This is a genomic window from Parapedomonas caeni (assembly GCF_041060555.1).
GTDB lineage: Bacteria > Pseudomonadota > Alphaproteobacteria > Sphingomonadales > Sphingomonadaceae > CAUJIW01.
Map to the genome: position 1 here is coordinate 55,471 of NZ_JBEUDS010000002.1, position 56,312 is coordinate 111,782.

At 66.7% G+C, this 56,312-nt stretch carries 56 protein-coding genes (2 of these 56 only partly in view); 29 read left to right on the forward strand and 27 right to left on the reverse strand.

Annotation, left to right across the window (positions count from 1 at the left end; genetic code table 11):
- Positions 1–1,378 carry the 5' portion of a circularly permuted type 2 ATP-grasp protein gene (locus ABU113_RS01915; RefSeq protein WP_454557784.1) on the reverse strand. 44 nt of this gene lie to the left of the window's left edge, so the window shows 1,378 of its 1,422 coding nt (coding positions 1–1,378); its start codon is at positions 1,376–1,378; its stop codon lies beyond the left edge, outside the window.
- A 91-nt stretch (positions 1,379–1,469) separates the two neighbouring features.
- Between ABU113_RS01915 and ABU113_RS01920 the strand changes: the two genes are divergently transcribed.
- On the forward strand, positions 1,470–2,096 hold the full coding sequence (locus tag ABU113_RS01920; RefSeq protein ID WP_454557785.1) for a superoxide dismutase family protein: 627 nt from the start codon (positions 1,470–1,472) through the stop codon (positions 2,094–2,096).
- Between the two features lie 14 nt (positions 2,097–2,110).
- Here the strand turns inward: ABU113_RS01920 and ABU113_RS01925 are convergent, their stop codons facing one another.
- The 10 genes from ABU113_RS01925 to ffh all read right to left on the reverse strand — a co-directional run bounded on the left by ABU113_RS01925 (position 2,111) and on the right by ffh (position 13,496).
- On the reverse strand, positions 2,111–4,660 hold the full coding sequence (locus tag ABU113_RS01925) for an MASE3 domain-containing protein (RefSeq protein ID WP_454557786.1): 2,550 nt from the start codon (positions 4,658–4,660) through the stop codon (positions 2,111–2,113).
- Positions 4,661–4,920: 260 nt separating this feature from the next.
- Positions 4,921–5,949: an aspartate-semialdehyde dehydrogenase gene (locus ABU113_RS01930; RefSeq protein ID WP_454557787.1), complete on the reverse strand. Its 1,029-nt coding sequence runs from the start codon at positions 5,947–5,949 to the stop codon at positions 4,921–4,923.
- A gap of 94 nt (positions 5,950–6,043) precedes the next feature.
- Positions 6,044–7,150 carry a 3-isopropylmalate dehydrogenase gene (gene leuB / locus ABU113_RS01935; protein ID WP_454557788.1) on the reverse strand — a complete coding sequence of 369 codons (1,107 nt, stop codon included), beginning with the start codon at positions 7,148–7,150 and terminating at the stop codon, positions 6,044–6,046.
- Between the two features lie 110 nt (positions 7,151–7,260).
- Positions 7,261–7,887: a 3-isopropylmalate dehydratase small subunit gene (gene leuD / locus ABU113_RS01940; RefSeq protein ID WP_454557789.1), complete on the reverse strand. Its 627-nt coding sequence runs from the start codon at positions 7,885–7,887 to the stop codon at positions 7,261–7,263.
- A gap of 11 nt (positions 7,888–7,898) precedes the next feature.
- Positions 7,899–9,326, reverse strand: coding sequence for a 3-isopropylmalate dehydratase large subunit (leuC, locus tag ABU113_RS01945; protein ID WP_454557790.1), 1,428 nt, complete (start codon positions 9,324–9,326; stop codon positions 7,899–7,901).
- A gap of 212 nt (positions 9,327–9,538) precedes the next feature.
- Positions 9,539–9,919 carry a 50S ribosomal protein L19 gene (gene rplS, locus ABU113_RS01950; RefSeq protein ID WP_454557791.1) on the reverse strand — a complete coding sequence of 127 codons (381 nt, stop codon included), beginning with the start codon at positions 9,917–9,919 and terminating at the stop codon, positions 9,539–9,541.
- Positions 9,916–10,701: a tRNA (guanosine(37)-N1)-methyltransferase TrmD gene (trmD, locus tag ABU113_RS01955; RefSeq protein ID WP_454557792.1), complete on the reverse strand. Its 786-nt coding sequence runs from the start codon at positions 10,699–10,701 to the stop codon at positions 9,916–9,918. The genes rplS and trmD overlap by 4 nt, the downstream gene beginning before the upstream one ends.
- Positions 10,698–11,237, reverse strand: coding sequence for a ribosome maturation factor RimM (rimM, locus tag ABU113_RS01960; protein WP_454557793.1), 540 nt, complete (start codon positions 11,235–11,237; stop codon positions 10,698–10,700). Before rimM ends, trmD begins: the two co-directional genes overlap by 4 nt.
- 45 nt (positions 11,238–11,282) lie before the next feature.
- Positions 11,283–11,678 (reverse strand): 30S ribosomal protein S16, encoded by a 396-nt coding sequence (gene rpsP, locus ABU113_RS01965; protein WP_454557794.1) that lies wholly within the window; start codon positions 11,676–11,678, stop codon positions 11,283–11,285.
- Positions 11,679–12,014: 336 nt separating this feature from the next.
- Complete coding sequence (gene ffh / locus ABU113_RS01970; RefSeq protein ID WP_454557795.1) at positions 12,015–13,496, reverse strand: signal recognition particle protein; 1,482 nt, start codon at positions 13,494–13,496, stop codon at positions 12,015–12,017.
- Positions 13,497–13,792: 296 nt separating this feature from the next.
- Here ffh and ABU113_RS01975 point away from each other — a divergent pair, with 296 nt between their 5' ends.
- From ABU113_RS01975 to ABU113_RS01985, 3 genes are all read left to right on the forward strand, one after another.
- A complete protein-coding gene (locus ABU113_RS01975; protein WP_454557796.1) occupies positions 13,793–14,455 on the forward strand; it encodes an RT0821/Lpp0805 family surface protein in 663 nt (220 codons plus the stop codon).
- Positions 14,456–14,649: 194 nt separating this feature from the next.
- Positions 14,650–16,074: a sensor domain-containing diguanylate cyclase gene (locus tag ABU113_RS01980; protein ID WP_454557797.1), complete on the forward strand. Its 1,425-nt coding sequence runs from the start codon at positions 14,650–14,652 to the stop codon at positions 16,072–16,074.
- Positions 16,075–16,180: 106 nt separating this feature from the next.
- A complete protein-coding gene (locus ABU113_RS01985; RefSeq protein WP_454557798.1) occupies positions 16,181–16,642 on the forward strand; it encodes a group III truncated hemoglobin in 462 nt (153 codons plus the stop codon).
- Between the two features lie 26 nt (positions 16,643–16,668).
- On the opposite strand, the gene ABU113_RS01990 is transcribed toward ABU113_RS01985, so the two are convergent.
- The 5 genes from ABU113_RS01990 to pspF form a co-directional block, all read right to left on the reverse strand.
- Positions 16,669–18,147, reverse strand: a complete 1,479-nt coding sequence (locus ABU113_RS01990) for an AMP nucleosidase (protein ID WP_454557799.1) — start codon at positions 18,145–18,147, stop codon at positions 16,669–16,671.
- A 57-nt stretch (positions 18,148–18,204) separates the two neighbouring features.
- A complete protein-coding gene (locus tag ABU113_RS01995) occupies positions 18,205–19,146 on the reverse strand; it encodes an alpha/beta hydrolase (RefSeq protein ID WP_454557800.1) in 942 nt (313 codons plus the stop codon).
- Between the two features lie 23 nt (positions 19,147–19,169).
- The gene (locus tag ABU113_RS02000) at positions 19,170–19,709 is read right to left on the reverse strand and encodes an NUDIX domain-containing protein (RefSeq protein ID WP_454557801.1); all 540 of its coding nucleotides are present in this window, start codon (positions 19,707–19,709) and stop codon (positions 19,170–19,172) included.
- A gap of 138 nt (positions 19,710–19,847) precedes the next feature.
- The gene (locus tag ABU113_RS02005; protein ID WP_454557802.1) at positions 19,848–20,447 is read right to left on the reverse strand and encodes a superoxide dismutase; all 600 of its coding nucleotides are present in this window, start codon (positions 20,445–20,447) and stop codon (positions 19,848–19,850) included.
- Between the two features lie 131 nt (positions 20,448–20,578).
- On the reverse strand, positions 20,579–21,616 hold the full coding sequence (pspF, locus tag ABU113_RS02010; RefSeq protein ID WP_454557803.1) for a phage shock protein operon transcriptional activator: 1,038 nt from the start codon (positions 21,614–21,616) through the stop codon (positions 20,579–20,581).
- Positions 21,617–21,802: 186 nt separating this feature from the next.
- Here pspF and ABU113_RS02015 point away from each other — a divergent pair, with 186 nt between their 5' ends.
- The 14 genes from ABU113_RS02015 to rnk all read left to right on the forward strand — a co-directional run bounded on the left by ABU113_RS02015 (position 21,803) and on the right by rnk (position 29,495).
- Positions 21,803–21,973 carry a hypothetical protein gene (locus tag ABU113_RS02015; protein ID WP_454557804.1) on the forward strand — a complete coding sequence of 57 codons (171 nt, stop codon included), beginning with the start codon at positions 21,803–21,805 and terminating at the stop codon, positions 21,971–21,973.
- Positions 21,974–22,042: 69 nt separating this feature from the next.
- Positions 22,043–22,711 (forward strand): phage shock protein PspA, encoded by a 669-nt coding sequence (pspA, locus tag ABU113_RS02020; protein ID WP_454557805.1) that lies wholly within the window; start codon positions 22,043–22,045, stop codon positions 22,709–22,711.
- A 12-nt stretch (positions 22,712–22,723) separates the two neighbouring features.
- A complete protein-coding gene (gene pspB, locus ABU113_RS02025; RefSeq protein ID WP_454557806.1) occupies positions 22,724–22,948 on the forward strand; it encodes an envelope stress response membrane protein PspB in 225 nt (74 codons plus the stop codon).
- A gap of 17 nt (positions 22,949–22,965) precedes the next feature.
- The gene (pspC, locus tag ABU113_RS02030) at positions 22,966–23,343 is read left to right on the forward strand and encodes an envelope stress response membrane protein PspC (RefSeq protein WP_454557807.1); all 378 of its coding nucleotides are present in this window, start codon (positions 22,966–22,968) and stop codon (positions 23,341–23,343) included.
- A 48-nt stretch (positions 23,344–23,391) separates the two neighbouring features.
- Positions 23,392–23,658, forward strand: a complete 267-nt coding sequence (locus ABU113_RS02035; RefSeq protein WP_454557808.1) for a hypothetical protein — start codon at positions 23,392–23,394, stop codon at positions 23,656–23,658.
- A gap of 58 nt (positions 23,659–23,716) precedes the next feature.
- Complete coding sequence (locus tag ABU113_RS02040; protein ID WP_454557809.1) at positions 23,717–23,947, forward strand: hypothetical protein; 231 nt, start codon at positions 23,717–23,719, stop codon at positions 23,945–23,947.
- 92 nt (positions 23,948–24,039) lie between these two features.
- Positions 24,040–24,255, forward strand: a complete 216-nt coding sequence (locus tag ABU113_RS02045) for a hypothetical protein (protein WP_454557810.1) — start codon at positions 24,040–24,042, stop codon at positions 24,253–24,255.
- Positions 24,256–24,476: 221 nt separating this feature from the next.
- Positions 24,477–25,478 carry an efflux RND transporter periplasmic adaptor subunit gene (locus ABU113_RS02050; protein ID WP_454558017.1) on the forward strand — a complete coding sequence of 334 codons (1,002 nt, stop codon included), beginning with the start codon at positions 24,477–24,479 and terminating at the stop codon, positions 25,476–25,478.
- 11 nt (positions 25,479–25,489) lie between these two features.
- Entirely contained in the window at positions 25,490–26,737 is a 1,248-nt protein-coding gene (locus ABU113_RS02055) for an ABC transporter permease (RefSeq protein ID WP_454557811.1), read from the forward strand.
- The gene (locus ABU113_RS02060) at positions 26,737–27,444 is read left to right on the forward strand and encodes an ABC transporter ATP-binding protein (RefSeq protein ID WP_454557812.1); all 708 of its coding nucleotides are present in this window, start codon (positions 26,737–26,739) and stop codon (positions 27,442–27,444) included. Before ABU113_RS02055 ends, ABU113_RS02060 begins: the two co-directional genes overlap by 1 nt.
- Before the next feature lie 32 nt (positions 27,445–27,476).
- Positions 27,477–27,899: a SufE family protein gene (locus tag ABU113_RS02065; RefSeq protein WP_454557813.1), complete on the forward strand. Its 423-nt coding sequence runs from the start codon at positions 27,477–27,479 to the stop codon at positions 27,897–27,899.
- A complete protein-coding gene (locus tag ABU113_RS02070) occupies positions 27,896–28,315 on the forward strand; it encodes a PaaI family thioesterase (RefSeq protein WP_454557814.1) in 420 nt (139 codons plus the stop codon). Before ABU113_RS02065 ends, ABU113_RS02070 begins: the two co-directional genes overlap by 4 nt.
- A 7-nt stretch (positions 28,316–28,322) precedes the next feature.
- The gene (locus tag ABU113_RS02075; RefSeq protein ID WP_454557815.1) at positions 28,323–28,775 is read left to right on the forward strand and encodes a PaaI family thioesterase; all 453 of its coding nucleotides are present in this window, start codon (positions 28,323–28,325) and stop codon (positions 28,773–28,775) included.
- A 315-nt stretch (positions 28,776–29,090) separates the two neighbouring features.
- A complete protein-coding gene (gene rnk, locus ABU113_RS02080) occupies positions 29,091–29,495 on the forward strand; it encodes a nucleoside diphosphate kinase regulator (RefSeq protein WP_454558018.1) in 405 nt (134 codons plus the stop codon).
- 20 nt (positions 29,496–29,515) lie between these two features.
- On the opposite strand, the gene ABU113_RS02085 is transcribed toward rnk, so the two are convergent.
- From ABU113_RS02085 to ABU113_RS02100, 4 genes are all read right to left on the reverse strand, one after another.
- On the reverse strand, positions 29,516–30,028 hold the full coding sequence (locus tag ABU113_RS02085) for a J domain-containing protein (RefSeq protein WP_454557816.1): 513 nt from the start codon (positions 30,026–30,028) through the stop codon (positions 29,516–29,518).
- An 82-nt stretch (positions 30,029–30,110) separates the two neighbouring features.
- Positions 30,111–30,572: a hypothetical protein gene (locus ABU113_RS02090; protein WP_454557817.1), complete on the reverse strand. Its 462-nt coding sequence runs from the start codon at positions 30,570–30,572 to the stop codon at positions 30,111–30,113.
- A 98-nt stretch (positions 30,573–30,670) separates the two neighbouring features.
- Complete coding sequence (locus tag ABU113_RS02095) at positions 30,671–32,272, reverse strand: phosphoenolpyruvate carboxykinase (RefSeq protein ID WP_454557818.1); 1,602 nt, start codon at positions 32,270–32,272, stop codon at positions 30,671–30,673.
- 268 nt (positions 32,273–32,540) lie between these two features.
- Positions 32,541–33,974 (reverse strand): aldehyde dehydrogenase family protein, encoded by a 1,434-nt coding sequence (locus ABU113_RS02100; RefSeq protein WP_454557819.1) that lies wholly within the window; start codon positions 33,972–33,974, stop codon positions 32,541–32,543.
- 248 nt (positions 33,975–34,222) lie between these two features.
- Here ABU113_RS02100 and ABU113_RS02105 point away from each other — a divergent pair, with 248 nt between their 5' ends.
- Positions 34,223–36,445: a TonB-dependent receptor gene (locus tag ABU113_RS02105; RefSeq protein WP_454557820.1), complete on the forward strand. Its 2,223-nt coding sequence runs from the start codon at positions 34,223–34,225 to the stop codon at positions 36,443–36,445.
- A 75-nt stretch (positions 36,446–36,520) separates the two neighbouring features.
- Positions 36,521–37,333 carry an SDR family NAD(P)-dependent oxidoreductase gene (locus tag ABU113_RS02110; protein WP_454557821.1) on the forward strand — a complete coding sequence of 271 codons (813 nt, stop codon included), beginning with the start codon at positions 36,521–36,523 and terminating at the stop codon, positions 37,331–37,333.
- 106 nt (positions 37,334–37,439) lie between these two features.
- Here the strand turns inward: ABU113_RS02110 and ABU113_RS02115 are convergent, their stop codons facing one another.
- The gene (locus tag ABU113_RS02115; protein WP_454557822.1) at positions 37,440–39,014 is read right to left on the reverse strand and encodes a fatty acid--CoA ligase; all 1,575 of its coding nucleotides are present in this window, start codon (positions 39,012–39,014) and stop codon (positions 37,440–37,442) included.
- A 101-nt stretch (positions 39,015–39,115) separates the two neighbouring features.
- Here ABU113_RS02115 and ABU113_RS02120 point away from each other — a divergent pair, with 101 nt between their 5' ends.
- Together ABU113_RS02120 and ABU113_RS02125 are read left to right on the forward strand one after the other, a co-directional pair.
- The gene (locus ABU113_RS02120) at positions 39,116–39,826 is read left to right on the forward strand and encodes a TetR/AcrR family transcriptional regulator (protein ID WP_454557823.1); all 711 of its coding nucleotides are present in this window, start codon (positions 39,116–39,118) and stop codon (positions 39,824–39,826) included.
- Between the two features lie 86 nt (positions 39,827–39,912).
- Entirely contained in the window at positions 39,913–40,434 is a 522-nt protein-coding gene (locus ABU113_RS02125) for a hypothetical protein (protein ID WP_454557824.1), read from the forward strand.
- Between the two features lie 142 nt (positions 40,435–40,576).
- On the opposite strand, the gene ABU113_RS02130 is transcribed toward ABU113_RS02125, so the two are convergent.
- The 3 genes from ABU113_RS02130 to ABU113_RS02140 all read right to left on the reverse strand — a co-directional run bounded on the left by ABU113_RS02130 (position 40,577) and on the right by ABU113_RS02140 (position 44,052).
- Positions 40,577–40,789: a hypothetical protein gene (locus ABU113_RS02130; RefSeq protein ID WP_454557825.1), complete on the reverse strand. Its 213-nt coding sequence runs from the start codon at positions 40,787–40,789 to the stop codon at positions 40,577–40,579.
- A gap of 123 nt (positions 40,790–40,912) precedes the next feature.
- The gene (locus ABU113_RS02135; protein WP_454557826.1) at positions 40,913–43,183 is read right to left on the reverse strand and encodes a xanthine dehydrogenase family protein molybdopterin-binding subunit; all 2,271 of its coding nucleotides are present in this window, start codon (positions 43,181–43,183) and stop codon (positions 40,913–40,915) included.
- Positions 43,180–44,052 (reverse strand): SDR family oxidoreductase, encoded by an 873-nt coding sequence (locus ABU113_RS02140; protein ID WP_454557827.1) that lies wholly within the window; start codon positions 44,050–44,052, stop codon positions 43,180–43,182. The genes ABU113_RS02135 and ABU113_RS02140 overlap by 4 nt, the downstream gene beginning before the upstream one ends.
- Positions 44,053–44,143: 91 nt before the next feature.
- On the opposite strand from ABU113_RS02140, the gene ABU113_RS02145 reads away from it, so the two are divergent.
- On the forward strand, positions 44,144–45,178 hold the full coding sequence (locus ABU113_RS02145; protein ID WP_454557828.1) for a glutathione S-transferase family protein: 1,035 nt from the start codon (positions 44,144–44,146) through the stop codon (positions 45,176–45,178).
- Positions 45,179–45,353: 175 nt separating this feature from the next.
- Positions 45,354–47,963, forward strand: coding sequence for an aminopeptidase N (gene pepN, locus ABU113_RS02150; protein WP_454557829.1), 2,610 nt, complete (start codon positions 45,354–45,356; stop codon positions 47,961–47,963).
- An 87-nt stretch (positions 47,964–48,050) separates the two neighbouring features.
- Here the strand turns inward: pepN and ABU113_RS02155 are convergent, their stop codons facing one another.
- From ABU113_RS02155 to ABU113_RS02165, 3 genes are all read right to left on the reverse strand, one after another.
- Positions 48,051–48,596 carry an RcnB family protein gene (locus tag ABU113_RS02155; RefSeq protein ID WP_454557830.1) on the reverse strand — a complete coding sequence of 182 codons (546 nt, stop codon included), beginning with the start codon at positions 48,594–48,596 and terminating at the stop codon, positions 48,051–48,053.
- 127 nt (positions 48,597–48,723) lie between these two features.
- Positions 48,724–49,590: a hypothetical protein gene (locus ABU113_RS02160; RefSeq protein WP_454557831.1), complete on the reverse strand. Its 867-nt coding sequence runs from the start codon at positions 49,588–49,590 to the stop codon at positions 48,724–48,726.
- 389 nt (positions 49,591–49,979) lie between these two features.
- Entirely contained in the window at positions 49,980–51,413 is a 1,434-nt protein-coding gene (locus tag ABU113_RS02165; protein ID WP_454557832.1) for a glycosyl transferase family protein, read from the reverse strand.
- 151 nt (positions 51,414–51,564) lie between these two features.
- Between ABU113_RS02165 and ABU113_RS02170 the strand changes: the two genes are divergently transcribed.
- The 5 genes from ABU113_RS02170 to ABU113_RS02190 form a co-directional block, all read left to right on the forward strand.
- Positions 51,565–52,359, forward strand: a complete 795-nt coding sequence (locus tag ABU113_RS02170; protein ID WP_454557833.1) for a thymidylate synthase — start codon at positions 51,565–51,567, stop codon at positions 52,357–52,359.
- Complete coding sequence (locus ABU113_RS02175) at positions 52,356–52,889, forward strand: dihydrofolate reductase (RefSeq protein ID WP_454557834.1); 534 nt, start codon at positions 52,356–52,358, stop codon at positions 52,887–52,889. The genes ABU113_RS02170 and ABU113_RS02175 overlap by 4 nt, the downstream gene beginning before the upstream one ends.
- A gap of 79 nt (positions 52,890–52,968) precedes the next feature.
- Positions 52,969–53,487: a hypothetical protein gene (locus tag ABU113_RS02180; protein ID WP_454557835.1), complete on the forward strand. Its 519-nt coding sequence runs from the start codon at positions 52,969–52,971 to the stop codon at positions 53,485–53,487.
- A gap of 28 nt (positions 53,488–53,515) precedes the next feature.
- Positions 53,516–53,998, forward strand: a complete 483-nt coding sequence (locus ABU113_RS02185) for a YybH family protein (RefSeq protein ID WP_454557836.1) — start codon at positions 53,516–53,518, stop codon at positions 53,996–53,998.
- 157 nt (positions 53,999–54,155) lie between these two features.
- Positions 54,156–56,312: the 5' portion of a TonB-dependent receptor gene (locus tag ABU113_RS02190; RefSeq protein WP_454557837.1), read on the forward strand. It continues 99 nt past the right edge of the window; the window shows 2,157 of its 2,256 coding nt (coding positions 1–2,157); it begins with the start codon at positions 54,156–54,158; its stop codon lies beyond the right edge, outside the window.

The window sequence follows — 56,312 nt, forward strand, 5'->3', positions numbered from 1 at the left end:
CCTGACTGGAGTTGACCACCAGCGAACCTTCCTTCAGCGCCACCCGGGTCAGACCGCCGGGCACCAGCCGCACCTCCTGTCCCACCAGCACGAACGGCCGCAGGTCGACATGCCGGGGCGCGACGCCGGCGTCGACGAAGGTCGGCACGGTGGACAGTGCCAGGGTCGGCTGGGCGATGTAGTCGGCCGGCCGGGCCTTGATCCTGGCGGCGAAGGCTTCCCGCTCGGCGGTGCTGGCATGGGGGCCGACCAGCATGCCGTAGCCGCCCGACCCGTGCACCACCTTGACCACCAGTTCGGCCAGATGCTCGATCACGTATTTCAGGTCGTCCGGCTTGGCGCATTCCCAGGTCGGGACGTTCCGCAGGATCGGCTCCTCGCCGAGGTAGAAGCGGATCATCTCCGGCACATGGCAGTAGACCGCCTTGTCGTCGGCGATGCCCGCACCCGGCGCGTTGGCCAACGTCAGGTTGCCGGCACGGTAGGCGTGCATCAGGCCGGGTACGCCCAGCATCGAGTCGGGCCGGAACACCAGGGGGTCGAGATAGTCATCGTCAATGCGCCGGTAGAGCACGTCGAGCCGGGTCAGTCCGCGCGTGGTGCGCATGTAGCAGACATTGTCCTCCACCACGAGGTCGGCGGCTTCCACCAGCTCGATGCCCATCTCGTCGGCGAGGAAGCTGTGCTCGTAATAGGCGCTGTTGTAGATGCCCGGCGTCAGCAGCGCGATGCGGGGTTCACCCCGGCACCGGGGCGGCGCCACCGAGCGCAGCGTCTCGAACAGTTCCTCGGGGTAATGGGCGACCGGCGCCACGTGGGCGCGCCGGAACAGGTCCGGGAACAGCCGCATCATCACTTCCCGGTTCTCCAGCATGTAGGAGACGCCGGAGGGTGTGCGGCAGTTGTCCTCCAGCACGTAGAAGTCGTTGGGGCCGGTGCGCACCATGTCGATGCCCGCGACATGGGTATAGACGCCCTGCGGTGGCTGGAAGCCCATCATTTCGGGACGGAACTGCGGGTTGGTGAGGATCAGCCGCTCCGGCACGCGCCCGGCGCGCAGGATTTCCTGGCCGTTGTAGATATCGCCGATGAAGGCGTTGAGCGCCTTCACCCGCTGTTCAAGGCCCCGGCGCAGGGACGCCCACTCGGTGGCGTCCAGCACGCGGGGGATCATGTCGAAGGGAATCAGGCGTTCGGGGTCGCCGCCCTCGGTATAGACCGCGAAAGTGATGCCGATTCGGCGGAACAGCGCGTCGGCTTCGCGGCGCTTGAGTTCCAGCAGGTCCGGTGGCGTGTCGTCCAGCCAGGCCTGGACCACTTCGTACTGCGACCGAAGCTGGCCGTCAGTGCCCCCCATCTCGTCGTAAGCGCCCGCCATAGCCCTCCCGATGCGTCTCGTGTTGCGGTGCAGCATTGGCAGAGTGAAGCGATGTCACGCGCCCGTCAAGCAGCCTTCTGTCGCAATTCGGTTGGGCGACGACCTGCATTCGGCTTATCTGGTGTGGATTGTTCAGATGAGAGTCGCACGGGAGGAGATTACCATGCTGCACGCCCCTCGTTTCGTCATCGCCGCAGTGCTCGTCCTGTCTGCCCCCGCCGCTGTTGTCGCGGGCACGGCCGAGCACCATCACGCCGAGGCCGCTCGGGCATCGGCGCTGCTGCACGATGCCGCCGGCAATCTTGTCGGCATGCTGACCTTGCACGGGGCGACGGACGGGCATCTGATGGTGAGGGGCGACCTGAGCGGACTGACGCCGGGTGAACATGGCTTCCACATTCACGAGAAAGGTGTTTGCGAAGCGCCGTTCACGTCAGCCGGCGGTCACTTCAACCCTGCCGGCAGACAGCACGGTCGCGACAACCCGCAGGGTCGTCACGCCGGTGACCTGTCCAACATCGCGGTTGGCCCGGATGGCACGGCGAAGGTCCACCAGATGCTGCAGGGCGTGAGCATTGCCGGCGAGGGCGGGCTGCCGGCCGTGCTCGACGCCGATGGCGCGGCGTTCATCGTGCATGCCGATCCGGATGACAACAGGTCTGATCCCGCCGGCAATGCCGGGCCGCGGGTGGCCTGCGGGGTCATCACCCCGCGCTGAGCCGCGTTGCCCGATCAGGCTTCCGGCGCGGCCAGGTCCGGCACGTCGGACGACGGCATCGCCAGAACCTCGCTGACGGCGGCCAGCAGAGCCTGCGCACTCATTGGCTTCTTGAGGAACCGGCGGATGCCGAGCCGCCGCGCGCTTTCGGCATCAATGGAGTCGCTGTAGCCCGTGGCCAGAATGATCGGTAGCCGGGGGCGGATCGCCAGCATCGCCCGGGCCAGGTCCGCGCCCGACATTTCCGGCATGGTCTGATCGGTCAGCACTAGATCGACCGTGTCGGCGGCGATGTCGAAGGTCGCCAGTGCATCGCGGGCGTTGCTGAAGACCACCACCTGATAGCCGCTGCCCTCCAGCAACTCCCGGAGGAAATTGGCGAGCGATCCCTTGTCCTCGACGATCCAGATCACCTGGCGGGTCTTGTCGGCCATCGAGAGGGAACCAGCAGCCGGGTTGTGGGCGCTTGGCGGCGGCGGCGACGCCGCCGCAGGGGCGTCCGCAGTCGCGGGCACGGCGGGCAGCAGCACGCTGAAGCACGCGCCGCCGGTGCGGCGGTTGCGTACCGATATATGACCACCGACATTGCGGACGATGCCCTGTACCACGGACAGGCCGAGGCCTGAGCCCTTGCCGACGCCTTTGGTGGTGAAGAAGGGGTCGAAGATGCGCGGCAACATCTCCTCATCGATGCCGTGACCGGTGTCCTTGACCAGCAGCTCGATGCGCTCAGGCTCTGGTGGCAGTTCGGTGGGCAGGCCATCCAGTTCGGGCGGCTGATAACGACGCGCCTCGATGATGATGCAGCCGTGTTCGCCAATGGCGTCTCGGGCATTGATGAGGAGGTTCATCAGAACCTGCTGAAGGTCGACGATATCGATCGCCACCGGGGGTAGACCGGGCTGCACCCGAGATTCCAGCGAGATGCCGGAGGGCATGGTCGGGTGCAGCATGGCGATGGTCTGGCGGATTGCCGGTTCGACGGCGAGCGGCGTGGCGATGGGGCGCACCTGGGTGCGGCTGTAGGCCAGCAGTTTCGCCACCAGGTCGCGCGCGCGTTCGCTGGCATTGCCAATCTCGCGCAGATAATGCGCCAGTTTCGATGATTTGTCGGGGACCATCCGCTCAAGCGCCAGATCGGCATAGCCCATGATGGTCGCCAGGATGTTGTTGAAGTCGTGCGCGATGCCGCCGGTCAACTGGCCCAGCGCTTCCATTTTCTGGGACTGCTGCAACTGCTGCTGCAATTGCAACCGTTCGACTTCCGCCTCGCGCAGGGCGGTGATGTCGGCAATGGCGGTGAGGCCCAGAATCGGCCGGCCTTTGTCGTCGCGCAACAACGTGGAGGTTATGAAGCCCCACACCAGTTTGCCGTCCTTGCGCCGATAGCGTTTCTCCAGCGTGAGTTCGGGTACCTCACCCCTGAGCAGCCTGTCATACATCGCGAGGTTGGAGGGGCGGTCCTCCTCGAAGGTGAATTCGCCGAACCAGCGGCCAAGCAACTCCTCTGGCCGATAGCCGAGGAAGGTGCAGAAGCGGCGGTTGACCTGGAGTATCCGTCCCGACACTGGTTCGACCTGGGTCATGCCGACGGCGGTAAGATCAAATATCTGCTGGAAGCGGCTGTTGGCCTTGGCGAGGTTCTCGCGCTCACGTTGCAGCTCGACATAGGGCGCGCGCAGGCTGAGCACGAACTCCGCACGATACAGGATGAGGTAGGCGACCACCTTGTAGCCATGACCCATCAGGTTGAAGACGTCGTTGGTCACCCGGTACTGGGTGAACAGCGCCTCGCCGAGTGCAGAGATGGCCGCGGCGGCGAACATCAGCATGTTCTCGCCTGGTTGCCGGCGATGCGCGCGCCACAGGAAGGCGAGTGCCGCGATGGTGAACAGCGCGGTGATCAGTATTTCCGCGCGGATCTTGAAGTCGGTGAGCCCTGTGCCGGGCATGTAGGTATCCGGCAGCGTCTCCGGCGCGAACAGGACGAGGCCAAAAATGGCGCCCGCGACTGACAGATAAAAGCCCAGCAGGCCGACGCGCAGCCAGGGCGTTCGCAGCGGGCCGTAGGGCAGAAAGGCGACCAGTGCCAGTGTCGCCGCGATGAAGAGGCGTGCGGGCAGCCAGAAGGCAATGCCTTTCTCGGCGCCGGCGGGCGTCACCAGATCCGGCATGCCGGGGAAGGACATGGCATGGCCAAGGTCCAACACCGCGGCGCCCAGCATGGCGCAGGCGACCATGACCATGCGGCCGGGCTGCTGGGTCGAGAGCTGGTGATAGTTCACGCCGAACACCAGCACGCCGATGACGATGGCGCAGATCTCCATCATCAGGTGCAGCATGGCGTAGCTGGACCGATCAATGAAGTGGTCGGGCAGTGGCAGGACGAACGCGGCGACGGTCATCACGGCCATGACGGCCACCAGGCCCAGCAGGCCGCGGGATGCGGAGTCCGACCACAGCGGGCTCGATTCGCGCATGGGCTGCTCGGCGGGAATCACCAGATGAATGCTCTGGTTGATGCGGTTGTCCCGGTTTTGATCATGTATGCCTGCCCTGAGCATTCGCCCGGCACGCGCCGTCATGGCTGCCGGACCTCTTCTTTAGCGTTGTCTAACATGACAGGGTGAGGGCCATCAATGCATGGCGCTTGCCGGTCGCGTTCCTGCTGCGAACAGCCTGGTTGGGAACAGCGACGCCCCGGCGCCGACTGCGGCGCGCGGGGCGTCATGGCTGCGGGCTCCGCCGCTCGTCTGCTACGAACCGCCGGGGTCATGACTGAGCGGCGCGATCCTGGTCGGAACCAGTCGCGCGCCGCCGGCAATCAGGCCGCCTTCTTGAGGTGGCGGCGACCCAGCAGTTCGGCGATCTGCACGGCGTTTAGCGCCGCGCCCTTGCGCAGGTTGTCGGACACGCACCACAGCGCCAGGCCGTTGTCGACCGTCGGGTCCTTGCGGATGCGGCTGACGAAGGTGGCGAAGTCGCCGACGCACTCGATCGGCGTGGTGTAGCCGCCGGCCTCGCGCTTATCGACCACCATCACGCCCGGCGCCTCGCGCAGGGCGGCGCGCGCCTGGGCGTCGGTGATCGGCCGTTCGAACTCGATGTTGATGGCTTCCGAGTGGCCGACGAACACCGGCACGCGCACGCAGGTGGCGGTCACCTTGATGTCGGGATCGAGGATCTTGTTGGTCTCGGCCGCCATCTTCCACTCTTCCTTGGTGTAACCGTCCTCCAGGAAGGTATCGATGTGCGGGATGACGTTGAAGGCGATCTGCTTGGAGAACTTGCGCGCCTCCCGCTGGTCGCCGACGAAGATCGCCCGGGTCTGCTCGAACAGCTCGTCCATGCCGTCCTTGCCGGCGCCCGACACCGACTGGTAGGTCGAGACGACGACGCGCTTGATGCCGGCCAGATCGTGCAGCGGCTTCAGCGCCACCACCATCTGCGCGGTCGAGCAGTTGGGGTTGGCGATGATGTTCTTCTTCTTGTAGCCGTCGATGGCGTCCGGGTTCACTTCCGGCACGATCAGCGGCACATCCGGGTCCATGCGGAAGTAAGAGGCGTTGTCGATGACGACGCAGCCCTGGGCGGCGATCTTCGGGCCCCACACCTTCGACACCTCGGAGCCGGCCGACATCAGGCAGATGTCCCAGCCGGTGAAGTCGAAGTGTTCGAGGTTCTTGCACTTCAGCGTCTTGCCGCTTTCGCCCAGCTCCACCTCGTTGCCCACCGAGCGCGACGAGGCGAGCGCCGCGATCTCATCGGCGGGGAACTGGCGCTCGGCCAGGATGTTGAGCATTTCGCGGCCCACGTTGCCGGTGGCGCCGACCACAGCGACACGATAACCCATGTTGGTCTCTCCAGAACTTCGAGTGCGGGGGCATATGATCCCCCGTTGCGTATTTGACAAGATTTCTTTTTGATCCTTGCGTTAAAACGCAAGATTATTTCAATTTATCCAGCGTGGCGATGATGGCGTCGCCCATGCCGGCGGTGCCGACCCGCGTGCAGCCTTCCGCGAACACGTCGCCGGTGCGGATGCCGGCGTCCAGCGTCGCCGAGACCGCCCGTTCCAGCAGGTCGGCGTCGTCACCGCGGTTGAAGCTGAAGCGCAGGCACATGGCCAGGCTGAGGATGGTGGCGCACGGATTGGCCAGGCCCTGGCCGGCGATGTCCGGCGCGCTGCCGTGGATCGGCTCGTACAGCGCCGCCTGTTTGCCGGTGGCGGGGTCCTTGGCGCCGAGCGACGCCGACGGCAGCATGCCGAGCGAGCCGGTCAGCATCGCCGCCTCGTCCGACAGCAGGTCGCCGAACAGGTTATCGGTGAGGATGACATCGAACTGCTTGGGGTTCTTCACCAGCTGCATGGCGCAGTTGTCGGCGAGCATGTGGTCGAGCTGGATGGCGGCATATTCCGCCGCGTGCAGCGCGCTCACTTCCTCCTTCCACAGCAGGCCGGACTCCATGACGTTGGATTTCTCCGCCGAGGTCACCTTGCCGCGCCGCTTGGCGGCCAGCTCGAAGGCGACCCGTGCCACGCGATGGATCTCGCTGGTGGTGTAGACCTGGGTGTTGACGCCGCGACGCTCGCCGTTGGCCAGGGTCTCGATGCCGCGCGGGGTGCCGAAATAGACGCCGCCGGTCAGTTCGCGCACGAACAGCAGGTCGAGGCCCTCGACGAACTGGCGCTTCAGCGACGAGGCATCCGCCAGCGCCGGGAAGCAGATCGCCGGGCGCAGGTTGGCGAACAGCTCCAGCTCCTTGCGCAGGCCGAGCAGGCCGGCCTCGGGGCGCTTGTCATAGCTCTGGCCGACCCACTTCGGGCCGCCCACCGCGCCCATCAGCACGGCGTCGGCGGCGCGGGCCCTGGCCAGCGCCGCGTCGGTCAGCGGCACGCCATGGGCGTCGATGGAGGCGCCGCCCAGCAGGTCCTCCGAGGTGGTGACGTCGAGGCCGCGGTTGGCCTGGAACCAGGCCAGCACCTTCTTGGCTTCGGCCACCACTTCAGGACCGATGCCGTCGCCGGGGAGAAGGAGGAGGGAGAAGGTCATGTGGGACATCCTGTCTGTCTTGGTGTGTGTGCCCGGCCGTCATGACCGGCGGCAGGCGCATGGAGGCCCGGAGCCGGTCCGGGCCTGGCGCCGGAAGAGTGTGTCGGGCTTCAGCCCTGGCGCTCGATGCCGGCCTTGCCCGACAGCCAGGGTTTGGTCGCCTTCTGCGTCGCCTCGTAGGCGGCGATGTTGTCGCCCATCTGCAAGGTGATGCCGATCTCATCGAGCCCGTTCATCAGGCAGTGCTTGCGGAACGGGTCGATCTCGAAGCTGAAGCGGTCCTGGAACGGCGTCGTCACCACCTGGTTTTCCAGGTCGATGGTGATTTCAGCCTCCGTTGCCACCTCCAGCAGCCGGTCGACGGCGTCCTGCGGCAGCACCACCGCCAGCAGGCCGTTCTTGAAGGCGTTGCCGGAGAAGATGTCGGAATAGGACGGCGCGATGATCGCCTTGACGCCGAGGTCGGCGAGCGCCCAGGCGGCATGCTCACGGCTGGAGCCGCAGCCGAAGTTGTCGCCGGCGATCAGGATCGGCGCGCCCTTGTACTGCGGCTGGTTGAAAATGGCTTCCGGGTTCTCCGAGCCATCGGCGTTGAAGCGGATGGTCTTGAAGGCGCCACGGCCCAGCCCCGAGCGCGAGATCGACTTCAGATACTCGGCCGGGATGATGACGTCGGTGTCGACATTGCGCTGCCCGAACGGGATGGCGGTGCCGGTGAGGGTCTTGAAAGCGTCCATGGTCTGTCTCCTCAGCCGATCAGCTGGCGCACGTCGGTCAGACGGCCGGTGACGGCCGCGGCCGCCGCCATCGCCGGCGACACCAGGTGGGTGCGCGCGCCGGGGCCCTGACGGCCGACGAAGTTGCGGTTGCTGGTGGAGGCGCAGCGTTCGCCCGAGGGCACCTTGTCCGGGTTCATGCCGAGGCAGGCCGAACAGCCCGGCTCGCGCCACTCGAAGCCGGCCTCGATGAAGATGCGGTCCAGCCCCTCGTCCTCGGCCATCAGCTTGACCAGGCCCGAGCCCGGTACCACCAGCGCCTGGCGGATGTTGCTGGCGAGCTTGCGGCCCTTCAGCACGGCGGCGGCCGCGCGCAGATCCTCGATGCGGCTGTTGGTGCACGAGCCGATGAAGATGTCCTGCACCTCCACGTCCTCCAGCCGCTGACCCGGCGTCAGGCCCATATAGGCTAGCGCCTTTTCCACCGCCGCCTGCTTCGACGGTTCGGCGAAGTCGGCCGGCGACGGCACGACGCCGGTGATCGGCGCCACGTCCTCAGGGCTGGTGCCCCAGGTGACCAGCGGCGCGATCTTGGTGGCGTCGATGAACACCGAGCGGGCGTAAGTGGCGCCGGGGTCGGAGGGCAGGGTGCGCCAGTAGGCGGCCGCCATCTCCCACTCCGCGCCCTTGGGCGCGCGCGGGCGGCCCATGAAATAGGCCAGCGTCTTGTCGTCGGGGGCGACCAGGCCGGAGCGGGCGCCGCCCTCGATCGCCATGTTGCACACCGTCATCCGGCCCTCGATGCTCATGTCGCGCATGGTCGAGCCGGTATATTCGATGACGAAGCCGGTGCCGCCGGCGGCACCGATCTCGCCGATGATGGCCAGTGCCACGTCCTTGGGCGCGACGGAGAAGCCGAGGCTGCCCTCCACCCGCACTTCCATCGGCTTCGACTGCTTGAGCAACAGCGTCTGGGTGGCGAACACATGCTCGACTTCCGAGGTGCCGATGCCGAACGCCAGCGCGCCAAAGGCGCCGTGGGTGGCGGTGTGGCTGTCGCCGCACACCACGGTGGTGCCCGGCAGGGTGAAACCCTGTTCCGGGCCGACGACGTGGACGATGCCCTGTTCCGGCGCGGTCATCTCGATGTGCTCGACACCGAACGCGGCGCAGTTGGCCTTGAGCGTCGCCACCTGGGTCGCTGACTCCGGGTCGTCGATCGGCAGCAGCTTGCCGTCCTTGATCCGGGTGGTGGTCGGCACGTTGTGATCCGGCACCGCCAGCGTCATGTCCGGCCGGCGCAGCTTGCGACCCGTGGCGCGAAGCCCCTCGAACGCCTGCGGGGTGGTGACCTCGTGGATGATGTGGCGGTCGATGTAGATCAGACAGGTGCCGTCGTCGCGGCGCTCGACCACATGGTCGTCCCAGATCTTTTCATACAGGGTACGCGGGTTGCTCATGGTCAGTCCTCGGCTGGTGTTCCGTCCCCGCCGGACGATGGCGGGGCGTCAGTACAGGCTTGGCGCGCGGGTCGCGCCGGGTCCGGTGGTCGGTGCCCGTCCGTCGAGCGGGCGGGGCGGGGGGCGATGACAGGCGGGCATGAAAAAACCGCGCCGGCGGAGAGGTCCACCGGCGCGGCTTTTGTATCCAGCCTGGGTCCGCTGAAGCGGGCTCAGCCCTCGCCGCCGCCGGTGTTCTCGCGAAGCTCCGCGATACGGGCGGATTTACCCGAACGGCTGCGAAGGTAGTAAAGTTTCGCGCGACGCACGTCGCCGCGGCGCACGACGTCGATCGACTCGACCGTCGGGCCGTACAGCGGGAAGACGCGCTCGACGCCCTCGCCGAAGGAAATCTTGCGGACGGTGAAGTTGGAGCCGATGCCCTTGTTCGAACGCGCGATGCACACGCCTTCGTAAAACTGGGTACGGCTACGCTCGCCTTCCTTCACCTTCACACCCACGCGCAGCGTGTCGCCAGCGCGGAATTCCGGAATCTTCTTCGCCTCGGTCAGCTTGGCGATCTGCTCTTGTTCGAGCTGCTGAATCAGGTTCATTGGTCCTGTCCTTCTCTTTTCATCTGCTGCTCGCCAGAGGGCGACCGTCCGGTGACCGGGTTCAGCCCTGACCGCGCGGCCAGAAAGCGTTCCCACAGGTCCGGCCGCCATAGCCGGGTTCTCTCCTCGGCCTGAGCCTGACGCCAGGCCGAGATTCGCGCATGATTTCCGGAGAGCAGCACCTCCGGGATCGTGCGCCCCTGCCACTCGCGTGGCCGGGTGTAGTGGGGGTACTCAAGCAAGCCCCCCTCGAAACTCTCGCTGTCGCCGCTGACGTCGCTGCCCATCACACCAGGCAGCAGGCGCACGCAGGCGTCCAGCACGACCATCGCCGCCAGTTCGCCGCCGGAGAGAACCACGTCTCCCACGGAGACCTGCTCGATCCGCGTGTCCCCTGGGAACACATGCTCGAACAGGCGTTCGTCGAACCCCTCGAACCGGCCGCACAGCAAAACAACGCCGTCCCCTTGAGCGAGTGCCCTGACCCGTTGCTGGGTCAATGGCCGTCCCCGAGGGGTCAGCGCGATCACTGGCGTGCCCGGTTGCTGGGCGATCGCCTCCTCGACGGCTCGCCCCACCACATCGGCGCGCAGGACCATGCCTGGGCCGCCACCGGCGGGGGTGTCATCGACGGAGCGGTGCTTATCCATTGCAAAGGCGCGAATGTCCAGCGTTTTTAGCGCCCATGTGCCGCCCTGCAGCGCTTGCCCCGCCAGGCTCATACCCAGCGGTCCCGGGAACATGTCCGGGAACAGGGTCAGCACGGTCGCCTGCCAGTTCACGCGCCCTCGCTGAGGAAATCCGGCTCCACCGTCAGGCGGCGGCCGGCGACGTCGACATCCGGTACCGCGAACGGGCGGAAGGGGACCAGCACGATCCTGCCGTCCGTCCGTTCGATTTCCAGAATGTCGCCGGCGCCATAGTTGGTCACCGCCACCACCTGGCCAGCCGGCTGGCCGTCGGGGGTCGTCACCGCCAGCCCGATCAGGTCGGCGTGATAGACCTCGCCGTCGTCCAGCGCCGGCAGGGCGGTGCGGGGCACCGCCAGTTCCAGGCCGCGCAGGGCTTCCGCCTGGGTGCGGTCGGTCACCTCGGCGAAGCGGACGATGACCCCGTTGGGCTGCACCCGCACGCCCTTGAGCGTCATCGGGCGCCCGCCCAGCCGGACCTCGCGGAACCGCTTCAGGCTGGCCGGGTCGTCGGTGAAGGGCTTGAGGCGGACCTCGCCCTGCAGCCCTTGCGGGCTGGTGACGACGCCCAGCGCGATCAGCCGGTCATTCGAGGCAGGCGTGTCCGCCGGCCCCGATGCCGAAGGCATGTCCGTCCGCCCGGACTGAGGCGTCGTGCGGACGGACATGCGCGCTTACTCGGCGGCGGCTTCAGCCGGGGCTTCCGCCGCGGCCTGGGCGGCTTCAGCGGCTTCGGCGGCCTTCTGGGCCTTTTCCTCGGCGCGCTCGCGGGCCTTCTGACCCGGCACACCCTTCTTCGGGTTGTTGCGGGCCGGACGGCTGACAATGCCGGCGGCGTCGAGGAAGCGCAGCACGCGGTCGGTCGGCTGGGCGCCCTTGGCCAGCCATTCCTTGATCTTCTCGACGTCGAGCTTCACGCGCTCCGGCGAGTCCTTGGCGACCAGCGGGTTGTAGGTGCCCACCTTCTCGATGAAGTTGCCGTCGCGCGGGGCGCGCGAGTTGGCGACGACGATGCGGTAGTAGGGCCGCTTCTTGGCGCCGCCACGGGCCAGACGAATGGATACGGACATGATGTTTCCTTTCTCTCGTGTCTTCTGTCTTCGTTTTCGACCGGACTATTTCGCGTCGCTCATTGCCGCCGGTCGAGGTCTTCGTTTTCGACCGGACAATCTCGCGTCACGCATTGTCGCCGGTCGAGGTCTTCGTTTTCGACCGGACTATTTCGCGTCGCTCATTGCCGCCGGTCGAGGTCTTCGTTTTCGACCGGGCAATCTCGCGTCGCTCATTGCCGCCGGTCGAGGTCTTCGTTTTCGACCGGACAATCTCGCGTCACGCATTGTCGCCGGTCGAGGTCTTCGTTTTCGACCGGGCAATCTCGCGTCACGCATTGTCGCCGGTCTGGGTCGTCATTTCTTGCCGAACTTGTCCCAGCCGGGGGGCAGCTTCGGCATGCCGCCACCCAGGCCCGGCATGCCGCCGGGCAGGCCGCCACCGGGAAGCCCACCGCCGGGCAGACCGCCCAGCATGCCGCCCAAGCCGCCACCCTTGCCGAGCATCGCGCCCAGCGCGCCGAGGCCGCCCATCTTTTTCAGCTTCTTCATGGCGGTGGCCATGTCCTGATGCATCTTGATGAGCTTGTTGACCTCCTGCACCGTGGTGCCGGAGCCGTTGGCGATGCGGATCTTGCGCTTGGCGTTGAGGATTTCCGGCTTGGTCCGTTCTTTCGGCGTCATCGACAGGATGATCGCCTCCAGCCGCGCCAGCGCCCGGTCGTCGACGCCGGCGGCATCGACCTGCTTCTGCATCTTGCCGAGCCCTGGCAGCAGGCCCATCACGCCCTTCAGGCCGCCGATGCGCTTCATCTGGCTGAACTGCATGCGCAGGTCGTCCATGTCGAACTTGCCGGCCGCCATCTTCTTGGCCAGCTTCTCGACCTCGTCGGCCTCGACCGCCTCGACCGCCTTCTCGACCAGGCTGACGACGTCGCCCATGCCGAGAATGCGGCCGGCGACCCGGCCGGCGTGGAATTCCTCCAGTGCGTCCAGCTTCTCGCCGACACCGACGAACTTGATCGGCTGGCCGGTGACGGCCCGCATCGACAAGGCGGCGCCGCCCCGGCCGTCGCCGTCCATGCGGGTCAGCACGACGCCGGTCAGCCCCACCTGGTCGGAGAACTGCCTGGCGACGTTGACGGCGTCCTGGCCGGTCAGGCTGTCGACCACCAGCAGGGCTTCCGCCGGCTGGGCCTCGGCCTTCACGGCGGCCAGCTCCGCCATCAGGCCAGCGTCGATGTGCAGGCGGCCGGCGGTGTCGAGCATCAGCACGTCGAAGCCTTGCAGGCGGGCGGCCTGCAGGGCGCGCTTGGCGATGTCCACCGGCATCTGGCCGGCGATGATCGGCAGGGTGGCGACCTGGGCCTGCTCGCCCAGCACCCGCAGCTGTTCCTGTGCCGCCGGGCGCTGCACGTCGAGCGAGGCCATCAGCACCTTCTTGCGCTCGCGGGTCTGCAAGCGCCGGGCGATCTTGGCGGTCGAGGTGGTCTTACCCGAGCCCTGCAGGCCGATCATCATGATGACCGCCGGCGGCGCCACCGCGAGATCAAGCTGGCCGGCAGTGTCGGCCTCGCCACCCAGCATGTCGACCAGGGCGTCGTGGACGATCTTGACCACCATCTGGCCCGGCGTCACCGACTTGATGACGTCCTGGCCGATCGCCTGGGCCGAGACCCTGGCGATGAAGTCCTTGACCACGGGGAGGGCGACGTCGGCCTCAAGCAGCGCCACGCGCACCTCGCGCATGGCCTCCGCCACGTCCGTCTCGCTCAACGCGCCACGGCGCTTGAGCTTGTCGAACACGGAGCCTAAGCGCTCGCTCAAGGACTCAAACATTGGTCGTCCGCCTAACCTTGCCGCGACAAAAACACGTATGGCACCGGTGGGCGAAACCTCGCTGACCGGTGGGCATCCGTGGACGCAATCAAATCTCGCGCTTCTGTGGAAGCCTGGGCGCTATAAGCGGACAGGCCGCGAGAGTCAAATGCGACGGAATGCGGCCGGCCGGCGCGTATGTATGATTCAGAACAAGGCGGTTGCCGCGGTCGCTGGCCATGCTTGCGGCCGAACCGTCCCCGGTCCTCGCCCTTCGACCCCCCGTCGCGGGGCCGCCGCTCCAGGAGTTTGTCACCATGACCATGATGTCCAAGGTTCGTACGGTCGCGCTGTCGCTGGGCTGCGCCTCGTTGGCGCTGGCGAGCGTCACCCCGGCGCTGGCGGCTCAGCCCGACCGGCATAAGCCGCAGAGCGGGCCACAGGGTGGACCGCAGGGGCGGCATGGCGATGGTGGCCGGCCCGCTGGTGGCCACTCGGATGGCGGGCGGCCGGATGGGGGTCCCAATGGCAGCCGCGATTACCGGCCGATCTATCGCGGGCCGGCCTATACGGTGCCAGCCGGGCGTGTGCGCCACTATCACGACGTCACCGTTATCCGGCCCCACGGCCACTGGTATTACGGCTATGGCCACTATTACAGCGACGATTCAGCGCTGGCCTGGCTCGCCTTCACCGCCATCACCCTGGTGCTGCTCGACCAGCTCAGCGAATCCCAGCAGCGCGCCCATGAGGACGCGCAGATCCGCGCCACCACGGCACCGGTGAAGGAGACGATCACCTGGGCCGATGGCGATGCCTCGGGTTCGGTGACGACGACGCGCGAGGGCCGCAGCAGCACGGGGCGCTACTGCCGCGAGTTCCGCCAGACCATCACCATCGCCGGCAAGCAGGAAGCCGCCTATGGCACCGCCTGCCAGCAGCCGGACGGCACGTGGGAGATTGTATCGACTGAAAACTGATCCCGCGCCGGTAGGTTGCATCGTTCCCTATGGTTAAAAAACCTGAGGCTGCGTCTTTACCGTATCGTGACTCTTGGGGCATATGACGACCCTGCTATGAGGTCGTGACCCCCCGAAGTCGCCGTCAGAGCGGCTGGCGGGGGCGGAGATTGCCGTTGGTTGCAAGGTGGTTGCGTCTGTCGATCCGAGCGCGATTGACTACGGTCATCGCGTTGATTCTCGTTGTCGGCTTCGTCACCACCAACCTGATCAGCTTCCGCACCTCGACCGAGGCCATCAAGTCCACGCTGCTGAAGAACGAGCTGCCGCTCACCAGCAGCAACATCTATTCGGAAATCCAGGCGGACCTGCTGCGGCCGATCCTGGTGTCGTCCCTGATGGCCAACGACACCTTTCTCAAGGACTGGCTGCTGGGTGGCGAGCGCGATGTCAGCCGGATCACCCGCTACCTTGAGCACATCCATCGCGAATATGGGGTGTTCACCAGTTTCCTGATTTCCGACAAGACCCTGTCTTATTATCACTTTTCCGGCAGATCGCGGCATGTGAAGCCTGATGACCCGGTCGACGCCTGGTTTTTCCGCGCCCGCGCGATGGAGGTTCCCTACGAGGTCAACGTCGATGTCAATCAGGAGCAGGACAAGCAGATCACCATTTTCATCAACTACCGGGTGCTCGACTATCAGGGCCGCTTCATCGGCCTGACCGGCGTTGGTCTCAACCTGAAATCGGTGGCGCGTATCATCTCGCGCTATCACGACACTTATGACCGTAACATCTATTTCGTCGATGATGCCGGCAAGGTGGTGGTGCGCTCGAACAACGCGGGTGTCCGTGAGGACAACATCCTCACCGCGCCCGGCATTTCCACTATCGCCGCCGATCTGCTGGAGCGGGAGGAAGGCTATTTCGAGTATGAACGTGATGGCGAAACCATGCTCATCACCACCCGCCACATCCCCGATCTCGGCTGGCATGTCATTGTCGAACAGAGCGAGGCGCATGCGCTGCGCGGTCTGTGGCGCGGCCTGTTCACCAACATGGCGGTCGGCTTCGTCATCATCTGCCTGACCATCGTCGTCATCTACTACGCCGTCAGCCTGTATCAGCGGCGGCTGGAGGACATGGCGGTGACCGACAAGCTCACCGGCATCGGCAACCGGCAGATGTTCGAACTGGAGCTGGATCAGGCGGTGCGGCTGCGACGCCGGCTGGGCCAGACCTTCTCGGTGGTGCTGTTCGACATCGACCACTTCAAGCAGATCAACGACAGTTTCGGCCACCTGAAGGGCGACGAGGTGATCCGCAAGGTGGCCGATGCCGCCGGCCGGGTGATCCGCCGATCGAGCGCCATCTGTCGCTGGGGTGGCGAGGAGTTCATCGTGCTGCTTCACGGCTGTGCGCTCAAGGACGCCCTGGAGGTCGCTGAGCGCATGCGGGCCACCGTGGCGGCGGAGCCACTGTTCACGCCCGACGATGCCACCCGCGTGACGATCAGTCTCGGCGTTGCCGAAGTGGTGGGCGATGAGACCGGTGAGCACGTACTGGCCCACGCCGACCATGCCCTGTATGTGGCCAAGCAGGCCGGTCGCAACCGCGTGGTGGCGCACGGGGCCTGAAAGGCGAGGACACCTTGCGACCCTGCGACAACACGGGCTCTGGTGTGGGCGGCGCTGAGGGCGCACATCAATCGCCGCCGAATGACCGGCGCCCGGGAGACGGACCATGACGGACAATCAGGCGCTGATGGCGCACGCCGAGCGGGTGCGCCGGGCCGAGGCAGAGGTCGCCATCGCGATGGGGGTGACGGAGGCCTTCATCGACAGGCTGGTGGAGAGCTTCTACGCCCGCATCCGCGACGACGCGCTGCTGGCGCCGATCTTCGGCCGGGTGATCAACGACTGGGAGCCGCATCTGGCCAAGATGAAGGATTTCTGGTCCGGCGTTGCCCTGCGCACCGGCCGCTATCATGGCCGGCCGATGCCGGCGCATGTGGCGATCGGCGGGCTGACGCCGGCGCATTTCGAGCACTGGCTGGCGCTGTTTCACGCCACCTTGCAGGATATTTCGCCCAATCCGGCGGTGACCGACTATTTCATCGACCGCGCCCAGCGCATCGCCCAGAGCCTGGCCATGGGGGTGGAGCTGCACCAGGCGCGTCAGCGGGACTTCGCCTCCGTCGCGTGACCGCCTGTTCCCCTGATGGCGCGGCGTCAGCGGAACGGCGGCTCGTCGAAGCTGCGCAGCTTGCGGGAGTGCAGGCTGGCGACTTCGCCGCGCAGCAGGTCGAGCGCCTTCAGTCCGATCATCAGATGTTCGCCGATGGCGCGTTCGTAGAAGGCATTGGCGGCGCCCGGCAGCTTGATCTCGCCGTGCAGCGGCTTGTCGGAGACGCACAGCAGCGTGCCATAGGGCACCCGCAGCCGGTAGCCCTGGGCGGCGATGGTGCCGCTTTCCATGTCGATGGCGATGGCGCGCGACAGGTTGATCAGCCGGCGTTCCTGGCTCCAGCGCAGTTCCCAGTTGCGGTCGTCGTCGGTCACCACCGTGCCGGTGCGCAGGCGGGTCTTGAGTTCGGTGCCGCGATCGCCGGTCACCTGGGCGGCGGCCTCCTGCAACGCCACCTGGATTTCCGCCAGCGCCGGGATCGGCACCGCCGGCGGCAGGGCGTCGTCGAGGATATGGTCCTGGCGCAGATAGGCGTGCGCCAGCACATAGTCGCCGATGCGCTGGCTGGCGCGCAGGCCGCCGCAATGGCCGACCATCAGCCAGCAGTGCGGCCGCAGCACCGCCAGATGGTCGGTGATGGTCTTGGCGTTGGACGGGCCGACACCGATGTTGACCAGGGTGACGCCCTGATCGTCGGCGGTGAGCAGATGATAGGCCGGCATCTGGTGGCGCCGCCAGGGTGCGGCGGCGACTCGCTCGAAGGCGTTGTCCGGCACGCAGCCGCGCTCGATGCGCACGCCGCCGGCCGCCACCAGCGCCACATAGGGGCTGTCGGCGACCAGCTGGCCGATCGCCCAGTGGATGAACTCGTCGACATAACGGTGGTAGTTGGTGAACAGGATCCACGGCTGCACCGCCCGCCAGTCGGTGCCGGTGTAGTGGACCAGCCGCTTGAGCGAATAGTCCACCCGCACGGCATCGAACAGCGCCAGCGGTCGCGGCGCGTCCGGGCCGCCGCCCATCGCCGGCTCCCACAGACCGTCGGCGATTTCGTCGCCGACCTGGGTCAGGTCGGGGGTGGGGAAGTGCTGGGCCAGTTCCGAGGGCGGAATGTCGCCCACCCCCAGTTCGTCCTGGCCTTCCAGCACATAGGGGTAGGGGATGGCCTGCCGGCCCGGCGCCACCGCCAGCGTGACGCCGTAGTCGGCCACCAGGGCTTCGAGCTGCTCGGAGAGATAGGCGCGGAAGCGCGCCGGCTGGGTGACGGTGGTGGCATAGACGCCGGGGGTCTGCACCTTGGCGAAGGCGCGATGGCTGGGCGGCGGCACGCCTTCCGGCCGGTAGGTCAGCCGCAGTTCGGGGTAACGGAACCGCGCGCGTTCACCGGGCGTCGGCGGCTCGCGCGTTTCGACGTAGCGGCCCAGTACGGCCCGTAGAGCCTCGACGGCATCGTCGTGCAGGGCCTCCAGCTGGTCCAGCACGGTGTTGACGGCGTCACGGATGGCGGCGGGCGTCTCTGACATGGCGAATGCTACCGGGGCGGGCACGCTCGTGGCAAGAGGGGGGAGTGTCGGGGGCTGTCAGGGCAGGCCGAGCCCGCCGAGGAAGGCGTCGACATCGCGGGTGTAGGCGGAGTCGGCGCCCAGCGTGCCGTTGATGTCGCCGTGGCTGAGTGCGACTGGCAGCACCCGGGCGCTGGCGCCGCGTGCGGTCATCGCCTGTGTGAACCGCCGCGCCTGGGCGCAGGAATCCGCCCGCTTCGACGAACACACCAGCAGCATCGGCGCCGGCTTGCCCGAGAGTTGATGATAGGGCGAGGCGGCGCGCCAGAAAGCTGGATCAGTGCCGAAGGCGGTGTCGTAGAGCTTGAAGTGGCGCTGCTCCATGATCGCCACCACGTCGAAGGCGGCGCTGTCCAGCGCCACGGTGCCGAGCCACGGCCGGGCGCCCGCCTTGGCGGCATAGCCGGGGTCGGCGCTGACCAGCGACACCAGGTGGGCGCCGGCGGAATGGCCCATCAGCACCATCCGGGCCGGGTCGCCGCCCCAGCCGGGGGCGGCCTGCTGGACCTGCGCCACGGCCCGGGCCACCGCGTCCGCCTGGGCCAACGGGTCGGCCTGCGGCAGCATCGGGTAGTTGATCGACACCAGAACATAGCCCTTGGGCGGCCAGTGATTCACCTTGTTGGTGACGACTCGGCTCATCGCCTTGTCGCCGTGTGCCCAGCCACCACCATGAACCATAAACAGGATGGGGGCGTTGCGCGGCGCTGGCGGCAGATAGACGTCGTAGGTCTCCGCGGCATCCTCACCGTAATGCTGGTTGGCGAGCACGCGGCTGCCCGTAGGCAGGCTGGCGGGGTCGATCTTTCGCGCCGCCTCGCCGCCGGGCGCCATTCGGGCGGCCAGCCGGTCGCGTAGCGGGCCGGCTGTTGCGGGCGGGGTGATGGCGGGTGGGATGACGGCGGTCAGGGCGAGGGTGGCTAGCAGGCTGGCGCGGGCGAGATGGCGAGCAATCGTCACGGGAGCCTCCGGTGAAAGGGTGGTCAATAGTCGCCCAAGTCTCCTGACGGGTTGATGAACGGTGTTGGCTTGCCGGCAAGAAAATCGCGATGATGCTCCAGCGCCCAGCGCACCGAGGGGAAGGCCAGCGCGTCCCACGGGATGTCCGCCCAGTCGAACAGCCGCACCTCCAGGCTTTCCGCGCCCGGCGCGATGTCGGGGGAGGCCAGTTCCGCCCGATGGATGATCTGCACCTGCGAAATGCGCGGGATGGAATAGACCGCCAGCACGCCGGTGATGCGGATGTCGGCGCAGGCTTCTTCGCGGGCCTCGCGCCGGGCGCCTTCCTCCGCGGTCTCGTGCAGTTCCATGAAGCCGGCGGGCAGCGTCCAGTAGCCGTGGCGCGGTTCGATGGCGCGCCGGCACAGCAGGATGCGCGGGCCCTGGGTGACCACGGCACCCACCACCACCTTGGGGTTTTCATAGTCGATGAAACCACAGGAGTCGCAGACGCGGCGCTCAAGGCTGTCGCCGTCGGGGACGCGGCGGGTGAAGCGGTGGTGCTCGGGCAGGGAGGTGTTCATGAGCGGAATGGTAGCGGCGCCACCGGCGGAGGCAAGGTCCGCCCGTTCGTTCGGCCTGACGCGGAAACGGCTGCCGGTCGGGTGACCGGCAGCCGCGCTGGACGCCTGCGCCAGCCCGACGGGCCGGCTGGCGGGAGCTTACGCCGAGGCCAGGTTGGCGTTGGCGAAGTCCCAGTTGACCAGATGGTCGAGGTAGGCCTGCACGAAATCCGGCCGGCGGTTCTGGTAGTCGAGGTAGTAGGCATGTTCCCACACGTCGACGGTCAGCAGCGCGGTCTGGCCATGCACCAGCGGCAGGTCGGCATTGCCGGTCTTGGTGACCTTCAGCTTGCCGTTCTCCAGCACCAGCCAGGCCCAGCCCGAGCCGAACTGGGTGGTGGCGGCGGCCTTGAACTGCTCGACGAAGGCATCATAGCCGCCGAGGTCGGCGTCGATCTTGGCGGCGATGGCGCCGGTCGGCTTGCCGCCGCCACCCGGCTTCATGCTGTTCCAGAAGAAGGTGTGGTTCCACACCTGCGCGGCGTTGTTGAACACGCCGGCCATCGCCGGATCCTTGGCGGCTTCCTTGATCACCGTTTCGAGATCGGCCTCGGCCAGTGGCTTGCCGGCCAGCAGGTTGTTGAGGTTCACCACATAGGCGTTGTGGTGCTTGGCATGGTGGAAGCTGAAGGTGTTGGCCGACATGTGCGGCTCAAGCGCCGTCGGCGCGTAGGGCAGTTCAGGCAGGGTGAATGCCATGGGTGAAACCTCCTCGTTTGACTGTCCCCCGCTAGATAGCGGACGGGGCGGCGAATGACAGGGCGTTCTTAATGGAAATTCCCGATCAGGCGCAATCGATCGCTGGTCGGCGCGGGTAATCGCATGCCTGCTCAGTCCAGCAGCCGGTGTTTTTTCAGCGCATGGCGCAACTGGTCGTAGCTGAGGTTGAGCGCGGCGGCAGCCTCGCGCTGGTTGAAGCGTGCCCGTGCCAGGGCTGCTGACAGGATGCTGGCCTCGTAGGCCGCCACCGCCTTGCGAAAGTCCGGGACCGGAGGACTGGCAGGAGCGCCGGCCAGGGAGGCGAGGGGAGGCGTCGAGTCGTCTGTGACGGGCCGGGGCACAGCCGTCGGGGATGATGGGCTGGCGGGGCGGAACGGCGACTCGAAGGGATCGAAGACGATGTGCGCCACCGGGTTTTCCGCGTCGCCCCAGCGGTAAACCGCGCGCTCCACCACGTTCTTCAGTTCGCGCACGTTGCCGGGCCAGCTCTGCTGGTTCAGGGCGGTGGCGGCCTCGGCCGTGAAGCCGGGGAAGCCGTCCCAGCCCAGCTCCAGCGCCATGCGCCGGCCGAAGAAATCGGCCAGCAACGGGATGTCGTCGGCGCGCGCCCGCAGCGGTGGCAGGGTCAGGACGTCGAACGACAGCCGGTCGAGCAGATCGGCGCGGAAGCGGCCGCGCTCCACCAGTCCCGGCAGATCCTCGTTGGTGGCGCCGATCACCCGTACGTCGACCTCGATGGTCTTGTTGGCGCCCAGTCGCTGCAGCTGGCCGTATTCGATCACCCGCAGCAGTTTCTCCTGGGCCTGGGCCGACAGGGTGGCGATCTCGTCAAGAAACAGGGTGCCGCCGTCGGCTTCCTCGAACCGGCCGGCGCGAGCGCGGGTGGCGCCGGTGAAGGCGCCCGGCTCATAACCGAACAGCTCGGCGTCGATCAGATTCTCCGGCAGGGCGGCGCAGTTGAGCTGGATGAACGGCTCCTCCCAGCGCGGCGACAGTCGGTGCAGGCGCTCGCCGATCAGCTCCTTGCCAGTGCCGCGCTCGCCGATCACCAGCACCGGCCGGTTGAGGGCCGCGATGCGGGAGGCATGCTCCAGCACGTCGAGGAAGGGGCCGCTCTGGCCGATGAGGCGCTGAATGTCCGGTGCCATTGCCAAAGATTAGCAAATAACGCTAAATATTGGCAAATCTATTTTTCGTCGCCTGCAAGGTCGTCTTCATATTATGCATGAAAAACAATGCGTTGAAGCGCCGTCGCGAGTTGGCACGGTTCCTGCTGTTACCCTTGGCATCAGCGGCACGGATGCCGCATCACAATTTCGATGAGGGGACGACCAATGACCACCACCAGCCTGATCGGGTCCATCAAGCAGACCCTGTTGTGCGGCCTCGCGGCGCTGATCGCCGGCGGTCTCGCGCTCACCATCGCCGCCGGTCCGGCCGCGGCCAATGGCGCCGCCAATCCGGTGCCGGCTCCGGCGCATGGTCGCATCCTGTTCGCGCTGTAAGGCGCGGGCGTCCGCTTTTCCGTCATGGCGGGTCCGCCCGCTCAGAAATCAACCAGTAGGAGCTTGTCCATGGGTATCTTTTCCCGCCTCGGCGACATCATCTCGGCCAACGTCAGCGACCTGCTCGACAAGGCCGAGGATCCGGCCAAGATGATCCGCATGATCATCCTGGAGATGGAGGAAACGCTGGTGGAGGTGCGCGCCTCCGCCGCCCGTGCCATCGCCGACCAGAAGGAGGCCCGGCGTACGCTGCAGCGGCTTGATGCCGCCCAGTCATCGTGGGCCGAAAAAGCCGAACTGGCGCTGTCGAAGGGGCGGGAGGATCTCGCCAAGGCCGCACTGGTCGAAAAGCAGAAGCTGGGCCAGATGGCCGACCAGATCCTCCATGATATGAGCGTGCTGGATGAAGCACTGGCCAAGCATGAGGAGGATATCCAGAAGCTTGAGGCCAAGCTGCGCGAGGCGCGGACGCGCCAGACCAGCATCCTCAACCGGCTGGAGACACTGGAAAACCGGTCGCGGATGCGCCGGATGATGTCGAGCCCGAAGATCGACGAGGCCTTCCAGCGGTTCGCGCTGATGGAACGGCGGGTCGATCTGGCGGAAGGTCGTGTTGAGTCCTATGATCTCGGCAAGACCAAGACGCTGGAGGAAGAGTTCGCCGAGCTGAAGGCCAGTGATGCCGTCGAGGCGGAGCTGGCGGCGCTCAAAGCCAAGGTCGGCGGCGACAGCAAGTAACGGGGATACGACATGGACGAACTCATGCCGGTGCTGATCGTCGGCATCCTGTTCATCGGTCTGCCAGGGATGATTTTCCACTACGTCACCCAGTGGAAGCGGATGCGCACCATTTCCGGCGACGATGAACAGTTGCTCGACGATCTCCATGAAACGGCCCGCCGGCTCGATGCCAGGCTCCATTCCATCGAACGCATTCTCGATGCCGAAAACCCTCAGTGGCGGCGCGAGAACTGAGACAAGGGATCACCACGATGATCAGCAGGACCAAATTTTATCTCGACAAGCGCAATGGCAAGCTGATGGGCGTGTGCGCCGGGTTCGCCGACTACTTTGGCATCGACGTGATGTGGGTGCGGGTGGCGGTGGTGCTGCTCACGCTGTTCGCCGGCGGCTGGCCGATCCTGATCTACCCGATCATTGGCATTGTCGCGGATGCCAAGCCACGCGAGCTCTATGACATTCCCGCCGACGAGCAGGCCTTCTGGCGTCGTGTGCGGACCTCGCCATCGGTGACGATCCGCGACACGCGTGGCAGCTTCCGCGACATTGATCGTCGCCTGCGCGATGTCGAGGCCTACATGACGTCGTCGAACCGCAGCCTGTCGGCCGAGATCGACCGGCTGCGCTGAGCGCGGCCGGGTCGACGGGGCGGGGTTGAAGCCAGGAGGGGTGAGGCAATGCCACCGTGGATCTGGTTTTTCGTGGTTGTCGTCGCCGTGCCCGTGGTGTTCGGGGTGCTGGCCGACGTTGCCCGCCGCTGGTTCAAGCTGCGCGAGCGCCAGCTGGACATTCTGGCGCAACAGACCAGCGAGCAGGCGGCGCGCAACAGCGCCACCGTGGAGCGGCTGGAGCAGCGGGTGCGGGTGCTGGAGCGCATCCTCACCGATCGCTCCGCCGATCTCGCTCATGAGATTGAGCGGCTTCGTAACGAGCCGCTGAACTGAAATTGACCAGGGGGTTGGGCCCTGACCAATAGCGGCGGGCCGCATGAGGGGAACATTCATGAATCCGTTCGAGATGGTGCTTGGCATCGTCCTCATCGTAACCATTGGCACTGTGCTCAAGGCACGCTTCCGGCATCGGGAGAGCGGGGACGGCGATGCTGCCGAGGCCGAAATGGCGGCCCTCAGGCACCGGGTTGACCAGTTGCATGAGCGTGTCCAGGTGCTGGAGAAACTGGCCATTGATCCAGCCAGGCGCCTGGCCGACGAGATTGACAGTCTGCGTGGATAATCCTCCCCCGCACCAGTACCGGTGACGGGGTTGAGGGTCTGGCGGACGACGGGTGAGGCACCCGTCGTGCCGGATTAATCGGAGCGGGAACAATGGCGAATTCCATCGCATGGATGAGTGTTGCCTTCAGTCTGGGGGTGCTGTCGATCGGCGCCGGGCTGTGGGTGTGGACGATCCGCCGGCTGATGGGTCTGCGGCATCGGGAACTGGACATACAGGCAGCGGCGCTCGCCTGCTCCACCAGCGAGTTCACCGCCCTGCGCGAGCGGGTGCGGACGCTGGAGGCGATCGCCGACGGTGTGCACTGAAGCTCGTGCCGGGTAGGCGTCCTCAGGGTGCGGCCCGGTAGATCGATCAACTCCCTGTGCAATAACGTCGCACAGGCTCTCGCTGACGGGATCCAGACATGATTTGTTGCGCTGCAAGGGCTGGCGTCGGAGCCGTGTCGCGCTAAGGTGCCGCCCACATGAGGGATGGTGCGACAATGATGTCTGGCAAGGGCTTGGGTCGGTGGCTGGTCTTGGCAGGTGTGCTGGCGCTGGTCGCGTTCGCCGCCTGGCGGCTGCTGGGCCCCCCGGTCGTGACGGTGGCGACGCCGCAGCGCGGCCCGGCGATCCAGGCGGTCTACGCCACCGGCACGGTTGAGCCCAGCGTCGAGGTCAGGATCGCGCCGCGCGTCGCCGGACGGCTGGTCGAGCTGCGCACCGACGAGGGGCGCCGGGTCAAGGCCGGCGAAGTCATGGCGCGGCTGGAGGACAATGATCTGGCTTCGTCGATGGCGCAGCTGGAGGCGCGCGCCACCTATGCCCGGCAGCAGCACGAGCGCATCGCCCGGCTGTTCCAGCAGGGCTGGTCCACCCGCGCGGCGCTGGATTCGGCGCGTGCCGAGCGTGATGCCGCCCGTGCCGCCGTCGAGCAGGCGCGTGCCCAGCGCGGCTACATGTGGCTGAGGGCGCCGGCCGACGGCCTGGTGATCCGCCGCGACGGCGAGGTGGGCGATTATGTGCCGGTCAACCAGCCGATCTTCTACATGGCCTGCTGCGCGCCGCTGCGCATCGCGGCCGAGGTGGACGAGGAGGATATCCCGCTGATCCGGGTCGGCCAGAAGGTGCTGATCCGCGCGGATGCCTTCCCCGACGCGGTTTACGACGGGATGGTGAAGGAAGTGACGCCGCGCGGCGACTCCACCGCCCGCAGCTACCGGGTGCGGATCACCTTTGGTGCCGACGTGCCGCTGCAGATCGGCATGACCGCCGAGACCAACATCATTGTCGCCGAGCGGGCCAACGCGCTGCTGGTGCCGGCCTCGGCGGTTGCCGACAGTGCGTTGTGGCTGGTGCGGGATGGCAGGCTGACACGCCGGACGGTGACGCTGGGCGCGCGCGGCGACGACAGCGTCGAGGTGCTTGAAGGCCTGAAAGGGGACGAGACCCTGGTGCTGACGCCGGCCGATACCTTGCGGGAAGGTCAGCGGGTGCGGGTCGAGACCGCATTGAAGAACGGGGCCGAAACCAACGCCAGGGCGGGCTGAGGCGTCCGGTCATGGTTTCCGTCCACACCCAGATCGCGCTCAGCCATCTCACCAGCCGCACCCGGCAGACGCTGGTGTCGCTGATGGGCATCGTGCTGGGGGTGGCGTTCTTTCTCGCCGTGTCGTCGCTGATGCGGGGGTCGGAGCAGGATTTTCTCGACCGGCTGGTCAACAACCAGCCGCACGTCACGGTGTCGGACGAGTTCCGCCAGGCGCCGGTGCAGCCGGCGGAACGGCGGTTCCCCGGTGGCGCGGTGGAAATCCGCAGCGTCAAGCCCAAGACCGAGGTGCGCGGCATCCGCCAGTACAAGTCGAAGCTGTCCCAGGTGGACAGCATCGCTGGTATCCAGGTGGCGCCGGTGCTGGCCGGCCAGGCGATCATCACCTTCGCTGGCCGCGATGTCGGCGTCACCCTCTCCGGTGTGGTGCCGGCGCGCATGAAGGGCGTCAGCTCGATCGAGAAGGACATCACCAAGGGGTCCCTCGACGATCTCGACGCCAACCCCAATGGCGTCATCATCGGCGAGGGTCTGGCGGAGCGCTACCGTATCTCGATGGGCGACAACCTGCTGTTGGCCTCGCCCAAGGGGCAGGTGCGCACGCTCAAGGTGGTCGGCATGTTCCGTACCGGCAACCAGGCCTACGATGAATCCCAGACGTTCGCGGCGCTCAAGCGGGTGCAGGCGCTGATGGACAGGCCCAATATCGCCAACAGCTTCATCCTGCGCGCCGACGACCCCTATCGGGCGCGTGCCATCGCCGCCGAGATCGAGCGGCGCATCGGCTACAAGGCGGTATCCTGGCAGGAGGCGAGCGAGGACATCATGAGCCTGCTGCTGGTGCGCAACATCATCATGTACAGCGTCGTTCTGGCGATCCTGGTGGTGGCGTCCTTCGGCATCTACAACGTCATCTCGACGGTGGTGCTGGAAAAGACCCGCGACATCGCCATCCTGAAATCGATGGGCTTCCACGCCCGCGACATCCGCCGCATCTTCGTCATCGAGGGCGCCGTCGTTGGCGCCATCGGCAGTTTGCTGGGCGTGCTGCTCGGCATGTTCATCATGTGGGTGCTGGTGCAGATTCCCATCAAGCCGCCGGGTGTCGCCGAGGTTGTCAAGCTGCCGCTGTACTGGGGTGTTGACCAGTTCGTGCTGGCCATCGCCTTTGCCATGGGCTCGGCGGTCGGCGCCGCCTGGCTGCCCGCCCGCAAGGGTGGCCGGGTGCAGCCGGTCGATATTCTGCGGGGAGCCGCTTGATGGCCGACGCGACCCCCGTTCTGCGCACCCGGGGGATGACGCGCGTGCTGCCCGGCGAGGTGCCGGTGACGCTGGTGGAAGACATCAGCCTCAGCATCCGACAGGGCGAGTTTGCCGTGATCATGGGACCATCCGGCTCCGGCAAGTCGTCGCTGCTGTATCTCCTCGGCTTGCTTGATCGGCCGACCAGTGGCCAGCTGTGGCTCGATGGTGAGGACACCAGCGGCTTCGACGAGGACCGGCTGGCCAGTATCCGTCTGGAAAAGCTGGGTTTCGTCTTTCAGTTCCATTTTCTGCTGGCGGAATTCTCGGCGATGGACAACGTGATGCTGCCGATGCGCAAGCTCGGCCGGCTGACGGAAGCCCAGCAGCGCGACCGCGCCCACGGCCTGCTGGCCGATCTCGGCCTCGATGGTCACCAGCACAAGCGGCCGGGGCAGATGTCGGGCGGCCAGCGCCAGCGCGTCGCCATCGCCCGCGCGCTGGCCAACGATCCGCTGGTGATTCTCGCGGATGAGCCGACCGGCGCGCTGGACACCAAATCGAGCATCGTCGTGCGGGAAATCCTGCACGATCTGGCCCACCGCCAGAACCGGACGATCATTGCCGTGACGCATGACCCCGACTTCGCCTCCGCCGCCGACCGGCAGATTCACATCGTCGATGGTCGCCTGACGGATAACGACGCCTGGCGGGCGGAGCATTGACGCGGGCGCGGCCCATGGTCCAAGGAAGGGCCATGACCGCGCACCCGACCTTCGCCGACCTCCGCGCCGACTTCGAACTGTTCGACGACTGGGAGGACAAGTACCGCGCGCTGATCGACCTCGGCCGCCATCTGGAGCCGATGCCGGACGCGCTGAAGACGCCTGCCACCAAGGTGCGCGGCTGTTCCAGCCAGGTCTGGCTCTATGCCGAACGGCGCGCCGACGGCCGCCTGCACTTCCTTGGCGACAGCGACGCGCATATCGTGCGCGGGTTGGTGGCGCTGCTGTTCCTACTGGTCCAGGACCGGACGCCGGCGGAAATCCTCGCGGTGAATGCCCGGCAGGAACTGGAGACGCTGGGGCTGGCCGGGCACCTGTCGCCCACCCGCACCAACGGCCTCTACTCGATGGTCGCCCGCATCCGGGCGCTGGCCGAGGAGGCGGTCACCGCATGATCAAGCCCGCCGACCTCAGTGTCGAGTTTCTCGTCAACATCATCCCCTACAACCAGGCGCTCGGCATTCGCTATGTCGCCCACGGTGACGGCTGGGCCTCGCTGGTGTTGCCGTATCACGCTGATCTGGTTGGATATTCCGATACTGGCGTACTGGCCGGCGGCACCATCTTCACGCTCATGGACGTCAGCGCCGGCATGGCGGTGATGACCGCGCGCGGCGGCTGGGTGCCAATGGCGACGCTGGACCTGCGGCTCGACTATCTGCGACCCTCAACGCCCGAGCAGGACGTGATTTCCCGGGTCGAGTGCTACAAGCTGACCCGCCGTGTCGCCTTCGTGCGGGGGATGGCCTACAATGACGACCCCGAGCATCCGGTAGCGCACGTTTCCGGCACTTTCATGATGTCAGATTGAGCCCGACATGCCGCTTCGCCAACTCATCACCGACATCGTCAGCCAGCCGTTCGCTGAGGGCGACGTGGTGCAGTCGCCGTTCGCCCGGCGGTTCGGCTTCCGCTACCGCGTGGTCCATGGCGATCTGATGCTGATCCTGCCCTATCGTGACGAACTGATCGGCAGTCCGATTCCCGCCCGCCTGCATGGTGGCGTCATCGGTGGGTTGCTGGAGTATGCCGGGCTTTTCTGCGTGATGCAGAAGCTGAGCCAGGCCGGCGAACTGCCATCCGGCCTGCCGAAGCCGATCGGCATCACGGTGGATTTCCTGCGTGAGGGCAAGCCTCACGACATTTTCGCCGCCGCCGAGGTGACGCGGCTGGGTCGTCGGGTCGCCAATGTGCGCGCCGAAGCCTGGCAGAGCGACCGCGAGCGGCCGATCGCCACCGCCGTGCTCAATGTCGTGGTGGACGTCGCCTGACGCCCGTCTGGCGGTGTAACGGCGGCTGGCCTTGTCCGCCAGCGCGGGATTTGACTCGTGCGCCCCGCATCGCCATCTTGTGGCCATGGCATCCGAGTTGACCTTTCGTCGCTTCCGCCTCCATGCGGGTCAATTCCTCGCGGGCGTCTAGCCCCGGGTCTCCTCGTGGTGTGCCCTGAGGAGTTCCGGGGCGCCCTCATTTCATGACTTCAATGACGCGGCCTTGCTGCCGCGCGCTACTGTCCGTTGAACCATGCTTGCCTGTTCCGACCGCCGCTTGCCGCCACGGGACGGGCTGGAGACCAGTTTGTGACCATGATGACCAGCAACACTTCACGCCCCCCTGTCTACATGATCGACAGCGAAGCCGACGCGCTGGCGGCCCTCGCGCTCGGCGCGGAGGCGCGGCTGCCCCAGGTTGCCGCGCTGCTGCTGGAGGAAATTGATCGCGCCGAGTTGCGGCGGGCGGACGAGATGCCGGCCGACGTGGTGACGATGATGTCGACCGTGGAGTTCACCGATGAAAACTCCGGCAGCCGCCGCGCGGTGCAGCTTGTCTATCCGCAGGAGGCGGACATCGCCGCTGGACGGATCTCCATCCTGACCCCCGTCGGTGCTGGCCTGATCGGTCTGCGAGAAGGGCAGAGCATCCGCTGGCCGGACCGCGATGGCCAGGAGCATGTGCTGCGGGTTCTGCACGTGCGCCAGCCGGCGCGGTGAGTTGCGCCGGTTCCCTGGCGTTACTTTGCCGGCCGCTTGCTCAGCAGGTCATAGGCCTTCTGGATGCCGTGGAAGCGCTCGGCGGCCTGGGCGTCGTCCGGGTTGGCGTCGGGATGGTGCGTCTTGGCCAGCTTGCGATAGGCGCTCTTGATTTCGGCGGCGGTGGCGGTTGCCTCCAGCCCCAGCACGGCGAATGCCTGGCGTTCGGCGGCCGTGCCGCCGTCGTCGCCCGACCAGCCCCAGTGGGACGACTGGCGGTAGCCGCGGGCGCGGGTTTCCTCCTCGCGGGCCCGGGCCTGCGCTTCCTCGTCGGACAGGCCGGCGAAATAGTTCCAGTTCTTGTTGTACTGCGCGGCATGGTCGGCGCAGAACCACCATTTCTCGTTGGAATGCGGGGACTTGGGCGCCGGGCAGTCGCCGGGCTTGTCGCAGCCTTCATGGTCGCACAGGCGCACGCGCTCGGCCTGGCGCTCCTGGCCATAGGCGCGCCAGCGGGGAAAACCCCAGTCCATGTTGCGCGTGAATCGCGCCACCGCTGTCTCCCGTCGTGTGGAATTGTTCATCTAGGGTGGCACGCGGGGGTGAATCAAGGGTGACAGCGCACGACGATACGCCCTACCAGGGCAGCGGCGCCAGATCGGGCTCGACCCAGCCCCGCCGCGCGGCGACCGAGAACAGCGTCTCCCGGCGCCAGAAGCGCAACGGAAAGCCCCGCTCGGCCAGCGTATCGGCCACCAGCGCGTTGACGCTGGCCAGCAGCGCCTCGTCCGCCGCCCGGCCAGCGAGGTAGGCCCGGATGGCGCGGATATAAAACTGGGTCAGCGTCTCGTGATAGCCGGCGCTGTCGGTGTTCTGGCCGCCCACGGCGACGTTGAAGCGGGCGATGATGCCGGGCAGTTCGCGGGTCAGGTCGATGTCCGGCCGGTGGCGCAGCAGCCAGGCGGTGGCGGCGAAATGCGCCTCATGGGTCCAGTCCTCGCGGGTCAGGCCGTGGTCGAGCAGGCCGGTGGCCAGGCGGGCGATATCGGCCTCGCTGGCAAAGCAGCGGGGCGGGAAGGCGGGGCTTTCAGCGGGCATGGCGGTCTCGCTTTTCTCGTGTGGCGGGGGATCGCGCGCAAAAATAAGGCGGGCCGGAGTTGCCTCCGGCCCGCCTGGTCTCATCGCCTGCTGGCGCGTTACGCGGCCTTGGGCGCGGCGTTCCGGACGCCCTCGTCGACATGGTCCTCGAACTGGGCGAAGTTCTCGATGAATTGCTTCACCAGCTTCTGGGCGGTGGCGTCGTAGGCCTCCTTGCTGTCCCAGGTGTCGCGCGGGTTGAGGATGTGCGGATCGACGCCGGGGCAGGCGGCCGGCACTTCGAAGCCGAAGTTCGGGTCAACGCGGAAGGTGGCGGTGTTGAGCGAACCATCCAGCGCCGCGTTGAGCAGGGCGCGGGTGGCGGCGATCGGCATGCGGTGGCCGACGCCGTAGCCGCCGCCGGTCCAGCCGGTGTTGACCAGCCAGCACTTCACGCCACCGGCGTAGATGCGCTCCTTCAGCAGGTTGCCGTAGACGCTGGGATGACGCGGCATGAACGGCGCGCCGAAGCAGGTCGAGAAGGTGGCCTGCGGTTCCTTGACGCCGATCTCGGTGCCGGCGACGCGGGCGGTGTAGCCCGACAGGAAGTGGTACATCGCCTGCTCCGGGGTCAGCCGGGCGATCGGCGGCAGCACGCCATAGGCGTCGGCCGTCAGCATGATGATGTTCTTCGGCACCGGGCCGAGGTTGTCCTTCGACGCGTTCGGGATGAAGTCGATCGGGTAGGAGCCGCGGCTGTTCTCGGCCAGCGTGGCGTCGTCGAGGTCGATCTCGCGGGTCTGGCGGTCGATGACCACATTCTCCAGCACCGTGCCGAAACGCTTGGTGGTGGCGAAAATCTCCGGCTCGGCGGTCGGCGACAGGCGGATCATCTTGGCGTAGCAGCCACCCTCGAAGTTGAACACCGCGGTGTCGGACCAGCCATGCTCGTCGTCACCGATCAGCGTGCGCGAGGCGTCGGCCGACAGCGTCGTCTTGCCGGTGCCGGACAGGCCGAAGAACACGGCGGTGTCACCGTTGGGGCCGATGTTGGCCGAGCAGTGCATCGGCATCACGCCCTGTTCCGGCAGGCGGAAGTTGAGGATCGAGAACACCGACTTCTTCATTTCGCCGGCATAGGCGGTGCCGCCGATGAGGATCAGTTTCTTGGTGAAGTTGACCGCGATGACTGTTTCCGAGCGGCAGCCGTGACGGGCGGGGTCGGCCTTGAAGCTCGGCAGGTCGATGATGGTGAATTCCGGCACGAAACCGGCCAGCTCGTCCGCCGCCGGGCGGACCAGCAGGGTGCGGATGAACAGCGAGTGCCAGGCATATTCGTTGATGACGCGGACGTTGACCCGGTATTCCGGCTGCGAGCCGCCGTAAAGATCCTGGACGAACAGTTCCTTGCCCTTCAGCGCGGCACGGAAATCGGCCTCCAGCGCCTCGAAGTGGGCCGGGTCCATGGCCTGATTGGTCTTGCCCCACCAGATCACGTCCTGGGTGACGGCGTCCTTCACCGTGAACTTGTCGTTGGCGGAACGGCCGGTGTGCTTGCCGGTCTCGACCACCAGCGGGCCGTCCTTGGCCAGCAGGCCCTCGCCACGACGGACCGCCTCCTCGACCAGCGGCGCGGTGCCCAGGTTCCAGTATTCGGCGGCGTGTCCCGAAACGCCAAGTTTGTCGAGACCAAAAGTCGAGGGTTTCCCGCTGACGCTCACCGCATCCTCCGTGTTCAAGTGCGTAGTGCCGAAATCGCAGCCCTTCTGACGACCGGCGAACAGCAAATCAAGAACCAACAGTAGGCGGCCCGAGAATCCGGGCAAAACCACCGTAGGCGACACTGTCATTGTCCGATTTGGTACAGGATGCCGTAAACAACCATGGTTGACGATGGCTATACGACGTTGGTCGCGACTGCATCCGATTCGCTGCACTTGCGAAAAAGGTGTGGCCGCCAGTCGGACACCGGCGGCCAGCGATTATGGTTTACTTGCGGCTGTTGTAGCCCAGCATGGCCTTGACCTCAAGGAACTCCACCAGGCCGTGCTCGCCGAACTCGCGGCCGATACCCGATTGCTTGTAGCCGCCGAACGGCGCGGTGACGTCCATTGGCGCTCCGTTGATGTGGACGTTGCCGGCGCGGATCTGGCGGGCGACCTTGCGGGCACGCTCGACATTGCCGGACGATACATAGCCGGCGAGGCCATAGGGGGTATCGTTGGCAACCGCGATGGCTTCCTCCTCGCTGTCGTAGGGCAGGATGGAGAGCACCGGACCGAAGATCTCCTCGCGTGCGATGGTCATGCTGTTGGTGACGTCGGCGAAAACGGTCGGCCGGGCGAAGTAGCCGGCGTTGATGCCCTCCGGCTTGCCGATGCCGCCGGTTACCAGTCGGGCGCCCTCGTCGATGCCGACCTGGATCAGGCGCTGCACTTTCTCCCACTGGGCGAGGCTGACCAGCGGACCGTGGGTGGTGGCGGGGTCGGTCGGGTCACCGAACTTCTGGGCTTCGGCCGTCGCCTTGGCGATGGCCACCGCCTCCTCCTGCCGGCCGCGCGGCACCAGCATCCGGGTGGCGGCGGTACAGGTCTGGCCGGTGTTGATGAAGCAGGCCAGCACGCCGCCGGCGATGGCCGACGGGAAGTCGGCATCGTCAAGGATGATGTTGGGCGACTTGCCGCCCAGCTCCAGCGCCACCCGTTTGACCGTGTCGGCGCCGTTCTTGGCGACCTGGATGCCGGCGCGGGTCGAGCCTGTGAACGACATCATGTCGATGTCCGGGTGGCTCGACATGGCAGTGCCGACCGACGGGCCGTCGCCGTTGACCAGGTTGAACACGCCCTTGGGCACGCCGGCGGCGTGCATGACTTCGGCGAACAGCATGGCGTTGAGCGGCGCGATCTCGGTGGGCTTCAGCACCATGGTGCAGCCGGCGGCCAGTGCCGGCGCCACCTTGGCGACGATCTGGTTGATCGGCCAGTTCCACGGCGTGATCATGCCCACGACGCCAATGGGCTCACGGGTGATGACGGTGGTGCCGTGATCCTCGTCGAAGGCAAAGTTCTTCAGCACTTCCATGGTGGTGGCCAGGTGGGCCAGGCCCATGGCGGCCTGCGCCTTGCGGGCGAGTGTTATCGGCGCGCCCATCTCCTGGCTGATGGTGGTGGCGATATCCTCATAGCGGGCCTTGTAGGCCTCGATGATACGGCCGAGCACGGCCAGGCGCTCCTCGCGGCTGGTGGCGCTCCAGGCCGGGAAGGCGGCGCGGGCGGCGGCGACGGCGCGGTCGACATCGGCAGCCGAGCCCAGTGAAATGATCCCGATCGCCTGTTCGGTCGCCGGGTTGATGACCTCCATTGTCCGAGGTTCGACCGGATCGACCCATTCGCCATTGATGTAGAACTTGGTGGCCTGCTGCATAACGGAACATCCTTCCCCAACCGTGGTGGTATGATGCCTCACTATAGAGAGAAGCAGGGCTCGATGCCGAGCCCCATTCGTGGAGGGGGGCTGCTCACCCCCCGATGCGGCCGAGGCATGAAATGGGCCTCACATAAAGCGCAGGTCTGGATGATCCGCGCAGTTGCTAAAAAGTAATCAACAACACCGGCCGCAACGAAGCCGGCGATGCAAGTAACGTCCCCTACGGACCTTGGGAGGAAATATCGATGACATCTGTACGTTGCCATGCCCTCATGCTCGCGCTGGGTTCCACCGCGCTTTCTGCCTTCGCCATGCCGGCTCTGGGGCAGGAGGTGGAGTCCACCAGCATTCAGGCGCTGGAGGAGATCATCGTCTCCGCCCGCCGGCGCGATGAATCGATCCAGCAGACGCCGGTCGCCATTACCGCGCTGTCCACCGGCCAGCTCGAAGCCAAGGGGACGCTGAACCTCGGCGACCTCCAGGGCGCGGCGCCCAACGTGCTGATCACCAACCAGAATTCGGGTGCGGCGGCCGCCAACATCTCGATCCGTGGCCTCACCTTCGCCGACGTGGAAAAGTCTTTCGATCCCACCGTCGCCGTGGTGGTCGATGGCGTGTTCATCGGCACCAGCACTGGCCAGTTCTTCGACTTCTTCGACGTCGAGCAGCTGGAAGTCATGCGCGGTCCGCAGGGTACGCTGTTTGGCCGCAACACCATCGGCGGCGTGATCAGCATCAAGCGCACCCGTCCGACCGGCGAGCTCGGCGGCAAGCTGGAAGTGGGCTACGGCAAGTTCAACACGCTTACCAGTCGTGTGGTGCTGAACGCGCCGCTGACCGAGACGCTGTCGGCCAAGGCCTTCTATTTCCACAATGAATCGGACGGCTATTATCGTCACGGCGTCACCGGGAAGCGGGTTGGCGCCAGCAACAACGAAAACTTCGGCATCTCCTTCCTGTTTCAGCCCAGCGACAACTTCGATGCGCTGCTGACGCTGGAGAAGCAGGTGCAGGACTTTGATCCGGTCAACTCGAACATCGCCAAGACCGGCGAATTGTTCTGCCTGTTCGAGCCGGAAGAGCAGTGCAACCGCAACACCACGTCCGACCTCTACACCGTGTTCAACGATCCGGCGCATTCGAACTATGAATCGCCGGCGGTGACGCTGGAAATGAACTACGATCTGGGTGCGGTGCAGCTGACCTCGGTCACCGGTTATCGCGAGTCCGATGAATCCCAGACCCAGGACTTCGACGCCTCGACAGCGGACCTCTACTACACCAGCCGCGTCCAGGACTTCCGCCAGTTCAGCCAGGAACTGCGGGCGGCCGGCAAGCTGACCGACTCCTTCGATTATGTGGTCGGCGGCTATTTCTACGACCACAAATACGACTTCTTCCAGCAGACCCGCCTGTTCGGCGCGGAGAATCCAGACGCTGACCAGACCACGACCGGCAAGTCGCAGTCGCTGGCCTTCTTCGGCGACTTCAACTGGGTCATCACCGACCAGTGGCGCCTGTCGTTCGGCGGTCGCTGGACCCACGACGAGAAGCAGAACTACAACCGTGTCGGCCCGGACGAGTTCCCCAACGTCAAGTACACCGGCAACAAGTTCACGCCGAAAGTCGGCGTCGACTACCGCCCCAACGACGACGTGATGCTCTACGCCTCGTGGTCGCGCGGCTATCGCTCGGGCGGCTTCTCCGGCCGCGGCCAGACGCTGATCTCCTCGACGACGCCGTTCGGACCGGAAACCGTCGACTCCTACGAAGCCGGCTTCAAGACCTCGTTCTTCGATCGCAAGCTGCTGTTCAACGTGGCGGCCTTCTATTCCGACTACAAGGATCTCCAGCAGAACACGACCATTCCGGTCGATGGTGCCGTCAACAACGAGACGGTGGTGACCAATGTCGGCTCGGCGACGGTGAAGGGCATCGAGGTCGATTTCACCGCCCGCCCGGCGCGCGGCCTCACCATCTCCGGCGCGCTCGGCCTGATGAAGTCGAAGTTCAAGGACTTTCTCACCCAGGCGCCGGATTCCGAGGATAATCTGATCGACTATAATTATTCGGCGGTGGACATGATCTATTCGCCGAAGGTCACGGCGTCGCTGAACGCGGAATACAGCTACCCGACCAGCTTCGGCGAGTGGAACACCTCCGTCGGTTACCGCTATATCTCGCGCTATGACCAGCAGATCTCGATCGGTCCGGTTCAGGTGATCGACGGCGTCGTCCATGTGCTGAGCAACGATCCGCGCGTACGCTCGGACCGCCAGGGCCTGATCGATGCCAGCACCACGCTGCTGTTCGATGTCGGCAAAAACCGGGCGCGCGTCACCGTATACGGGCGCAACCTCGCCGACGATCGCGGCCCCAACGCGGCGTTCACCGTCGCCGGCCTGTGGTCGTTCGCCTCGGCACGCGAGCCGCGCACCTTCGGTGTCCAGCTCGGCTATGAGTTCTAAGCCGGCTTGACCATCCATCGCGGGGCCGTGACCATGTTGGTCGCGGCCCCTTTTTCATGCCAGGGAGAATGCGTGATGACATGCGAAGGACGGCTCGCCGGACGGCGGGCGCTGGTGACCGGCGGCGTCAGCGGCATCGGCCGGGCAACCGTGGAGCGGCTGATCGCCGAGGGTGCCGTGGTGCTGGCCACCGACCGCCATGCGGCCGATCATCCGGCGGTCGTCGATCTCACCGCCCGGTTGGGCAACATGGTCGCCTACCTGCCGCTGGACGTCACCAGCGAGGAGGCATGGGCGTCGGCACTGGGCTGGGTGGAAGCCAACTGGGGCGCGCTGCACATCCTGGTCAACAACGCCGGCGTCGGCACCACCGGGCCGCTGGCGACCTTTTCGCTGGCGGACTGGAACATGGTGATGGCGGTCAACACCACCGGCGTGTTTCTGGGCACCCGCACCTTCACCGAGTTGATGACGCGCTCGGGCGCCGACGTGGCGGGCGGGGCGTCCATCGTCAATATCTCGTCGATCTACGGTATTGTCGGCGCCATGGAGAGCGGCGCCTACAACGCCAGCAAGGGCGCCGTGCGGCTGTTCACCAAGAGTGCCGCCATCGAATTCGGCCAGACGCGCCGGCCGGTACGGGTGAACTCGGTGCATCCGGGCTTTATCCGCACGCCGATGCTGGAGACGGGCGCCGACAATTTCGCCGCCGAGGGGCGGGTGGCCAAGGCCGACGATTTCGTCGCCATTCTGGAAGCGCAGACCGCCATCGGCCGGCTCGGCCTGCCAGCGGAAATCGCCGCCGGTGTCGCCTTCCTTGCCAGCGCCGACGCCAGCTTCATGACCGGCAGTGAACTGGTGATCGACGGCGGCACCACCGCCATGTGACGCGGCTTTCAAGAAAAGCGCAGGGCATGAACGGCGGGCAGGGCGACAAGCCTCGCCCGCCGTTTGGCTGTGCGGGTCAGTTGACCCGGCGGATGATGGTTGCCGGTCAGTTGACCCGGCGGGCGCGGCCCTGCCAGTAGGGTTCGCGCAAGTCCTTCTTCAGGATCTTGCCGGAGGGATTGCGCGGCAGTTCCGCCACGAAATCCACCGACTTGGGCACCTTGTAGCCGGCAATGCGGGTGCGGGCGAACTGGATGAGCGTGCTTTCGTCAAGGTCGGCGCCCGCGCGGCGCACGACGATCGCCTTCACCGCCTCGCCCCAGCGATCGTCCGGCACACCGATCACCGCGACGTCGCGCACGTCCGGGTGGCCATGCAACGCGCCTTCCACTTCCGCCGGGTAGATGTTTTCGCCGCCGGAGACGATCATGTCCTTCACCCGGTCATGGATGTAGAGATAGCCGTCGGCGTCCATGTAGCCGGCGTCGCCGGAATAATACCAGCCGTCGCGCAGCGCCTTGGCGGTTTCCTCCGGCTTGTTCCAGTATCCGGCCATCATGGTGTCGGAGCGCAGGATGATCTCGCCGACCTCGCCGGTGGGCAGATGGCGACCCTGGGTGTCGACGATCGCCAGCGCCACGCCGGGCAGCGCCTTGCCGCACGAGGCCATGCGCGGATGGCCATCGGGGTGATGATCCTCGGGTGGCAGATAGACCACGGTGCCGCTGCTTTCCGTCATGCCGTAATTCTGCACGAAGGCGCAGCCGATCACTTTCAGTGCCCGTTTCAGCACATCGAGCGGGATCGGTGAGGCGCCATAGATGATCTCGCGCATCGACGAGAAATCCGCCTTGTCGGCCAGCGGATGGTTGAGAATGGCCAGCAGCACCGCCGGCACGATGAACATCTTGGTGATCTTGTGCGCCTGGATGGCGGCGATGATCGGCTCGACATCGGGGCGGGGCAGGATGACCGCCGAGGCGCCCGAGGTCAGCGCCTGCAGGCCCCAGCAGGTGCCGCCGACGTGGAACAGCGGCATCGCCACCAGCGACACGTCCTCGGGATCCCAGCGGCCCCAGTCCTCGCCGGTCAGCGGCCCCTTGGTGATGCAGGCCAGGATGCTGGCATGGGTGAGCAGCGCGCCCTTGGGAAAGCCGGTGGTGCCGGAGGTGTACATCTGCACCAGCACATCTTCAGGGCGGGCGACGCCGGCCACCCGCGTGTCGGCGTGGCTGTCGCGCCAGTGGGTGTAACCGCCGGACTCGCCGGCGGCGGCATCGGCGATCAGCACGGTGCCGAGAGAGGGGCAGCGCGCCCGTAGCTCGTCGAGCACCGGCAGGAAGTCGCGGTCGGCCACCAGCAGGCGGATGCCGGCATCGTTAAGGACATACTCGATCTCCGGCGGGGCGAGCCGCCAGTTGACGCCGACGATTACCTGGCCACCGCGTGCGGCACCGAACAGCATCTCGAAGTAGAAATCGGTGTTGGTGCCCAGATAGCCGACCCGGTCACCCGGCTTCAGGCCCAGCGCGGCGTAGCCCGAGGCCACTTGCGAGGCCAGTCGGTCGAGGTCGGCGTAGCTGGTGCGCCGGTCGCCGAACACCAGGGCGGTGCGGGTCGCGTGCAGCGGTTGGGCGTGGGTCAGCATTTCGTCAATCGTGGTTACCGCTGCTGCGGTCATGCATGGTCTCCCTGGATTTCCATATGAAAATGATAGTTTGCGCTTGCGCGCCATAAGTCGACTATCGACAGTGTGGGTTTGTGCACGGTAACGAGCGCGTCATGGACGGTTTGAACGAAGTGACTCAGGAAAAACGCCGCCGTCGCCTGGCCCGTCTCAAGAGCGGGCACGATGGCAGCGGGGGCTGGCAGGCCAGGAAGAGCGAGATCGCCCGTATCGACATTCTCGATGCGGCGATCGAGTGCTTCATTCGTCTGGGCTACGCGCGCACCACCACCAGCGAGATCGCTCGCGTCGCCGGCCTGTCGCGCGGCGCCATGGTCCACCATTTCCAGAGCAAGCGCGAACTGGTGAAGGCAGCCATCGAGCATCTCAACACCAAGCGGCTGGAGGATTTCCGCCGGCGCATCTCGTCGATCCCTACTGATGTCAACCATACCGAGGCGGGCATCGAAGCCTACTGGCAGCACCTGATCAGCCCGGATTTCGTCGCCTTTCGGGAATTGCTGGGGGCGGCGCGCACGGACCCTGAGCTGGAGGAGATGCTGCGGCCGGCGGTCACTGCCATGGAACGCGAGTGGTACGATGTCGCCCGATCCGTGTTTCCGGAATGGAACAAGGCAGGTGTCGACTTCGATATCGCCATGGACCTTACCCAGTTCCTGATGGAAGGCATGGCGATCCATATCTGGTTGGGCGGGGATCACCCGCGCTACCGGCGTACCCGCGATTACCTCAAGGCGCGCTTGAAGGAGATGCTCGGTCTGTCGGCCGCCTCTCCGATGCTCGCCAGGGTCGAGCTGGCAGGCTGATTCCGCCAGCGTTTCGTAGCTTCCGGTTGTCATCGGGTATCGCTATGATCCTCCTCACCAAATCTGGATTTCTTGAGGGGATATTCATGGCACTGCGAACCATTGGCCTGACCACGGCCGTCCTGTTGCTCGCCGCCTGCGGCAGCGACGAGAAGACCTATACGGTCAAGGATGCGGACACCGGCGAGACCACCACGGCCACGGTCAGCGAGGATGGCGACCAGTCGCGTATTGTCGTCCAGGGCGAGGACGGCAAGACCGCTACCGTCATCACCGGCGGGGGTGGCGAGGCGCCCAAGGATCTGCCGCCCTATGCGCCGCTTTATCCGGGCGCCAAGATCACGCACACCATGGCCGGCATGAGCGCTGACGGCACGGGAGGCATGGTTGGCCTGGAAACCGGCGACTCCGCCGACAAGGTCGCGGCCTTCTACAAGGAGAAGTTCGCCGCGTCGGGTCTTAAGGAAACGATGGACGCCAACATGAACGGTACCCGGATGCTGTCGATTGGTGAGCCGGGCGGTAAGGGTGGTGCGGCGGTCGTGATCACGCCAGGCGATGGCGGCACGACGCAGGTGCAGATCACCTACGGCCAGAACAAGGGCTGACATTATCGTTCGGACCTGCACGTTGCGGGCAAACAACCGGCGCCGGAATCCAGGGATTCCGGCGCCGGTCTCGTTCTAGGCGGCTGTCCGGCGGCGGGACACCGCCCCGGCGGGGGGGCGGCCTGCGGGCCGCGGGGGGGGGTCAGATGACGCCGGCGAGCGTCAGGATCATCAGCGAGCCGACGCCGGCCGACATGGTGCCATAGAGCAGATAGCTCAGCACCCTGCCACGACGGTCCAGATCCTGCGGCAGGAACACCCGGTTGGCCATCGCCATGCGGGTGACATGCGTCAGAAATGCCACCACCAGCAGGAGGCCGGCACCAAGAGCCAGAAGAAAGGCGGCTTCAGCCATTGCGATACTCCCCACATCTTGTGCGGGGTCATGTCCGCCCCGTTGCCCGCGAGGTTAACACATTCTGACCATGAGGCAAGATGTCGCGCGACAGGGCGTCGCCTGGCGGGTGGCGGGGTGGGTTCAGGCGGCGCTGGCGGGGGCGAGGCTCCGCAATGCGCGCCAGACCACCTCCGGCGTCGCTGGCATGTCGATCGGCTGGCCGTCGAGCGCGTCGATGATGGCGTTCATCACCGCCGCCAGCACGCCGATGGTGCCGGCCTCGCCGCAGCCCTTCACCCCCAGCGGGTTGTTGGGGTTGGGCACCGGGTGGGTCGAGAAGTCGATGGCGGGCATCATGTCGGCGCGCGGGATGCCGTAGTCGGTCAGGCTGCCGGTAATCAGCTGGGCACCCTCGCCATAGACCACCAGTTCCAGCAGCACCTGGCCCAGCCCCTGGGCAATGCCGCCATGGACCTGACCTTCCACCAGCATCGGATTGATGATGGTGCCGAAGTCGTCGACCACGGTGTAGCGGCTGATCGCCACCACGCCGGTTTCGGGATCGATCTCGACTTCCGCCACATGGCAACCGTTGGGGAAGGTCGGGGTCGGGCGGGGCACCTTGTAGTGTCCGCGCGCGCTCAGCGGGTCTGGCGTCCGCTGCGCCAGCTCCTGCCAGTCCAGTGTGCGGTTGGTGGCGCGGGCGATGAACACGCCATCGGCATAATCCACGGCGTCCGCCTCCAGCGCCGCCTCGGCCAGCGGGCGCGCCGCCGCCACCAGTGCGTCGGCTGCCTCGATGCCGGCGGCGCCACCGAATTGCAGCGAGCGCGAGCCGCCGGTGCCGTGGCCGCGCTCCAGCCGGTCGGTGTCGCCCTGGACAATGCGTACCCGGTCCATCGCCACCCCCAGCCGGTCGGCGACCACCTGGGCATAGGCGGTCTCGTGTCCCTGTCCGTTGGACTGGGTGCCGATGGCGACCTCGATGGTGCCGTCGGCGAGCAGGCGGGCATCGGCATATTCGTCGGTGCCACCGCCGCCGGCGATTTCGACGTAGTAGCACAGGCCGCGCCCGGCCCGGCGGCCGCGGCGGCTGGCGTCGGCCTTGCGCGCGGCGAAACCCTGCCAGTCGGCACGCGCCAGCGCGCTGTCGAGCACGGCCGGGAAGTCGCCCAGGTCGAAGGTCTGGCCAAGCGGGTTGCGGTGGGGCAGCTGCTCGGGCCGCAGCAGGTTGCGCCGCCTCAGCACATCCGGCGCGATGCCCATCTCGTGGGCGGCGGCATCGACCACCCGTTCGGTGATATAGCAGGCCTCGGGGCGTCCGGCGCCGCGATAGGCGTCGGTCGGGGTGGTGTTGGTCAGCACGCCGCGCACCCGGTTGTGGGCGGCGGGGATGGCATAGACGCCGCCGATCATGCGGCCGCCGGCCAGCGTCTGGATGTAAGGGCCGAACTGCGACTGATAGGCGCCGAGGTTGACATCGGTCTCCACCTTCAGCGCCAGGAAGCGCCCGTCGGCATCCAGCGCCAGGGTGACATCGCTGACCAGATCGCGGCCGTGGGTGTCGCTCTGGAAGGCATCGGCCCGCTCGCCGGTCCACTTCACCGGCCGGCCGAGGGCGCGGGCGGCATGCAGCACCAGGGCGTATTCCGGGTAGAAGAAGTTCTTCATGCCGAAGCCGCCGCCGACGTCATGGGTGACCACCCGCAGGCTTTCGCTGGGCAAGCCCAGCACCCGGCCGGCGATCAGGTCGCGCATCCCCACCACGCCCTGGGTGCCGGTGGTCAGCGTGAAGCGGCCGTCCTCGAACTGGCCCAGGGCAGCACGCACTTCCATCGAAGTGGGCGCCACGCGCGGCTGGGCGACCCGCAGGCGGGTGACGTGGTGGGCGGCGGCGATGGCGGCATCGGTCGCCGCCGCGTCGCCGGCCTCCCACAGGAAGGCGACATTGCCGGGAATGTGCGGGAACAGCTCAGGCGCGCCGATCGCCAGGGCCGCCGGCATCGACTCCACCGCCGGCAGGTCGTCATAGTCGACCTCGACCGCCTCCGCGCCCTGGCGGGCGGCCTCGCGGCTGTCGGCGACGACGAACGCCACCGGATCACCAACATGACGTACGGTGTCCACCGCCAGTAACGGCCGGGGTGTCGGGCGCTCGGCGTCCATCACCGTCAGGCACGGCACCTCGCCGTAGCCCGCCATGTCGGCGGCGGTATAGACCGCCAGCACGCCGGGGATCGCCAGTGCGCCAGTCGTGTCGATGCCCCCGATGCGGGCATGGCCATAAGGCGAACGGACGGTGACGCCAAACACCATGCCGGGGACGCTGATGTCATCGGTGAAGCGGCCATGGCCGGTCACCAGTCGCTCATCCTCCACCCGCCTGACCGACTGGCCGCCGAACTTCATCATGTCGCATCCCCCGTGTCGCGCGCTGCTCCAAGGCAGGCGTCAAGGCCTTCCCGATAACTAGGGTAGAGCAACCTGACGCCCAGGTCGCGCTTGATCCGCTGGTTGGCGACCCGCCGGCACTCGGCGTAGAAGCCCCGCGCCATCGGCGACAAGCCGGCCTCGTCCAGTGCCTGTAGCGGCGGCCATGGCAGGCCAAGCAGGTCGCAGGCATATTCGGTGACGGCATTGCCCGAGGCCGGTTCGTCGTCGGCCACGTTGTAGAGGTGCGCGGTGCCGGGAGCGCCGGGCCGGTCCAGCGACGCCAGCAGTGTTGCCACGATGTCGTCGACGTGGATGCGGCTGAACACATGGTCGGGCAGGTCGATGCGGTGTGCGCGTCCCTCCCGCACCCGGTCCAGCGCCGAGCGACCAGGGCCGTAAATGCCGGGCAGGCGGAACACATGCACCGGCGCGCGGGTACTTGCCGCCAGCCCCTGCCAGGCAAGATCGGCGTCCACCCGTGCCGAGCGACGGCCGCCGCCGATCGGGCTGGTTTCATCCACCCAGCCGCCCCGGGCATCGCCATAGACGCCAGTCGACGACAGATAGCCGATCCAGCGCGCCGGACTGGCCGCCAGCGCGTCGTGCCAGGCGCGCAGCACCGGGTCGGGCAGGGCGGCATCGGTGTCCGGCGGCACCGACGACAGGATGGCGCCCGCCCCGGCAATCATGCCGGCCAGCCGGGGGTCATCCAGCGTCATGACCTCGACGCCGTCGTCCTGTCCGACCGTGCGCCGGGTGGCGACCACCCGCCAGCCGCGTGTCAGCAGGGCGCGGGCGAAGCGACGTGCGGTGTAGCCGAGGCCGAAGATCAGTGCGGTGTCGGGCATCCGTGGACTATTGTGTTAACCAAGTTGGCGCAGTGTGCCGCCCCATGCTAGGCCGAACGGCGACGAAGAATAAAGGGGGCATTGGCGGACGATGGTTGCAGGCACGGAACAAGCCTATCAGGTCTATGGCGTCGAGCCATCCTCCTATACCCGCAAGGTGCTCGGCCTGTGTGCCGCCAAGGGCGTGCCGCATGAGTTCAAGCTGAAATCGCTGGCGGTCAAGGCCGAGGTCGAGGCCGCCTGCGACGGTTACGCGCTGATGCCGGTGGTGCGGGCGCCCGACGGCTCCTGGCTGATGGACTCCACCGACATCGCCTTGAGGCTGGATGAGGCGTTTCCCGACACCGCCCTGTTGCCGGACGACCCGGCGCTGGCCGTCGTCGTGCGCCTTCTTGATGACTGGGCCGACGAATGGCTGATCCGCCCGGCGGTGCATTGGCGGGCCAGCCACGCCAAACCCCGGGCCGAGCTGTGCCAGGCCATCGCCCGCAACCTGATGGGCTTCACCCAGGCCAGCGCGCTGCCGGCCGAGGTCGCCGACAAGCTGCCGCGCATCGCCGAGAAGCTGGAGCCGTTCTTCGCCGGCATCGGCCGCGTCAACCGCGCCGGCCCCGAGCATGAGGACGAGATCGTCGATCTGCTGTCGCGCGCCTTCGACCTGCTGGCCATGCATCTGGCCCGCCAGCCCTGTCTGCTGGGCGAGCGGGTGAGTCTGGCGGATTTCGCCCTCTACGGCATGCTGGAAGGGCAGCTGCTGTTCGATTCCGCGCCGCGTTCGCTGATCACCGAGCGCTGGCCGGCGATTGTTGCCTATGTCGAGCGGCTGCGCACGGTGCGGGCCGGCGTGGGCGCCTGGCCGGCCGGCGAGTCGCTGCCGCGCAGCCTGCTGGGGCTACTGCGTTATATCGCCGAGGATTTTCATGGCTTTCTCGCCGCCAACGCCGAGGCGGTGGCGGCTGGCGCCAACGAGGCCAGCTGGGACGGCATGACCATGCCGGCGCGCCGCTACACCGAACGGTTGCGCCAGGAGATGGCGGCGCGGATCGCCGCTCTGGCCGGGCCTGACCGGGCCCGCCTGGAGGCGCTGGTGGGTGGCACCGGCGTGCTGGCGGTGTATCAAGGCTGAGGTCGGCAGGGCCAGGCGGGCAGGGCTGAGGTCGGCGGTTTGGCGGCCAGCCTGGCCACGGCGAGGGTGTTTTCCGGCAACGTCTCTTTTCTCAGGGCGTTATCGGCGCAATATTGGATGAACCTATAGTGCTCAGGAACGCCGCGCCCGCGTGGCGGATAGTGAAAGTCGTCTCATGCTAGATGCGCTTGCGTCGCCCCAGACCATCCACCTCAAGGACTATCAGCCACCCCGCTACCGGATGCCCCAGGTGGAGCTGGTGTTCGACCTGCATGAAACGGCGACCCGTGTCACCAGCCGCTTTCGTGTCGAGCGCGAAGGCAAGCACCGCCAGCCACTGGTGCTGGACGGTCGGGATCTGCGCCTGCTGTCGGTCAGTGTCGATGGCCAGCCACTCGACGCCAGCGCCTACCGCCAGACCAGCGACGACCTGACCCTGCCACTGAAAGGCGCCGCCCACGACGTCGAGATCGTCACCGAGATCAACCCGGCCGCCAACACCCAGCTGATGGGCCTCTACATGTCGGGCGGCATCTTCTGCACCCAGTGCGAGGCGGAGGGTTTCCGCCGCATCACCTACTGGCTGGACCGGCCGGACGCCATGAGCCGGTTCCGCACCACCTTGCGCGCTGACAAGGCCCGCTTCCCGGTGCTGCTGGCCAACGGCAACCCGGTGGCGCACGGCGATGGCGTCGACGGTCGCCACTGGGCGACCTGGGACGATCCGCATCTGAAACCCTGTTACCTGTTCGCACTGGTGGCCGGTGACCTCAAACCGTTCGCCGACCAGTTCACCACCGCCTCGGGGCGGACGGTGGCGCTGAACATCTGGGTGGCGGAGGCCGATCTCGACCGCTGCGACCACGCCATGCGGGCACTGAAGAAGTCGATGCGCTGGGACGAGGAGAAATACGGCCGGGAATATGATCTCGACGTGTTCAACATCGTCGCCGTGGGCGATTTCAATTTCGGCGCGATGGAGAACAAGGGCCTCAATATCTTCAATTCGAAATATGTGCTGGCCCGGCAGGAAACCGCCACCGACCTTGATTTCGACGCCATCGAGAGCATCATCGCGCACGAGTATTTCCATAACTGGACCGGCAACCGCGTCACCTGCCGCGACTGGTTCCAGCTCAGCCTGAAGGAAGGGCTGACCGTCTATCGCGATCAGGAATTCTCCGCCGACATGGGTTCGCGCGCGCTCAAGCGCATCGAGGACGTGCGCACCCTGCGCGCCGGACAGTTCCCCGAGGATGCCGGCCCGCTGGCCCATCCGGTGCGCCCGGAAAGCTACATCGAAATCTCCAACTTCTATACCGCCACCGTCTACAACAAGGGCGCGGAAGTCATCCGCATGATGGCGACCATGCTGGGCGAAGATAAATTCCGTGCCGGCATGGACCTCTATTTCGAACGCCATGACGGTCAGGCGGTGACCTGCGATGATTTCGTCAAGGCGATGGAGGATGCCGGCGGTGTCGACCTGTCGCAGTTCCGCCTGTGGTATGCCCAGGCCGGCACGCCGCGCCTTGACGTCCAGCTGGCCTATGACGCGGCGCGCGCCGAGGCCACCCTGACGGTCGCGCAGCTGGTGCCGGACACGCCGGGTCAGGCCAAGAAAAAGCCGATGCACATGCCGTTCCGGGTGGCGCTGTTCGGCGCCCAGTCCGGTCGCAACCTCACCGGCGATCGCCTGCTGGAGCTGCGTCAGGCCAAGCAGGTGTTCCGCTTCGAGGGGCTGGCCGAGCGCCCGGTGCCGTCGCTGCTGCGCGGTTTCTCCGCCCCGGTGACGGTGAAGGTCGATATCGATCGGGCCGATCTGGCCTTCCTGTCGCGTCACGACGACGATCCGTTCGCCCGCTACGAGGCGATGCAGCGGCTGGCGCTCGACCTGATGCTCGAACAGGTGACCGCCCACGGCCAGGGGCGGCCGGTGCAGGTGGCGCCGATCCTGATCGAGGCGGTCGAGGCGGCCCTGACCGCGCGCGATCTCGACCCGGCGCTGGTGGCCGAAGCCGTGATGCTGCCCAGCGAGGCCTATGTCGGCGACCAGATGGCCATTGTCGATGTCGACGGCATTCACGCCGTGCGGCAGGCGTTCCGGCGGGCGCTCAGCACCAGCCTGCGCCGCCTGTGGTGGGAGGCGTATCGGGACAATCTCGACGAGACCTACACCTTCACGCCGGAAGCCAAGGGCCGCCGGCGCCTGAAGAACGCCGCGCTGCAATATCTGATGATGGACGACGAGGACGCCGAGGCGGTGGCCGCGGCGCTGGCGCAGGCGACACAGGCCGACAACATGACCGACTGCATCGCCGGCCTCACCGCGCTCGCCAGTTCCCACGCGCCGCCGCGCCAGCAGGCGTTCGATCATTTCTATGTCACCTGGAAGGACGATCCGCTGGTCATCGACAAGTGGTTTACCTTGCAGGCGCTGTCCTACCGGCCCGACACGCTGGCGCATGTCCAGGCGCTCACCCGTCATCCCGCCTTCACCATCACCAACCCCAACCGCCTGCGGTCGCTGGTGGGGGCCTTCAGCGTCAATCAGGTGCGCTTCCATGCCGCCGATGGCGCCGGCTACACCTATCTGGCCGACCAGGTGATCGCCGTCGACAAGGTCAACTCGCAGACGGCGGCCCGTCTGGTGGCGCCGCTGGGGCGCTGGCGGCGCTTCGATCAGGCGCGCAGCGCGCTGATGCGCAAGCAGCTGGAGCGCATCCTCAAGGTCTCCGGCCTGTCGAAGGATGTCTACGAGATGGTCAGCAAGAGCCTCGGCTGACCGGATGCGGCTTAAAGAAAACGCGGCCGGAGGGGGCTCCGGCCGCGTGGGGTTCGATATGGGACTGACGGCGTGGTGCGCGTGTGCTCAGCGCACGGCCGAGAACAGGACCACCGCATCGAGGACATGGCGGGTTGCTTCCGCGATCAGCAGGACGTCGCCATCGACCCGGCGGTAGATGTAACCACGCGGCGGCGGGGGCAGCATCACCACCAGATCGCGGGGCATCGGCTCGATCACCACATAGGACGGCAGCGGCCGACCGATCACGTAGCGCTTCTTGGTATGGCCCTTGGGCAGACAGCCGTGGCGGGTCTGCATCAGCCCCGGCGGGCAGCGCCAGTGGTGATCATGGGCATAGCGGGCGATCCTGTCGCGGTGGCCGCGGTCGATATAGACCCGGTCCGGCTTGCGATCGCGATCCTTGCCGTCGACATAAATCCGGTCCGGCTTGCGATCGCGGTCGGGACCATCGACCGCCACCACATGTCGATCCCGATCATGCTTGTCGTGACCCCTGCCTTGCGCATTGCCGGGGTCGGCATGGGCGGTGCCCACCAGCGCTGTCGCCGCCAGCAGGGCGATGACAGGGACAATCATGGCGATGCCAATGCGGTCGAAATTCCTGGCCATTTCTCGGATCCTTGCTGTTCATCCGTTGAACACAGTCGTTTTGATCGTGACGACCTGAAAGCAGGATGAACGGGACGCGGCGTGCGCCAGGGCGGTAGGGCACCGCGATGAAAATCTGGAAATTCACTCAAAAGGATATGCCGAGGGTCGCCGTGAGACCGTTGCCACCGACGGCATTGCCGGCGATCCGCCGGCGATAGGCCACGCGAACGTCGATTGGCACGCCACCGGCACTGCCTGTCCACCACAGGCCGGGGCCGGCCTCCAGACGGCTGACATCCCGGTCGTCATGTTGCACCATCGCCCACAGGCTGGCCACGGCGGTCAGGCGTGACTCGTCGCCCAGTGCCATGCCTCGGCCGAGGTGCGCTTCCGCGGCGCCAAACAGGTCGCGTCGTCGCGCACCGACCACGGCCGCCTCGGTGTAGACCGACCAGTGCGTCCAGCTGTTCTCGCCCGCTACCGGGCCGTAGCCGCTGCCCTGGCCGATCCAGCCGCGCGCCGCCCAGGCGTCGCGGGCGCCGTCACCCACCTTGATCCAGCGTTCCACCACCAGCGCGCCGGGGGTGTCCGGCAGTGGCTCCCAGCTCAACCCCAGGGTCGCTTGCGTGGTGCCAACGCGGGGGACGAGCGGCGCCCGCCGGTTGGCGGTGATCACGCGCCCGACCACGCTGACGGGTCGGGGCCCCAGCGGGTCGGGTCGATAGGTCGCCAGCAGTGCCGACTGTGAGCCGCCCAGTGCGCGGCCGCTTGCGGCGGGATCGAACGGCGACGGGCTGCCGGCGCGCCAGAAGCCGAAAGCGGCAAGCCGCCAACGGTCGTTGAGCCGCGCCTGCTCGGTCTGCCAGGCTGTCCGCTGCGGCAGGGCGTCGGGCGCCAGGGCCAGTGCCTCCGCGAACGCCGTTGCCGCTGACCGCCTGTCCCGCCGTGCCAGCGCCTCATAGCCGCGCTCGGCTTGCTGAAAGGCGGCCTGTTCCGCCGTCGGGGCGGGCAATGGCGTGGCAGGCGGGGCCGTCGATCCGGGTGAGGGGGCGGCCGCGAACGACGCGGGCAGGGACGGTGGCGCGGGCGATGATGCCGTTAATGCCGAACGTCGTGTCGTCAGGGCCGGAAAGCCGGTGGCCGGTCGGCCATGTCGGGGCCGAACTTCGGCGGAGACCATGGCAGGCGCTGATGGCATGGCGTCGGGTGTCCCCGGACGCGATGGATCTGGAGCGTGCGCTGCAATGGGGGATGGCGCCGTTGGTAATGGGCGCTCGGTGGCAGCGCGGGCGGCGGCGACAGCGGCGCGAAATCGAATGATATCCCGATTCAGTACGTCCAGGCGCGCCGTCATCCAGCCGGTGACCAGCAGCAGGAACAGCAGCAGGGCGCGCGCGGGCGTCATGCGGCGGGATCGAGCGCGTCCGGCGTCGGGTAGTGATGCGCCGTCTTGTCCCACGCCAGGGGCGTGCGGGATCGCCGGGCGCGGGTATAGAGCCGCACCGCCCTGACAGCGGCGAGGAAGTTGACGATGTTGGAGACCACCGCGCGCGGCACGGCCCGCAGGCCTTCCCGCCAACCATAGAGGCGGGCGGTGAACAGGGCGCGCAGCAGCAGTCGCCAGGCCAGCAGGGCGGCATTGAACCGCACCAGCAGGGCGGTCACCCCACCGGGTTCGATGAGGGCGGGAAAGCGTGGGACCGCCGGCCAGAGTTGGGCGGTCAGCCAGAGAGCGGCCAGGTGCAGCGCGGCGACATAGGCGGCGATGTTGAGATAGGCGTTGAGCAGCGCCTTGCGATCGCGCAGCAGCATGTAGCGGTCGACCAGCGTGCCCGGCCAGCCCAGCCGCTGCCAGCCGGCCAGCGTGATGCCCAGCAGCCAGCGGGCGCGCTGGCGCACCGCCGCCTCCAGGGTCGCCGGGAAATACTCCCGCGTGGCGACGATCCGGGTATCGGCGTCGTCGGCGGGTATGCGCACCAGCGCCGCGTCGAGACCATGGACGCCCAGTCGCACCCCCAGTTCATAGTCCTCGGTCACGCTGTCGGCACGAAAGGGCAGGCCGCCATTCTCGGTGGCGGCCAGCGTGAGCGCCGCGCGCGAGAAGGCGCAGCCGACGCCGGCGCACGGCAGGCTGGCGCCGAGCCACTCGCGCACCACCAGATCCTTGGCGTGGCTCTCGGCAAACTCATCAAGGTAGGTGCCGGCCACCCAGTTGTGGCGTTCGCGTGCCAGCGGCAGCACCGGCAACTGGACCATCGCCTTGCGCGGGATCAGGTGGTCGAACACGCTCAACGACCGGGGGTGGACCACGTCCTCGGCATCATGCAGCACGATGGCCTTGAAGGGCGCGTGACCGGCCGCCTCGTCACGCAGCACGGCGGCGTACAACGCATTCAGGCAATCCGCCTTGGTGGTCGGGCCGTCGCGAGCGGTGAGCACCAGCCGTACCCGGTCGTCGCCGGCGGCGATGTCGCGCACGGCGGCCGCTGTCAGCGGATCGTTGGGGTAGGCGCCGACGTAGAGTCGGTAACGCGGATAGGCGAGACGGGCGAGCGTCGTGCGCAGCATGGCGCCGATCACCGTCGACTCGTCCCAGGCCGGGATCAGCACAGCCATCCAGCCGAGCTCGGGTTGATGGTGCGACAGGCTGGCGGCCGTGGCGCGGGGGAAGCGCGAGTAGATGATGGTGCGCCGCCACAGCCGGCGCAGGCCGTAGAGCAGGTCGATGGCAAGATCATCGAGGCCGGACAGCGCCAGCAACACCGCCAGCACGCCGATCGCCTGTTTGATCAGCGCCAGATAGACCGCCAGCGCGTCCAGCATGAGCCAGGTCATGGAGAGCCCCCGATCCCCAGATTCGTGTCAGGGTAGTATTATTCTGGCATCGAATCAAACCCCGGCGGTGGTGGGCGCGCGCCCGCCTCTTGGCAGGCGTGGCGAATCCGGCGACAAGGGGGTAACGTCATCCGCGCCTGTCAGGACCCTCATGCAGCCTTATCTCGACCTGCTCCGTCATGTTCGCCGCCACGGCGTCAAGCGCGAGGACCGCACCGGCACCGGCACGCTGTCGGTGTTCGGTTACCAGATGCGTTTCAACCTGGCCGACGGCTTCCCGCTGGTCACCACCAAGAAGGTGCACCTGAAGTCGATCATCCACGAGCTGCTGTGGTTCCTGAAAGGCGACACCAACATCGCCTATCTCAAGGCCAACGGGGTTTCGATCTGGGATGAGTGGGCGGACGAGCATGGTGACCTGGGGCCGGTCTATGGCAAGCAGTGGCGCTCGTGGGCGGCGCCCGATGGCCGGGTGATCGACCAGATCGCCAACCTGCTGCGGATGATCCGCACCAGCCCGGACAGTCGCCGGCTGATCGTTTCGGCATGGAACCCGGCGGACGTCGACCAGATGGCGCTGCCGCCCTGCCATTGCCTGTTCCAGTTCTATGTCGCCGAGGGCCGGCTGTCCTGCCAGCTCTACCAGCGTTCGGCCGACATCTTCCTCGGCGTGCCGTTCAACATCGCCTCCTATGCGCTGCTGACCCTGATGATCGCCCAGGTGACCGGCCTGAAGCCGGGCGATTTCGTCCACAGTTTCGGCGACGCGCACCTCTACCTCAATCATCTGGAGCAGGCTGATTTGCAGCTCAGCAGATTGCCGCGCGCGCTGCCGGAAATGCGGTTGAACCCCGAGGTAACCGACCTGTTCAGCTTCGCTTATGACGATTTCCAGCTGGTGGGCTACGAGCCGCATCCGGCGATTTCGGCACCGGTGGCGGTGTGAGCGGCGCGGCGCTCGGCCCCATCGTCTCGCTGGTCGTCGCGCGGGCGGACAATGGCGTGATCGGCCACGACAATGGCCTGCCCTGGCACCTGCCGGCCGATCTCAAACACTTCAAGCAGCTGACCGTCGGCAAGCCGATCATCATGGGGCGCAAGACCTATGAGTCGATCGGCCGGCCGTTGCCGGGGCGGCACAACATCGTCGTCACCCGCAATGCCGAGTGGTCGGCGGACGGCGTGACGGTGGTGCCGAACCTGGCCGAGGCCGTGGTGGCGGCGGGACTCGATCCGCAAACGCGCGCCAGCGAGATCGCCGTGATTGGCGGGGCCGAGATTTATGCGCAGGCGCTGTTCTTCGCCGATCGCATCCACCTGACCGAGGTGCATGCGAAACCCGAGGGTGACACCCTGTTTCCCGCGCTTGATGCCGCCACATGGCAGGAAGTCGCGCGGGAGGATCATCCGGCGGCCGACGGCCAGCCGGGCTACAGTTTCGTCACACTGGACCGGCGGGAGGGCGCCTCCGGCTAGCCAGGAGACGCGGTGGCAGGCAGGGTTGGGAGCGCACCGCCGATAACAGAAGCGGAAGAGACAATCGACGGAGGGTGAGATGAGTCTCGGCACGGTGCGCGTTCAACTGGCATGGCTTGTGGTGATGGCTCTGGCGGCGGGGGGTGGGGCGGCGCCGGTGGGGGCCCAGGTGCCGGGCAACGCGCCGGCGGTGCCGCCGGTCTTCGTGGTGTCGGAGAAAGATGTGCCGGAACTGGCGGCGAGGTGCGCTGCCACCCATGCCCCGGCGATTGCCGCGGCCCAGACGGCCTTGCGGCGGCAGGGGGTGGCGATCGCCTCGCAGGACGATTACATCGCCGACCGGGCGCTGAACGTCTACATCGTGATCAACGGCGTGCCGGTGACACAGGGCTGCGCCACCAATGTGCGGGTTTCGCTGCAAACCTACACCACGGTCATTAACCCGGTGACGCGTGGCCGGCATCGCGCCACCATCGCGTTCTGCGATCAGTGGGTATTCCTCACCGGTGGCGCGGGCACGTTCCAGCAGCGCATCAATGGCTGGGTTGCCGAGCGCATGGCGGTGTGCGTCGACCGCTACCGCAAATCCATCCGCTGACCGATCCGGCCACGCAGGGAGACAGAACATGCAGAACAGGGTGCGCGGTGCCCTGGCGGCGGTTGCCGCCGTGGCGGGCATGACGGCGGGTCAGGCGGCGGTCGCCGGTCCGGCGCTGGAGGCTGACAAGGCGTTCGCCGCGCTGTCGCGGGCTGCGGGGGCGCCGGCGGCATTCGCGGCCTTCGCGGCGGAGTCGGTACGGATGTTTGTGCCCGGCGGTCCGCTGCAAGGGCGCGCGGCGATGAACGACAGCTTCCGGGGCTTGCCGACCGGCACGACGCTGGACTGGGTGCCGGCGGAGGAACAGCTGGGCGCGGCGGGCGACCATGGCTTCACCTGGGGCCGCTGGGTGCGTCGCGTGCCGGCCACTACGGACCTGCCTGCTCGATGCACCACTGGCACCTACCTCACGGTCTGGGCACGTCAGCCGGACGGCCAATGGAAATTCACTGCAGACATTGGCCAGCCTGACACCAAGGCCGACCCGGTCCAATGCCCGCCCGCGGGATGATGGCGGGAGATTTTCTCAGTGTGTAAAACCCAAGATAGATAATTACGTATATTGACGTAAATTTTGCATTTGCGTGTTGATATGCGTTATTTGTTCTGCCAGTTGGCATCCATAATCATCCAAGGGCCTGCGCGAGGGCTCATGTTGGGAGGGTGTCATGCGTTATCGTTTCCTGTCCGGAGTCTATCTGTCTGCCCTGCTCGCCGGCACGGTCGCTACGTCCGTTGCGTCGGCGCAGGACGCCGCCCCGACCGCCGAAGAGGCGGTCAGCCTGGGCGATATCGTTGTCACCGCGCGGCGTCGCGAGGAAAAGCTGCAGGACGTACCGATTGCCATCACCGCGCTGGGCGGCGACGCGCTGGAATCGCGCGGCTTCGACCGGGTGACGGATATCGCCGAGGCGGCGCCGAATCTGCAATTCACGCCGGGCACCGGCGGCAACAGTGGCGGCGTCAGTGCCTTCATTCGTGGTGTCGGCGAAAATGACTTCATCATCACCGCCGATCCGGCGGTGGCGCTGTACATTGACGGTGTCTATGTCGGCCGCAGCTTCGGTGCAACCACCGAACTGCTGGGGGTTGATCGAATCGAGGTGTTGCGCGGACCGCAGGGTTCACTGTTCGGCAAGAACACCATTGGTGGCGCCATCAGCGTTGTTACCCGCGTGCCGGGCGCTGACCGCCTTGAGGGCGATGTGCGTTATGGTTCCTACGATGACCTGCGACTGCGCGCCAATGTCGAGCGCGCACTCACCGACACGCTGTCGGTGGGCGTCTCGGCGCTCGGGCAGTGGGGCGATGGCTGGCAGAAGTCCGCCTCCGGCGATGATCTCGGCAATCGCAATGTGATCGCCGGGCGGTTGGCGCTGCACTATGACGGCGCGCCGCTCGACGCCGTGTTCAGCATCGATGGCCTGCGCCGTCGGCAGAACAGCGCGGCGCACAGCATGCTGGCGTTCACGCCGAGCTTCTTTTCTGGCCTGCAATCGATGCTGCTGGCGCCGTGCTGTACCGCGCCGGACCGGATCGACCGCACGGACTCCACGGCCGAGCTCAACCGCGACGATACCGACGCCGTGAATGCGGCGCTGACACTGAGCGCGGATGTCGGCAACGGCACCTTGAAATCGATCACCGCCTATCGCTGGGTCAGCGCCGTGTTCGGTCGCGATGGCGACGCTTCCTCGGCGGTGAATTACGCCGGCGATATTCACGACGAGACGGCCCGCCAGCTATCGCAGGAAATCCAGTACGCCACCAGTCTGTTCGATGATCGCGCGACCCTGCTGGTGGGCGCCTATGCCTTCCGCGAGAAGACGCGCGACGACACCCGGCTCTACGTCGCGGACGGGCTTTATCCGGCCATGATCGCGGCGGGCTTCGATCCGGCGCTGGCGACCGCGCTCGATTTCAACATCGACTTCTTCAACCGCCAGAAAACCACCAACTACGCGCTGTTCGGCAATGCCACCTATAACATCACCGACGCGCTGACATTGGAGCTGGGCGGTCGCTACACCTGGGAGAAAAAGACCTTCAACCAGACCGCGCTGCGCATCTACAGCGAGCAGCCGCTGCTGGCCGGCACGCCGTCCTACGAGTTGTCGGAGAAGTGGCACGCCTTCACGCCGCGCGCGTCGCTGTCCTACAAGTTCACGCCCGATGTGCTGGGTTACGCCTCCTTCTCGCGCGGCTTCCGCAGTGGCGGCTTCAATGGGCGGCCGACATCGCTGGAGGAAGTCGGCGGCTATGATCCGGAATACATGCGCGCCTACGAAGTGGGCGTGAAGAGCAGCTTCGGTGGCATCGTCACGCTGAACCTGTCCGCTTTCCGCAACGACTATACCGATCAGCAATTGCTGATCTCGACCATCAGCCCGGTCACCGACCTGCTGGTGGTGCGCACGGAAAACGCCGGCAAGTCGCGTATCCAGGGCCTGGAACTGGAGGCGAGCGCGAAAATCACCCCGCGGTTCAGTCTGCAGGGTGCCGTCGGTTACCTCGACGCCAAATATCTGCGTTACACGTCGGTCATCAATGGCGTCGCCACCGACGTCAGTGGTCGTACGCCCAAGCAGGCGCCGGATCTGACCGCCAGCGGCAGCCTGGTGTTCGCGACCGCCTTGTCGGAGGCAATTGACACGACCTGGCGGCTGGATGCCAGCTATCGCAGCCAGACCTACATCGACGTCGAGAATTCGCCGCTGCTGCGGGCACCGGACCATGTCATTCTCAATGCCAGCATTGAATTCGATCTGCCGGGCAAGGGGCTTTCACTGCGTTTCGCGGTGGACAACCTCACCGACAAGCGGGTG

Bases quoted from the DNA above. Each gene is read 5' to 3' on its own strand.
- ABU113_RS02120 (WP_454557823.1), top strand. From the start codon at position 39,116: ATGGACGGTTTGAACGAAGTGACTCAGGAAAAACGCCGCCGTCGCCTG.
- ABU113_RS02005 (WP_454557802.1), bottom strand. From the start codon at position 20,447: ATGGCATTCACCCTGCCTGAACTGCCCTACGCGCCGACGGCGCTTGAG.
- ABU113_RS01975 (WP_454557796.1), top strand. From the start codon at position 13,793: ATGACCATGATGTCCAAGGTTCGTACGGTCGCGCTGTCGCTGGGCTGC.
- ABU113_RS02065 (WP_454557813.1), top strand. From the start codon at position 27,477: ATGACCGCGCACCCGACCTTCGCCGACCTCCGCGCCGACTTCGAACTG.
- rplS (WP_454557791.1), bottom strand. From the start codon at position 9,919: ATGAACCTGATTCAGCAGCTCGAACAAGAGCAGATCGCCAAGCTGACC.
- ABU113_RS01930 (WP_454557787.1), bottom strand. From the start codon at position 5,949: ATGGGTTATCGTGTCGCTGTGGTCGGCGCCACCGGCAACGTGGGCCGC.
- ABU113_RS02165 (WP_454557832.1), bottom strand. From the start codon at position 51,413: ATGACCTGGCTCATGCTGGACGCGCTGGCGGTCTATCTGGCGCTGATC.
- ABU113_RS02000 (WP_454557801.1), bottom strand. From the start codon at position 19,709: ATGAACACCTCCCTGCCCGAGCACCACCGCTTCACCCGCCGCGTCCCC.
- ABU113_RS02070 (WP_454557814.1), top strand. From the start codon at position 27,896: ATGATCAAGCCCGCCGACCTCAGTGTCGAGTTTCTCGTCAACATCATC.
- ABU113_RS02105 (WP_454557820.1), top strand. From the start codon at position 34,223: ATGACATCTGTACGTTGCCATGCCCTCATGCTCGCGCTGGGTTCCACC.
- rnk (WP_454558018.1), top strand. From the start codon at position 29,091: ATGATGACCAGCAACACTTCACGCCCCCCTGTCTACATGATCGACAGC.
- leuD (WP_454557789.1), bottom strand. From the start codon at position 7,887: ATGGACGCTTTCAAGACCCTCACCGGCACCGCCATCCCGTTCGGGCAG.
- ABU113_RS02125 (WP_454557824.1), top strand. From the start codon at position 39,913: ATGGCACTGCGAACCATTGGCCTGACCACGGCCGTCCTGTTGCTCGCC.
- leuB (WP_454557788.1), bottom strand. From the start codon at position 7,150: ATGACCTTCTCCCTCCTCCTTCTCCCCGGCGACGGCATCGGTCCTGAA.
- pspB (WP_454557806.1), top strand. From the start codon at position 22,724: ATGGACGAACTCATGCCGGTGCTGATCGTCGGCATCCTGTTCATCGGT.
- ABU113_RS02055 (WP_454557811.1), top strand. From the start codon at position 25,490: ATGGTTTCCGTCCACACCCAGATCGCGCTCAGCCATCTCACCAGCCGC.
- ABU113_RS02110 (WP_454557821.1), top strand. From the start codon at position 36,521: ATGACATGCGAAGGACGGCTCGCCGGACGGCGGGCGCTGGTGACCGGC.
- ABU113_RS02090 (WP_454557817.1), bottom strand. From the start codon at position 30,572: ATGCCCGCTGAAAGCCCCGCCTTCCCGCCCCGCTGCTTTGCCAGCGAG.
- rpsP (WP_454557794.1), bottom strand. From the start codon at position 11,678: ATGTCCGTATCCATTCGTCTGGCCCGTGGCGGCGCCAAGAAGCGGCCC.
- ABU113_RS02060 (WP_454557812.1), top strand. From the start codon at position 26,737: ATGGCCGACGCGACCCCCGTTCTGCGCACCCGGGGGATGACGCGCGTG.
- ABU113_RS02035 (WP_454557808.1), top strand. From the start codon at position 23,392: ATGCCACCGTGGATCTGGTTTTTCGTGGTTGTCGTCGCCGTGCCCGTG.
- ABU113_RS02100 (WP_454557819.1), bottom strand. From the start codon at position 33,974: ATGCAGCAGGCCACCAAGTTCTACATCAATGGCGAATGGGTCGATCCG.
- ABU113_RS02040 (WP_454557809.1), top strand. From the start codon at position 23,717: ATGAATCCGTTCGAGATGGTGCTTGGCATCGTCCTCATCGTAACCATT.
- pspC (WP_454557807.1), top strand. From the start codon at position 22,966: ATGATCAGCAGGACCAAATTTTATCTCGACAAGCGCAATGGCAAGCTG.
- ABU113_RS02145 (WP_454557828.1), top strand. From the start codon at position 44,144: ATGGTTGCAGGCACGGAACAAGCCTATCAGGTCTATGGCGTCGAGCCA.
- ABU113_RS02075 (WP_454557815.1), top strand. From the start codon at position 28,323: ATGCCGCTTCGCCAACTCATCACCGACATCGTCAGCCAGCCGTTCGCT.
- ABU113_RS02155 (WP_454557830.1), bottom strand. From the start codon at position 48,596: ATGGCCAGGAATTTCGACCGCATTGGCATCGCCATGATTGTCCCTGTC.
- ABU113_RS01985 (WP_454557798.1), top strand. From the start codon at position 16,181: ATGACGGACAATCAGGCGCTGATGGCGCACGCCGAGCGGGTGCGCCGG.
- ABU113_RS02140 (WP_454557827.1), bottom strand. From the start codon at position 44,052: ATGCCCGACACCGCACTGATCTTCGGCCTCGGCTACACCGCACGTCGC.
- leuC (WP_454557790.1), bottom strand. From the start codon at position 9,326: ATGAGCAACCCGCGTACCCTGTATGAAAAGATCTGGGACGACCATGTG.
- pepN (WP_454557829.1), top strand. From the start codon at position 45,354: ATGCTAGATGCGCTTGCGTCGCCCCAGACCATCCACCTCAAGGACTAT.
- ABU113_RS02045 (WP_454557810.1), top strand. From the start codon at position 24,040: ATGGCGAATTCCATCGCATGGATGAGTGTTGCCTTCAGTCTGGGGGTG.
- rimM (WP_454557793.1), bottom strand. From the start codon at position 11,237: ATGCCTTCGGCATCGGGGCCGGCGGACACGCCTGCCTCGAATGACCGG.
- ABU113_RS02185 (WP_454557836.1), top strand. From the start codon at position 53,516: ATGCAGAACAGGGTGCGCGGTGCCCTGGCGGCGGTTGCCGCCGTGGCG.
- ffh (WP_454557795.1), bottom strand. From the start codon at position 13,496: ATGTTTGAGTCCTTGAGCGAGCGCTTAGGCTCCGTGTTCGACAAGCTC.
- ABU113_RS02180 (WP_454557835.1), top strand. From the start codon at position 52,969: ATGAGTCTCGGCACGGTGCGCGTTCAACTGGCATGGCTTGTGGTGATG.
- ABU113_RS02135 (WP_454557826.1), bottom strand. From the start codon at position 43,183: ATGATGAAGTTCGGCGGCCAGTCGGTCAGGCGGGTGGAGGATGAGCGA.
- ABU113_RS01990 (WP_454557799.1), bottom strand. From the start codon at position 18,147: ATGTCAGAGACGCCCGCCGCCATCCGTGACGCCGTCAACACCGTGCTG.
- pspF (WP_454557803.1), bottom strand. From the start codon at position 21,616: ATGGCACCGGACATTCAGCGCCTCATCGGCCAGAGCGGCCCCTTCCTC.
- ABU113_RS02130 (WP_454557825.1), bottom strand. From the start codon at position 40,789: ATGGCTGAAGCCGCCTTTCTTCTGGCTCTTGGTGCCGGCCTCCTGCTG.
- ABU113_RS01925 (WP_454557786.1), bottom strand. From the start codon at position 4,660: ATGCTCAGGGCAGGCATACATGATCAAAACCGGGACAACCGCATCAAC.
- ABU113_RS02115 (WP_454557822.1), bottom strand. From the start codon at position 39,014: ATGACCGCAGCAGCGGTAACCACGATTGACGAAATGCTGACCCACGCC.
- pspA (WP_454557805.1), top strand. From the start codon at position 22,043: ATGGGTATCTTTTCCCGCCTCGGCGACATCATCTCGGCCAACGTCAGC.
- ABU113_RS02015 (WP_454557804.1), top strand. From the start codon at position 21,803: ATGACCACCACCAGCCTGATCGGGTCCATCAAGCAGACCCTGTTGTGC.
- ABU113_RS02170 (WP_454557833.1), top strand. From the start codon at position 51,565: ATGCAGCCTTATCTCGACCTGCTCCGTCATGTTCGCCGCCACGGCGTC.